This is a genomic window from Dendronalium sp. ChiSLP03b (assembly GCF_034531165.2).
Lineage (GTDB): Bacteria > Cyanobacteriota > Cyanobacteriia > Cyanobacteriales > Nostocaceae > Dendronalium > Dendronalium minutum.
The window spans coordinates 1-42,347 of sequence record NZ_JAVRBR020000101.1 but is presented as its reverse complement, the minus strand read 5'-3'; the positions used below and the strand labels follow the sequence as shown (position 1 = coordinate 42,347).

Annotated in this window: 30 protein-coding genes and 1 pseudogene; 11 read left to right on the top strand and 20 right to left on the bottom strand. The window is 43.0% G+C overall.

The window, feature by feature from the left end; genetic code table 11:
- The first annotated feature begins 293 nt into the window (after positions 1–293).
- From gcvT to RMY31_RS23735, 4 genes are all read left to right on the top strand, one after another.
- Positions 294–1,424 carry a glycine cleavage system aminomethyltransferase GcvT gene (gene gcvT, locus RMY31_RS23750; RefSeq protein WP_409878240.1) on the top strand — a complete coding sequence of 377 codons (1,131 nt, stop codon included), beginning with the start codon at positions 294–296 and terminating at the stop codon, positions 1,422–1,424.
- A gap of 354 nt (positions 1,425–1,778) precedes the next feature.
- Positions 1,779–2,165 (top strand): glycine cleavage system H protein, encoded by a 387-nt coding sequence (gcvH, locus tag RMY31_RS23745; RefSeq protein ID WP_409878239.1) that lies wholly within the window; start codon positions 1,779–1,781, stop codon positions 2,163–2,165.
- A 206-nt stretch (positions 2,166–2,371) separates the two neighbouring features.
- On the top strand, positions 2,372–5,326 hold the full coding sequence (gene gcvP, locus RMY31_RS23740; RefSeq protein WP_409878238.1) for an aminomethyl-transferring glycine dehydrogenase: 2,955 nt from the start codon (positions 2,372–2,374) through the stop codon (positions 5,324–5,326).
- 170 nt (positions 5,327–5,496) lie between these two features.
- Complete coding sequence (locus RMY31_RS23735; RefSeq protein ID WP_409878237.1) at positions 5,497–6,951, top strand: hypothetical protein; 1,455 nt, start codon at positions 5,497–5,499, stop codon at positions 6,949–6,951.
- 114 nt (positions 6,952–7,065) lie between these two features.
- Here the strand turns inward: RMY31_RS23735 and RMY31_RS23730 are convergent, their stop codons facing one another.
- Together RMY31_RS23730 and RMY31_RS23725 are read right to left on the bottom strand one after the other, a co-directional pair.
- Positions 7,066–7,491: a hypothetical protein gene (locus RMY31_RS23730; protein ID WP_409878236.1), complete on the bottom strand. Its 426-nt coding sequence runs from the start codon at positions 7,489–7,491 to the stop codon at positions 7,066–7,068.
- A gap of 938 nt (positions 7,492–8,429) precedes the next feature.
- A complete protein-coding gene (locus RMY31_RS23725; protein ID WP_409878235.1) occupies positions 8,430–9,260 on the bottom strand; it encodes a dienelactone hydrolase family protein in 831 nt (276 codons plus the stop codon).
- An 8-nt stretch (positions 9,261–9,268) separates the two neighbouring features.
- On the opposite strand from RMY31_RS23725, the gene RMY31_RS23720 reads away from it, so the two are divergent.
- Positions 9,269–9,415 carry a hypothetical protein gene (locus RMY31_RS23720; RefSeq protein ID WP_409878233.1) on the top strand — a complete coding sequence of 49 codons (147 nt, stop codon included), beginning with the start codon at positions 9,269–9,271 and terminating at the stop codon, positions 9,413–9,415.
- 75 nt (positions 9,416–9,490) lie between these two features.
- Here the strand turns inward: RMY31_RS23720 and RMY31_RS23715 are convergent, their stop codons facing one another.
- On the bottom strand, positions 9,491–10,114 hold the full coding sequence (locus RMY31_RS23715; RefSeq protein ID WP_409878232.1) for a class I SAM-dependent methyltransferase: 624 nt from the start codon (positions 10,112–10,114) through the stop codon (positions 9,491–9,493).
- A 95-nt stretch (positions 10,115–10,209) separates the two neighbouring features.
- Here RMY31_RS23715 and hemH point away from each other — a divergent pair, with 95 nt between their 5' ends.
- Positions 10,210–11,376, top strand: coding sequence for a ferrochelatase (gene hemH / locus RMY31_RS23710; protein ID WP_409878231.1), 1,167 nt, complete (start codon positions 10,210–10,212; stop codon positions 11,374–11,376).
- A 54-nt stretch (positions 11,377–11,430) separates the two neighbouring features.
- On the opposite strand, the gene RMY31_RS23705 is transcribed toward hemH, so the two are convergent.
- Positions 11,431–11,973: a DUF4126 domain-containing protein gene (locus RMY31_RS23705; protein ID WP_409878230.1), complete on the bottom strand. Its 543-nt coding sequence runs from the start codon at positions 11,971–11,973 to the stop codon at positions 11,431–11,433.
- 216 nt (positions 11,974–12,189) lie between these two features.
- Positions 12,190–13,485: an adenylosuccinate lyase gene (gene purB / locus RMY31_RS23700; RefSeq protein WP_409878241.1), complete on the bottom strand. Its 1,296-nt coding sequence runs from the start codon at positions 13,483–13,485 to the stop codon at positions 12,190–12,192.
- Positions 13,486–13,758: 273 nt separating this feature from the next.
- On the opposite strand from purB, the gene leuC reads away from it, so the two are divergent.
- The 3 genes from leuC (at position 13,759) to RMY31_RS23685 (ending at position 16,825) form a co-directional block, all read left to right on the top strand.
- Positions 13,759–15,162 carry a 3-isopropylmalate dehydratase large subunit gene (gene leuC / locus RMY31_RS23695; RefSeq protein ID WP_409878229.1) on the top strand — a complete coding sequence of 468 codons (1,404 nt, stop codon included), beginning with the start codon at positions 13,759–13,761 and terminating at the stop codon, positions 15,160–15,162.
- Positions 15,163–15,241: 79 nt separating this feature from the next.
- Positions 15,242–15,850 (top strand): 3-isopropylmalate dehydratase small subunit, encoded by a 609-nt coding sequence (leuD, locus tag RMY31_RS23690; protein WP_322666766.1) that lies wholly within the window; start codon positions 15,242–15,244, stop codon positions 15,848–15,850.
- Positions 15,851–16,045: 195 nt separating this feature from the next.
- Positions 16,046–16,825: a thioesterase II family protein gene (locus RMY31_RS23685; protein ID WP_322666764.1), complete on the top strand. Its 780-nt coding sequence runs from the start codon at positions 16,046–16,048 to the stop codon at positions 16,823–16,825.
- 35 nt (positions 16,826–16,860) lie between these two features.
- On the opposite strand, the gene RMY31_RS23680 is transcribed toward RMY31_RS23685, so the two are convergent.
- The 4 genes from RMY31_RS23680 to RMY31_RS23665 all read right to left on the bottom strand — a co-directional run bounded on the left by RMY31_RS23680 (position 16,861) and on the right by RMY31_RS23665 (position 21,456).
- Positions 16,861–18,768 carry a M48 family metallopeptidase gene (locus tag RMY31_RS23680; protein ID WP_322666762.1) on the bottom strand — a complete coding sequence of 636 codons (1,908 nt, stop codon included), beginning with the start codon at positions 18,766–18,768 and terminating at the stop codon, positions 16,861–16,863.
- 6 nt (positions 18,769–18,774) lie between these two features.
- Complete coding sequence (locus tag RMY31_RS23675; protein ID WP_322666760.1) at positions 18,775–19,371, bottom strand: LemA family protein; 597 nt, start codon at positions 19,369–19,371, stop codon at positions 18,775–18,777.
- 470 nt (positions 19,372–19,841) lie between these two features.
- The gene (locus RMY31_RS23670; RefSeq protein WP_322666770.1) at positions 19,842–21,194 is read right to left on the bottom strand and encodes a selenium-binding family protein; all 1,353 of its coding nucleotides are present in this window, start codon (positions 21,192–21,194) and stop codon (positions 19,842–19,844) included.
- Positions 21,195–21,336: 142 nt separating this feature from the next.
- Complete coding sequence (locus RMY31_RS23665; RefSeq protein WP_409878228.1) at positions 21,337–21,456, bottom strand: ATP-binding protein; 120 nt, start codon at positions 21,454–21,456, stop codon at positions 21,337–21,339.
- 346 nt (positions 21,457–21,802) lie between these two features.
- Between RMY31_RS23665 and purH the strand changes: the two genes are divergently transcribed.
- The gene (gene purH, locus RMY31_RS23660; RefSeq protein WP_322666757.1) at positions 21,803–23,323 is read left to right on the top strand and encodes a bifunctional phosphoribosylaminoimidazolecarboxamide formyltransferase/IMP cyclohydrolase; all 1,521 of its coding nucleotides are present in this window, start codon (positions 21,803–21,805) and stop codon (positions 23,321–23,323) included.
- Positions 23,324–24,115: 792 nt separating this feature from the next.
- Here purH and RMY31_RS23655 read toward each other — a convergent pair.
- The 5 genes from RMY31_RS23655 to RMY31_RS23635 all read right to left on the bottom strand — a co-directional run bounded on the left by RMY31_RS23655 (position 24,116) and on the right by RMY31_RS23635 (position 29,018).
- A complete protein-coding gene (locus RMY31_RS23655; protein ID WP_322666755.1) occupies positions 24,116–24,844 on the bottom strand; it encodes a DUF3891 family protein in 729 nt (242 codons plus the stop codon).
- Positions 24,845–25,247: 403 nt separating this feature from the next.
- Positions 25,248–25,940 carry a manganese catalase family protein gene (locus tag RMY31_RS23650; RefSeq protein ID WP_322666749.1) on the bottom strand — a complete coding sequence of 231 codons (693 nt, stop codon included), beginning with the start codon at positions 25,938–25,940 and terminating at the stop codon, positions 25,248–25,250.
- A 230-nt stretch (positions 25,941–26,170) separates the two neighbouring features.
- Entirely contained in the window at positions 26,171–26,443 is a 273-nt protein-coding gene (locus RMY31_RS23645; protein ID WP_322666747.1) for a GlsB/YeaQ/YmgE family stress response membrane protein, read from the bottom strand.
- Between the two features lie 370 nt (positions 26,444–26,813).
- A complete protein-coding gene (gene hemN / locus RMY31_RS23640; RefSeq protein WP_322666745.1) occupies positions 26,814–28,196 on the bottom strand; it encodes an oxygen-independent coproporphyrinogen III oxidase in 1,383 nt (460 codons plus the stop codon).
- Positions 28,197–28,301: 105 nt separating this feature from the next.
- Positions 28,302–29,018 (bottom strand): heme oxygenase (biliverdin-producing), encoded by a 717-nt coding sequence (locus tag RMY31_RS23635; protein WP_322666743.1) that lies wholly within the window; start codon positions 29,016–29,018, stop codon positions 28,302–28,304.
- A gap of 500 nt (positions 29,019–29,518) precedes the next feature.
- On the opposite strand from RMY31_RS23635, the gene acsF reads away from it, so the two are divergent.
- A complete protein-coding gene (gene acsF / locus RMY31_RS23630) occupies positions 29,519–30,595 on the top strand; it encodes a magnesium-protoporphyrin IX monomethyl ester (oxidative) cyclase (protein WP_322666741.1) in 1,077 nt (358 codons plus the stop codon).
- A 208-nt stretch (positions 30,596–30,803) separates the two neighbouring features.
- Here acsF and RMY31_RS23625 read toward each other — a convergent pair.
- The 6 genes and pseudogenes from RMY31_RS23625 to RMY31_RS23600 form a co-directional block, all read right to left on the bottom strand.
- A pseudogene (locus RMY31_RS23625) lies at positions 30,804–31,235 on the bottom strand (CHAT domain-containing protein); the annotation flags it as partial.
- A 216-nt stretch (positions 31,236–31,451) separates the two neighbouring features.
- Complete coding sequence (locus RMY31_RS23620) at positions 31,452–33,740, bottom strand: chemotaxis protein CheW (RefSeq protein ID WP_409878227.1); 2,289 nt, start codon at positions 33,738–33,740, stop codon at positions 31,452–31,454.
- Positions 33,741–33,884: 144 nt separating this feature from the next.
- On the bottom strand, positions 33,885–35,132 hold the full coding sequence (locus RMY31_RS23615; protein WP_409878226.1) for a GAF domain-containing protein: 1,248 nt from the start codon (positions 35,130–35,132) through the stop codon (positions 33,885–33,887).
- 29 nt (positions 35,133–35,161) lie between these two features.
- Positions 35,162–36,187: a chemotaxis protein CheW gene (locus RMY31_RS23610; RefSeq protein ID WP_409878225.1), complete on the bottom strand. Its 1,026-nt coding sequence runs from the start codon at positions 36,185–36,187 to the stop codon at positions 35,162–35,164.
- A 114-nt stretch (positions 36,188–36,301) separates the two neighbouring features.
- Positions 36,302–39,463 (bottom strand): response regulator, encoded by a 3,162-nt coding sequence (locus RMY31_RS23605; RefSeq protein WP_409878224.1) that lies wholly within the window; start codon positions 39,461–39,463, stop codon positions 36,302–36,304.
- Positions 39,464–39,478: 15 nt separating this feature from the next.
- Positions 39,479–42,347: GAF domain-containing protein (locus RMY31_RS23600; protein WP_409878223.1), on the bottom strand; the 2,869-nt coding region annotated here is incomplete at its 5' end.

Here is a 42,347-nt window from a genome sequence, read left to right as displayed (position 1 = left end):
AACATTCCAGACATCGAAGCCCAGTTAATTTTTGTGTTAACGTTTTGTGCGGATTAATCGCTTATTCTCATCAACCTAAGAAACCTAGCCTTCAACTGGAGTGGCTTTTACCTTCTTATCTTTAACCCGAACTCAGGTTAGTTAACTATTGTTTTCTTGTTCTCTATCTCCATCATGGAAAAGTTACCCATACAGCCCAAACATGTAGATATGTAGCTAAAATTTGAAACAAACTCATATCAGAAAGTAACTTTTAGACTAATTGTAAACGCGATCGCGAAGCAAAAATACTTGTGACTAATCAAGAAGACATCATCCAATCTTTGGCGCGAACTCCTTTATATCAACTAGGTGTAGAACTCAAAGCACGGCTAACCAGCTTTGGCGGTTGGGAAATGCCGGTACAATTTAGTGGCATCAGCCGCGAACACGAGGCTGTCAGAAATACAGCCGGAATGTTCGATATTTCCCACATGGGTAAATTTACTCTCCAAGGTAAAAACCTGATTTCTCAACTCCAGAGTTTAGTGCCTTCAGACTTGAATCGCTTACAACCAGGTCAAGCGCAATACACGGTATTGTTAAATCCCCAAGGGGGAATTATTGACGACATCATTATTTACTACCAAGGCGAGGATACTACTTGTAAACAGCAGGTATTAATTATTGTCAATGCAGCAACCACTAGTAAAGACAAAGCATGGCTATTACAACACCTTGACCCAAACGAGGTGCAATTCCAAGACGTTTCACCAGAAAAAGTTTTAATTGCTGTGCAAGGGCCACAAGCTATCAACTATCTCCAACCCTTTGTCCAAGAAAACTTACAACCAATCAAAGCATTCGGACATCTACAAGCAAACATACTGGGTAAAACTGCTTTTGTTGCTCGCACAGGTTACACCGGAGAAGATGGTTTTGAGGTGATGGTAGATCCTGATGTAGGGATAGAATTGTGGCAAAATCTCTATAAAGCTGGTGTCATACTCTGTGGACTCGGTGCAAGAGATACTCTTCGTCTCGAAGCCGCAATGGCACTTTACAGCCAAGATATTGACGATACCACCACTCCCTTAGAAGCAGGTTTAGGGTGGCTAGTTCACCTCGATAGCAAAGGTGATTTTATTGGTCGGGCAGTTTTGGAACAGCAAAAAGCTACTGGGGTACAGCGCCGACTGGTAGGTTTACAAATGCAAGGACGGAACATAGCCCGTCATGGCTACCAAGTTTTATCAGCGGGTGAAATAATCGGAGAAGTTACTAGTGGTACCTTATCTCTGACACTTGGTTATCCTGTTGCCTTAGCGTATGTTCCTGCCAAGCTAGCAACTGTTGGTCAGCAGCTAGAAGTAGAAATTCGCGGCAAAGCTTATCCAGCAGTTGTAGTTAAACGTCCCTTTTATCGGTCAAAAACTAAAGGATGAAGATGAAGGCGAAAGGATGTGCCCAAAAAACAGTTTTTTATAGAGTCAGAACTTGACACAAACAAAAGCCGAAATTGTTATTTTCATTTAGCGGCAATTCATAAATTGCTGCTAAACAGCCTAGTTTTGTGTAAGTCCTAAAAATAGAGAGTACAGTAAGCTAAAATGCCATACTTCATTCTAATCTTTGGCAACACCCTACGCGCCACGCACTTCACCCTTTCTACTTCATCCTTTGCAGTTTTTAAGGAATAATGTGTTGTAAACTACTCAATCTACAGTAAAGTTCGTTATCAAATATGACCAGCATTACTGTTGGGGCAATAATTTTTGTGATACGGGAGGGTAAGTGATATGTCTGAATATCCTGAAGATTTGCGATACCTGGATAGTCATGAATACGTGCGGCTAGATGGCGAAATTGCTACCATCGGCATTACTGAATTTGCCGTAAAGGAATTAGGTGATATCGTGTTTGTGGAATTGCCAGAGATTGGTGATGCTCTTGAGAAAGGAGAAACCTTTGGCTCAATTGAATCAGTCAAAGCCGTTGAATCATTAACTTCACCAGTAACCGGCACAGTTGTAGAACGTAATGAACCCTTGCTTGACGATCCCGAAGTAGTGTCAGATGAACCCTACAGCGAGGGGTGGTTAGTGAAAGTACGCGTTGACAACCCTGATGAACTTGAGGATGCGTTGACCGCTGATGAGTATCGCGCCTTAGTAGAAGGGGAGTAGGGAGTGAGTAGAGACGCGATTAATCGCGTTTCTACGCAGTCGGGAAGCAGGGGGAGATGAGGAAGAAATAACTAATATCCCAATCTCCAGTCCCCATTGCCCCTAATCCCCAGAGGGGGCCCCAAGTTCCCCAATCTCCAGTCCCCAGTTTAAGAGTATTTATTGCAAAATATTAAATAGTTGCGTCTGGAGTTTCATTAGTGGTAATGCACGCCCCTATTCCTAAATCTAGCGATCGCCAGACCCTAGACGAGAGGAGTCAAAAGTTAAATAATTTTACACAAAGGCATATTGGCCCTAACTCCGATGATCTTAAGCAAATGCTTGAGTTATTGGGGTTGTCTAGTCTAGATACCCTTATAGACCAAACAGTACCGCAGACAATTCGGATAAATAAAGCGCTACAGTTACCAGAAGCACAAAGTGAGTACGCAGCACTGGCAAAGTTAAAACAAATTGCTGCCAAAAATCAGGTTTGCCGCTCATACATTGGTATGGGATATTACGACTGCATTACCCCTCCTGTAATTGGACGTAATATTTTAGAAAACCCTGGTTGGTATACTGCTTACACTCCCTATCAGCCAGAAATTGCTCAAGGGCGACTCGAAGCGCTACTCAATTTCCAAACCATGATTATCGACTTGACAGGTTTGGAAATTGCCAATGCCTCATTACTTGATGAAGCTACAGCAGCTGCAGAAGCGATGAGTCTGAGTTATGGTGTTTGCAAAAATAAAGCCAATGCCTATTTTGTTTCTCGTGACTGCCATCCTCAAACTATTGACGTATTGCAAACACGTGCTGAACCTCTAGGAATTAAAATCATTGTTGGCGATCATCAAACATTTGATTTCGATCGACCAATTTTTGGGGCAGTTCTGCAATACCCTGCAAGTGACGGCACTATTTACGACTACCGCGCTTTTATCGAAAAAGCCCATGCTGAGGGTGCATTGGTGACGGTAGCAGCAGATCCCTTAAGCCTAACTTTACTCACACCACCTGGCGAATTTGGTGCTGATATTGCTGTAGGAAGTACCCAGCGATTTGGTATTCCCTTGGGGTTTGGGGGACCTCATGCGGCATACTTTGCTACCAAAGAAGAGTATAAGCGGCAAGTTCCAGGGCGAATTGTGGGAGTATCAAAAGATGCTCAAGGTAAGCCTGCATTGCGTCTCGCCTTGCAAACCCGCGAACAGCACATCCGCCGTGAAAAGGCTACTAGTAATATCTGTACAGCACAGGTGTTGTTGGCAGTGATGGCGAGTATGTACGCCGTTTATCATGGCCCTGCTGGACTTAAAGCAATTGCCGAGAACATCCACCAGCTAACTTTAACATTGGCAGAAGGATTAAAGCACCTAGGTTACAAAATTAATTCTGAAGATTTCTTTGATACGCTGCGAGTGGAGTTAGGAACCCGCAAGCTGGAAACAATTCTTGAAGCTTGTCAAGCACGAAATATTAACCTACGGATTTTTGATGACACTGCTGTTGGTATATCCTTAAATGAAACAACTACATTAGAAGACTTAATTGACCTCTGGCAGATTTTCGCAGGTACAGATAATCTACCCTTCAGTTTAGAAGAATTAACATCTCCTGCTTTCCATTTTCCCCTTCTTCGCCAAAGCAGTTACCTCACTCACCCTGTCTTTAACCGCTATCACTCAGAAACTGAGTTGTTGCGCTATCTACACAAGTTAGAAACTAAGGACTTGTCTCTAACTACATCGATGATTCCTTTGGGGTCATGCACGATGAAGTTAAATGCGACAGCTGAGATGATTCCAGTGACTTGGGAGGAATTTGGTAAGATTCACCCATTTGCTCCCCCATCGCAAACGCGCGGCTATCAAATTTTGTTCCAGCAACTTGAGGCATGGTTAGCTGAAATTACTGGGTTTGCAGGAGTTTCTCTGCAACCAAATGCGGGTTCTCAAGGTGAATACACAGGACTTTTAGTGATTCGTCAGTATCACGAAAGTCGCAAAGAAGAACACCGCAACGTCTGTTTGATTCCTACCTCTGCACACGGGACAAACCCCGCAAGTGCAGTGATGTGCGGCATGAAGGTAGTGGCAGTTGCCTGTGATACTGAAGGTAATATTGACATTAGCGATCTCAAAGCTAAGGCAGAAAAGCATAGCAATGAACTCGCCGCGTTGATGGTGACATATCCTTCAACTCACGGTGTGTTTGAGGAGGCAATTCAGGAAATCTGCACTGTTGTCCATAGTTACGGCGGACAAGTTTACATGGATGGGGCAAATATGAATGCCCAAGTGGGAATTTGTCGTCCTGGAGATATTGGCGCGGATGTCTGTCATTTGAACTTGCACAAAACCTTTTGTATTCCTCACGGTGGTGGCGGCCCTGGTATGGGGCCAATTGGCGTAGCCTCCCATCTTGTACGATTTCTACCCGGACATGTTGTAGCCCCCATTAAAAAATCAACTCAGGACTTAGCACTCCCTTGTAAAGACGCGATTAATCGCGTCTCTACTCAGCACTCACATATTGGTGCTGTTGCTGCTGCTCCTTGGGGTAGTGCTAGTATCTTAGTGATTTCCTGGATGTACATTGCCATGATGGGTGCAGCTGGTTTAACCCAAGCAACGAAAGTGGCAATTCTCAATGCAAACTACATTGCTAAGAGACTTGAAACGTACTATCCCGTTTTGTATAAAGGGAAAAATGGTCTAGTTGCCCATGAATGTATTTTAGATTTGCGATCGCTCAAAAAATCTGCGGGTATCGAAATCGATGATGTTGCCAAGCGTTTAATGGACTACGGTTTCCATGCGCCGACTGTCTCCTGGCCGGTTGCAGGTACAATCATGGTGGAACCGACAGAAAGCGAATCTAAGGAAGAATTAGACCGTTTTTGTGATGCTTTGATTGCTATTCGTGCAGAAATTGCTGAAATTGAATTAGGCAAGGTGGATGCTGAAGATAACGTCTTGAAGAATGCACCCCACACCACAGAAAGTCTTATTGTGGGAGAATGGCATCATCCCTATTCTCGCGAACAAGCTGCCTACCCCGCACCTTGGACTCGCGAACATAAGTTCTGGCCGGCTGTCGGTCGCATAGATGCGGCTTTTGGCGACAGGAATTTTGTTTGTTCTTGTCTGCCAATGGATTCTTATTCCTAGTACCTTACCCCCAACCGCCTTTCTGTAAACAGAAAGGCGGCTACTATTAGAAGTTTCAGATAATTGTATAAATTTTGTTTCGTTTCAAGACGCAAAAACGAAAGCATTGCTTTATTAATATTTTAAAATTATTGATAAATTTTTTACCTACCTGCGGAATTGCAAAATATATGGTTCTATACGCGTTAAATAAGAACGGTATTCTTGTTGATGCTCAATCTAGTCTCCACAGTAAAGATGATATTTTCATATGTATATTCTGCAATCGTCCACTTTTTTATAGAAAAGCACATCATAAAATACGCAAGGAAACACCGTTCTGGGTTTGTGGACATTTCTCTCATAACGCTAACATAGAGGAAGCTCAAGAAACAGAAATAGATTGTATCAGCCATAAATTTGTCAGTACTAGAAGTGAAAGTGCAGTACACAAATATGCTAAAAATCGAGCAATAAACATACTTAATGCAACTACTAAAACCTACTTTAAACAAGATAAGTTTGAGCCAATTCAAGAATATCAATATCCAGGTAGAAGGACTGATGTTGCACTTGTTAATAAAAATGGGGCAGGTTTTCTAAATTATGAAATACAGACTTCACCAACAAGTTTTAGTTCTATCACAACAAGGATAGAAAAAGACAAAAGCAACTATGTAGGAGCAACAATTTACGCAATTGGGGAAATTAGTAGAAAAGGATCTACTGATGAATGGGGTAAAGGTGTTGGTGGTCTGGGCGCAACTCAAGCAGTACTATTAGCTTCATGTCTAGCAGCTTATGGAATAGCTCAAGATATTCAAAAAGTTGCTACTTATCATAAAATTACACACTTTGAAGATACTAGAACCGGATTCACTTATATAGAGCGAAAAGATATATATGGAGATATTCAATTTAATCAGCACAAGCTTATAAATGGACATAACGAAATCACTAATGTAACCACAGACACAACAGCCGAAATTATATATAAAGCAATACTTGAACATGAAAAACTACTCAAAGCCCCTCTGATATTTGATATGGGTTTTACTGGCAAGCCTTCTAGTTCACGTGTAAACGATAGACTCGAACAATTTAATGATGATGACGATAATATAAAAAAATATGAAACCCCTTTATCAGAATTAGATTTAGACTTACTTCGTCAGCTAAAGCTAGTTTGTCAAACACACCAGGGAAATTTAGGAGCTGCAATAGAGTTTGACATTGACACCCACAGAGCAAAAATCGTCTTATTAGGGCAAAGTGTAGAGCATTATCAGTGGATAAACTTTGAAAATGTATTTATCTCAGAAGCAGATTTTATATCCACGACAAGCTTATGTAAAAAGACTGAATTAGAAAAAGAAGAAGGAAATATCTCTTGTATAAAAATAATTCATACAGAAATAATTCCTTACGAAATACTCAATCCCATAAAAGATTTTAGTCAGGAAACTGCAAGCCGAGTACAGAGACTCAAAATAGGTGACAGATGTACTTGGATTGGTGCACCTAGTTGGTGGAATCCCAATGGAGAAGAAATCAATGATATTGACCAAAATGGAAAAGTACGTCTTGACTATAGTAGTAAATATATTTCTAGAGAGGAAGTGATTCTTCTTGAATCTGCGGAATAAACGCGAAGCAATCGCTTATCAACAGTCCAAAAATTGTTCTAGCTTGCTGATAAGCTTAATTTTTACTTAAGTCCCATTCTTGAACCTGAAGTTTCCCGTAGTAATGAAATAGAGTTAAGCTGGTTTTAGCCCTTTTTGAGAATAAAGGTTGTCGCAATAAAGTGCCCAAGCAAACCCAAATAAACCACTTAGGGAACCTGCGATCGCACCTGCAATACCCCATCCTAATGGCCCAGTCCAGTTGGTAATTTCCTTTAAGATAGCAGTACTTGCTTTACTTACTATATAAGCTGTAGCTGTTGCACCAACTGTCACTAAACCCAACTCTGCTAATATTTCTACCAATCCCTTATTAGATAAATCCTCTTCAAAATAAATTTTCCAAATTCTGGTATACATTAAAATATCAGAAGCTGTTAAAATCAACTGCTTAGGAATTTCTCCACCAGGGGTTGGTGCAATTGAGGCAGTACCACTACCGATAGCATAAGTTGCGATCGCTAAAGCAGTTTCCAATCTTTTCGTGCCTAAATTACTCACAGTCTCATCTCCTGTAACTCTTGCAGATATTATATTTAACTGTGAGGTGATAGCAATTTTATCAACCCCATACAGTTAGCTACTTTAACTAAGATAGATCGTCTTTTCCCCATCAAACCTGCAAATTTTTCTCTATTTTATGAAATAAAATTATCGATTTATGCTTTTTAATATGATAAATAAAGTCCGCTAAAGCGGACATACTACAAGGGCTAATTATTACCTGATTGGGCAATAATCAGGTAACACTTTTATTTTCTCTGTTTATGCAAAATTTTCAAGTCTTTAAGATAAAAGATTTAGACATAATTTCTTTTATTAGACTTTACACTCTGCTCAAACCCCATGATATATATAGTTATCTTTCTTAAGAGCAACTTTAGTTATTAATTTTATATTGAAGCATATATAAATAAAAGTCCGCTTGCGCGGACTAGAGACATTGGATAAGGTTAGGTTATTACAAAGAACGCCTACTATTTGTTAGAGGCTATCTTTATTTTTGATGAACAAGTTGAAAAATACAACTCCTTGAAATTAAGTCTTTAGACATAAATTAAGGAGTTATGTCTTGTTAGATAAAGAGGAAAAGCACTTAGTAACTATGTAGATTTATCTGTTTTGAAAATCATCTCTATAGTATTTATAAACTTCAGCTGAATAAAATTGGTGAATTCTAATATTAAACAGTATTTTATATAACTACTTAGTTAGACATAATTAAGAAAATTATGTCTGTATTCTTGATATTAAACATATATTTTTAAGTTAAAAATAAAATGGTGGTTCAAGAGTAAAAGCCCCAGATTTTATCAAGTCTGGGGATTTTTTTATAGAGTTTTTTAATTGATTAAACTCAAAAAGCAGAAGGTACGAGACAGGAGTTTTCTCTTTGCCTGCTCTCTCATCTCCAGTCATGAGTTATCAATAGAAGTCTCTTACACTCCATGCTGCTTAAACCATGCTTGGAGGCGATGCCAACCATCTTTAGCTGATTTCTCATGATAGGAGGGGCGATAATCAGCAAAAAAAGCGTGGGGTGCATCGGGATAAACAATGATTTTGGATTTACTGCTGCTTTCCTGAAGGCGATCGCGCATCTGTTCTACTGTATTGAGAGGAATGCCCGTATCCTTGCCACCGTAGAGTCCGAGAACGGGAACTGTGAGTGCGGATGCAATATTAACAGGATGCTTAGGTGTTAGTTTGCTAGTATCGCCCACCAGTCGTCCATACCAGGCTACACCTGTCTTAACCTTGGGATTATGTGCTGCGTACAGCCAGGTAATACGTCCACCCCAGCAGAAGCCTGTAATCGCCAACTTGTCAGCATTACCCTTAGCAGACTTCACAGCCCAGTCTACAGTGGCATCGAGATCGGATAATACTTGAGCATCTGGCACTTTGGCTACAATTGGGCGAATTTCGTCGATGCTGCTTAACTTGGAGACATCACCTTGTCGCACGAACATTTCCGGAGCGATCGCTAAGTACCCCAACTTGGCAAAGCGGCGGGTGATATCCTGAATGTGTTCGTGTACACCAAAGATTTCCTGAATTACTAACACGATTGGAAAATTTTTACCAGTTGCAGGTACTGCTCTGTAGGCAGGAATTTCACCATCTTTGACGGGAATTTTTACCGCACCAGCTAAGAACCCTTTAGCATCAGTGGAGATCACTTGGGCAGAAATGGGTTGCACTGCTAAGGCAAAACCCGTTGCTAGGGTAGCAGTTGCGATAAATTTGCGGCGTGTTATTTCTTGCATTATCTTTTATGATTATTTTAGAAAAATTGCCTACAGTTCTGGATAATTACTCAACACCACCTTTACGTAGCAACGGCGAATTGTTCTTGGTATTGGCTGTCATCCGTGCAGTACTACACGATTGTTACTACGAGTTGTTTATTAATTTACCGTAACAGTAGCTGCATTTACTACCGCAGCACTCTCTTTTAGCTTTTGGTGCAAGTTATTTCTGCCACCACCCTCGCAGTTCATTTCCTCGCCTGTATTACTTGCAAGCTGCCACCTGCATACAAAGTTGGCTTGCCTACCTTAAACCCAGTCTTAGTTAATAAGTCAGGTAAATCAGTCTTCAGTAACTGCCAAGCTGTTTCTGTCTCAAACAATAGTAAAAATAGCGATACTCCAGGCCAAAATATAGGATTAGTGGGAGCGTGAAAATCCACTAGCGTAAACACTCCTCCCGGCTTCAGCACCCGATAAACCTCATTAATAATTTTTTGCAATTGCTCCGGCTGCATTTCGTGCAATGCAACGCTGGTATGTACCACGTCAAACAGATTATCTGCAAACGGCATCTTTTCAGCAAAAGCTTCTACATACGCAGCTTCAGGAACATTCTGCCGTGCCCGTCGCAAAGAGAATGGTGAAGCATCCAGCCCTGTTACATTTTGTGAAGATTTGACTAAAAATTGTGTCGATTGACCGCTGCCGCAGCATAAATCTAATACCTGATTATCTGAGTTAATTGTTAAGCCTTGCAAAGCCAGTTGCCGAAAACGGGCTTCACCGCCTAGACTTACAGCCGCTAAGCGTGAGATGCCATCATACAACCATTGATAGCGGTAACTCCAATCCCTTAAAATTGTTGCCATTGCATCTGTCCTAATGATTAACCTTTATCTTTAATTAAAGATATATTGTTAACATTAGTAAAAAAATCTGAAAAGATTGGGGGAAAGTAACTGCTATGAGTCGTGTAGGCGTCTTATTACTCAATCTAGGGGGACCTGACAAGTTAGAGGATGTCGGGCCGTTTTTGTATAACCTCTTTTCCGATCCGGAAATTATTCGCCTACCATTTCGCTGGTTGCAAAAACCCCTAGCTTGGTTCATTGCCTCACGGCGAACCAGAACATCTCAAGAAAACTATAAGCAAATTGGCGGTGGTTCGCCACTACGGCGGATTACAGAAGCTCAAGGTGAAGCCTTGAAAGAGCAATTGGGTTATTCGGGGCAAGAGGCTAATATTTACGTAGGAATGCGTTATTGGCATCCTTATACTGAAGAAGCGATCGCTCAACTCACTCAAGATAATATCGAGAAGTTAGTAATCTTACCACTGTATCCTCAATTTTCCATCAGCACTAGTGGTTCAAGCTTTCGGCTTTTAGAAAAACTTTGGCAAGAAGACCCAAAATTACAACGCCTTGAATATACTGTCATTCCATCTTGGTACAAACAACCAAGTTACCTCCAGGCAATGGCAGAACTCATAGCCCAGGAACTCGATCAATTTCCCAATCCCAATGAAGTTCATATATTTTTCAGCGCTCATGGCGTTCCTAAAAGCTACGTTGAAGAAGCTGGCGACCCCTACCAGCAGGAAATTGAGGATTGTACTGCCCTAATTATGCAGACCCTTAATCGACCTAATTCCCATACCTTAGCTTATCAAAGTCGCGTAGGGCCAGTTGAATGGCTTCAACCTTATACTGAAGATGCGCTTAAAGAATTAGGCGCACAAGGTGTGAAAGATTTGGTCGTTGTGCCTATCAGTTTTGTCTCAGAACACATTGAGACACTACAAGAAATTGATATTGAGTATCGCGAAGTGGCTGAAGAAGCAGGAATTCACAATTTCCGTCGCGTACCAGCTCCCAACACCCATCCGGTATTTATTAAAGCACTGGCAGACCTAGTAATAGATGCCCTGAAAGAACCCAGTTTCAAACTTTCGCAAGCCGCCCAAATGAAAAAAAGGGTCAAGATGTACCCCCAAGAACGTTGGGAATGGGGTATGACAACTAGCGCCGAAGTTTGGAATGGTCGTATTGCCATGCTGGGCTTTATTGCTTTAATTATCGAGCTAGTCACTGGTCACGGTCTGCTGCACATGATAGGTCTTTTGCAGTAAAGGGCATAGGGCATTAATAAAGTCAAAAGTAAAAACGCAAAAGATTTTTTACTTTTACCTTTTGACTTTGTGATACCAGACATACCACTGCTTAGCACTACGCACTGCAAGCCAGAGGAGGATGAGGGCAATTAATCCTCCTTGCTTGGGAGCGTCAAAGGCAAAAAGCACCAGAGCAATACACAAGGTATCTTGAAGAAAAACTGCCCACAAAGGCAAGCCACGCAAGCGATAAAACCAACCAACTTGAACTAGCTGAAGTACTAAAGCTAATAAACCCCCAACAAAGGCAATGAGCCAATGAGGTGTTGCTGTTGCTGAAGCTACTGCTAACCCCATAATTGCCCCTACAAGGGGAGAAAAAAGTAATTGAACTAGTTGTACTACTCTTTGTCCCCATAGCTTTTTTGAGGCAAGTAGTTCAACTAAAGACCAACTGGTGAGGCAGCCAAACAAGAGGGGCGAGGAAACATGAGATAAAATTGGCACTTGCGACCACAAGTCACTACCCTGCAACAGTCCGATGATTAATAAAGGTATGCCTATTCTTATTCCTGCCGCCGCAGAAGCAGAAAGTGTAGCCAGGATTTCAATCATCAGGGCACTCAAAACGCTATTAAACAAGCAAATATTTGTTATTTATACTACCCATCGCTGATGAAAATCACAGCAACAAACTAACGGTTTTTAAAGATGCCATATTAAATATTTTTAGTATCTTTATATGTCTTTTTTGACATATTGAGGACTGGCTTTCTAGGGAATGGGGACTAAGTACTAGGAGAATAATCCATGCCCCATACCCAATAGAGTTTAAATACCCAGCCTCTGGTAAACTTGTTCTAAATGCCGGAGATGTTGTTGGGGGTCAAAACACGTCTCAATGTCAGTTGGTGACAATTTTTGGGTAACACGCGAGTCTTTACTAATCAAGTCGTGGAAATTGCCTTCTGGTTTATTCCAAGCGGCGTGAGCGCTTTCTTGGACGATCGCATAAGCTTCCTCGCGGCTCAGTCCCTTATCTACCAAAGCAAGTAGCACTTTTTGGCTGAACACAACGCCACCGTAACAGTTAAGATTGCGTTCCATGTTCTCAGGATAAACCAACAGGTTTTTCACCAATTCGGTTATTTCTACCAACATAAAATGCGTCAAAATGCAAGCATCGGGCAAAATCACCCGTTCTACAGAACTGTGCGAAATATCACGCTCGTGCCAGAGAGCGACGTTTTCTAAAGCTGCACCAGCATGACTTCTTACCAGTCGTGCCATTCCCGTCAGTCGTTCTGAACGAATGGGGTTGCGCTTATGTGGCATCGCGCTGGAGCCTTTTTGACCTTTGGCGAAGAATTCTTCAACTTCCAAAACGTCTGTTTTTTGCAGATTGCGAATTTCTACAGCAAAGCGTTCGATGGAAGCTGCGACTAAGGCTAACTGCTGCACGTAGTCGGCATGGCGATCGCGGGAAATAACTTGAGTTGAGGCCGTATCAGGTTTGAGTCCGAGTTTTTGACAAGCGATCGCTTCCACGCGTGGTTCGATATTGGCATAAGTTCCCACCGCACCGGAAATCTTCCCCACGGCAATAGTTTCGCGCAGAATTCTCAGACGTTCTTGGTGTCGCAACACTTCTGCCAACCATCCAGCTAGTTTAAAACCAAAGGTGATTGGTTCGGCGTGAATGCCGTGCGATCGACCAATCATCACCGTCTGCCGATGTTCTCGTGCTTGTTGGCGAATTGCCTGAATCAAATCTTCGAGGCGTTGCGATAACACATCCAAACTAGCAACTAATTGCAGTGCTAAAGCTGTATCTAGTACATCCGAGCTAGTTAAACCCAGGTGAATATAACGTCCGGCATCACCTACATATTCATTGACATTTGTCAAAAAAGCGATGACATCATGGCGGACTTCCGCCTCAATTTCCAGCACCCGCTTTGGGTCAAAATTTGCCTTGGCCTTAATTTCCTCAACTGCACCAGATGGAATATAACCCAGTTCAGCTTGGGCTTCACAAACTGCAATCTCTACCTGGAGCCAGGTTTTTAATTTATAAGATTCAGTCCACAGGTTGCCCATTTCGGGCAAGGTATAACGCTCAATCAACGTTCGCGGCAGAATACAACTGTCATATTCTACCAATAAACATACAAAACCAACGCCAAAGCAATACTTTCAGCCTTGAACAGCGTTTTTGCTACTCGTTTTTTACTCAATACAATCATTTTTATGCCGATTTTTGGCGATCGCAAGGTGCGATCGCGTAACGCCGCGACCTGTTGATAATTTATTTGGAGTTCCGATAATAAATCGTATAGTAACAGCCTGACTTTTTTTTGATACTATGGAAATTCTGACTCGTTAAAGAACCATTGACGTATGAGCAAAGGTACCCTGTTTGATAAAGTTTGGGACTTACACACCGTTGGTACACTTCCTTCAGGGCTGACGCAACTATTTATCGGACTGCATCTAATTCATGAAGTTACCAGTCCCCAAGCCTTTGCTATGTTACGGGAACGAGGTCTAAAAGTACTGTTTCCAGAGCGGACAGTTGCTACCGTAGATCATATTGTACCTACAGAAAATCAGGCGCGTCCCTTTACTGATAGCTTGGCCGAAGAAATGATCCAGGCGCTGGAACAGAACTGTCAAGAAAATGGCATCACTTTTCATAATATTGGTTCTGGCAATCAAGGTATAGTTCATGTGATTGCTCCAGAACAAGGACTTACCCAACCAGGAATGACGATCGCTTGTGGAGATAGCCACACTTCCAGTCATGGGGCATTTGGAGCGATCGCTTTTGGTATTGGTACTAGTCAAGTCCGGGACGTTCTCGCTTCCCAAACTCTTGCCCTCTCCAAATTGAAAGTCCGCAAAATTGAAGTGAACGGGACTCTTAACCCCGGTGTCTATGCTAAAGATGTGATTCTGCATATCATCCGTACTCTTGGGGTGAAAGGCGGTGTGGGTTACGCCTATGAATACGCAGGCACTACCTTTGAGCAAATGAACATGGAAGAGCGGATGACAGTCTGCAATATGGCGATCGAAGGCGGTGCCCGTTGCGGTTACGTCAATCCCGATGGAGTCACCTATGATTACCTCAAGGGTAGAGACTTTGCCCCCACAGGCGCAGATTGGGATAAAGCAGTAGCTTGGTGGGAATCAATCAAGAGCGATGTTGATGCTGAATACGACGATGTTGTGGTATTTGACGCTGCTGAGATTCCGCCGACAGTTACCTGGGGAATTACTCCCGGTCAAGGCATTGGTATCAACCAATTAGTGCCCAAGCCCGAAGAATTGCCCGAAGAAGACCGCTTTGTTGCTGAAGAAGCTTATCGCTACATGGATTTATATCCCGGTCAACCCATCAAGGGTACTAAAATCGATGTCTGCTTCATTGGCAGCTGCACTAACGGTAGACTCAGCGACTTGCGAGAAGCCGCCAAAATTGCTCGAGGTCGCCACGTTGCAGAAGGAGTCAAAGCCTTCGTTGTTCCTGGTTCCGAACGTGTCAAAAAAGCAGCAGAAGCCGAAGGATTGCATAATATTTTCCAAGAAGCTGGATTTGAGTGGCGCGAACCGGGATGCTCTATGTGTCTAGCCATGAACCCCGATAAGCTTCAAGGAAGACAGATTAGTGCCTCCTCTTCTAACCGCAACTTTAAAGGGCGGCAAGGTTCCTCTTCTGGTCGCACATTGCTCATGAGTCCGGCAATGGTTGTTACTGCTGCCATTAAAGGCGAAGTATCGGATGTGCGCGAGTTGCTGTAGTGGTCAGTAGTCAGTAGTCAGTGGTCAGTATTCAATAGCAACTGACAACTAACAAATCTGTAGGTAATAAGTAAAGTTTATGGTGAGTGAAGTTAAAACAGTTTCAGGGCGCGGTATACCCTTAGTAGGCGATGACATAGACACCGATCGCATCATTCCCGCCCGCTATTTAAAAGCCGTTACCTTTGATGGGTTAGGCGAAGGTGCGTTTATCGATGACCGCAAAGCCCTCAACGGCGAGCATCCTTTTGACCAACCCCAGTACCAAGGCGCAAAAATTTTAATCGTTAACCGCAACTTTGGCTGTGGTTCATCACGAGAACATGCACCACAAGCGATCGCCAAATGGGGAATTCAAGCCCTCGTTGGTGAAAGCTTTGCAGAAATCTTTTTCGGTAACTGCGTTGCTATGGGCATACCTTGTTTGACAGGTGATGCAGCAATCGTCAAACAACTGCAACAGTCAGTAGCTGCCAATCCCCAAGCGTCGGTCACCGTGAATCTGGAAACCTTGGAAGTGCAAATTGGTGATTACACAGCTCCAGTTTCTATAGGTGAAGGTTCCAGAAATATGTTCGTTTCTGGCAGTTGGGACGCTTGCGGTCAGTTAGTAGCTAACGCCAACCAAATTCGGGAAACAGTTACCAAACTGCCTTATGTAAGTTGGGGGAAGTTAGCGGCGAATTAGAAGCCAAAACTCAGTTTTAGATTCTCAGGTGTGGAATATAGGTTTTTCTTAAGGGCACAACATTTGTTGTGCCCCTATCGTATTCTCTACTGATGATTTGGATAACATGACACTTGAATCGAAACAATTTTGCCAAAATGCACTCAATTTTGAGATTTCAGTCAACGAGCCTGTGATAGTAATTATTAAGTGTGAATGACTCGAAGTTCTCTGATGCCAACCAAACCATCTTTTAACTCTTGGGTAACTTGCCTTCAACCAAATCCTCAAGCTTCCCTACGTTTATTCTGCTTCCCATACGCTGGAGGTAGCTCTTTAATTTTTCGTACTTGGTCTGCCAATTTGCCCGCAACTGTAGAAGTTTGTCCTATTGAATTACCGGGGCGGGGAAGCCAGATGCGCTCAGCTGCTTTCACTCGTCTAGAACCTCTTGTTGCAGCGATCGCTCCTACCCTCGTACCATACTCAGATAAACCATTCGCCTTTTTTGGTCACAGTATGGGTGCGCTTGTCAGCTTTGAGGTGACTCGTTTACTTCGTCAAGAGTATAATCTCCATCCTGTCCATCTTTTTGTTGCTGGACGACGCGCTCCCCAAATCCCTGACCCCAAGCCACCTGTTCATAACCTTCCCGAACCTGCCTTTAAGGATGAACTGCGACGACTCAACGGTACTCCCACAGTAGTGTTAGAGAACCCTGAACTGATGGAACTTCTTATTCCTACCTTGCGCGCAGATTTTGCTGTCCACGAAACTTACATTTATACTCCCCAAGCACCTCTAGATTGCCCGATCGCAGCTTTTGGTGGTTTAGAAGACAGCGAAGTTAGTTACGATGAAATCCAAGGTTGGCAAGAGCAGACAAATGCTGCCTTCTCACTACAGATGTTCGATGGCGATCATTTCTTCTTGCACTCAGCTCAGTCACTGCTGCTAAAGTCTCTTTCTCAAAAATTGCACCAGATTAAAGACTAATTCGTAAATTTTTCTGCTCTTATTCCCAGTCCCTTTTACCTGGCATTCTTCTTTGTCGAAGATTTTGGAAAGCCACGTTGGGGATTTAAAAATGGAGGGATGGGACAGTCTAGTGTCATGGCGATCGCTCTCAATAAATCAGCCTCTGCTGGAGTAACTTTGTTATCTAGTAGTACAGTGTGGGCGCAGGCATCAACAATAGCTTGCTTGAGTTTGGGACTAGCGAGGCGCAGGCGCTCGATACTTTTCTTGACTTCAGCAAAGTTACTGTTAACTGCTGTATCTGGTTTATCCTGCTGTCCGGCTTCAGGAAGCCTATAAACTCCAGAACGAAAAGCATAGGCGATCGCTTCGGGTTGAGATTGTCCAACACGTGCGAGTGCTGACAGTATTAAGATGCTATCTGGCCAAATCTGTTCGATAGAAGTGAATTCTACCTTTGTAACCGACCCCGGATTGATATAAGGCTGGAGACGATGCCACAGTACTAACTGCAACACAAAATTCCCCAGTGATAAACTTTTGCTGGCTATAACTAAACCCTGGATACATTTGCACAGTCTGAGGCATTCTTTAGCAGTGTTTTGGCGCAATGCAGGTACTGTCAAATCGACAAGGGGTAAGCGAATGGTGGAGTCTAACTGGCTAACTTCGCGACTAAATTCCAGAGTTTTCTCTACCACATCAGCAGGCTGGACTTCGCGCAACCAAGCAACTTGACGTTCTTGCACTTGCAGATTTTCAGTATCCAATGCCAGCGCGAAAACAATCGCCATTGCACTTTGCTGCTCCCATACACCCAAGCGCAGGGATTCTGGTAACTGTGCCAACAATGCTTGGGCATGGGCAAAATGCTCTGGTGCAACACTTCCCACTTGGTTTACTACTTGTTCTGGTGTGACTTTTGCACCACCGCCTGCAAAACCCATTGTTAGAGATTCCTGGGAATGGGAACGCGTGGCGGGAGATGGCATTGTTGACATGTTGCGAACCTTCAAACCCCCAATACGGCGAATACGTTCTGTAAGAGGTGGGTGCGTCGCAAACATATCCTCCCAAAAAGAAGGGTTGAGGGCATTGCCAAAGAACATGTGACTCGCGGCTTCTGCACCTGGAGAAATCAAGCGTGAATCCATCTGTTGGAGTTTTTGCAGTACCCCGCTAATACCATCGGGGTTGCGCGTGAACTGTACCGCTGAGGCATCAGCAAGAAATTCGCGTTGCCGAGACACTGCGGCTTTAATTAAGCGACCGCAGAGTAACCCGATACCGCCAATTGCCATCAGTGCTAAGCCAAAAGCCCACAACGGCAAACCTTTTTCTTCGCGGGAACTACTGCGAATGCGCCACAGCAATTCTCCAGTTAAGTAAACGAACAAAATTCCGTGTAGCAGTCCCATCAAACGTAAATTCAGCCGCATATCTCCATTAAGAATGTGGCTGAATTCGTGACCGATGACTCCTTGTAATTCATCTCTGTTTAGGTGTTGCAAACTGCCACGGGTGACTCCAATCACGGCATCGTTGGGCGTAAACCCCGCAGCAAAAGCATTGATGCTCGTTTCTGCTTCGAGGAGATAAACTTCGGGCACGGAAATACCAGAAGCGATCGCCATTTCTTCGACAATATTTAATAGTTGTCGCCCTTGTTCATCTGTCGTTTCTGGCAGCAGCAGTCGTCCCCCCAACTCTTGGGCAATTACCCTCCCTCCTTCCCGGAGACATAAAATTTTATACACACTTGCCAAAGCGATCGCAATTATTGTGACAACACCGACGCTCAAAAATAATCCTGGATGCCACCAAATCCGAGGTGCCATACGGAAAAAAAATAACGCCACAATATAAATCGCCACAATCATGACTGCGATCGACAGACAAAACAATCCGATTAATTGTTGCGTGTTCTGGCGTGCCCGATCCTGATGTTCAAAGAAATTCATAGACACCTAAAAAGACACACGCGGAGCATTTTTAATTTCGGGAGCAGCTTCTGGTAGCAATTCTGCAACATTAAAGTTAAAAGTATTTGCTATCAAGTTGCTGGGAAAAGATTCGCTCTTGGTGTTGTAAAGTGTTACAGAATCATTAAAAGCTTGACGGGCAAAAGCAATGCGGTTTTCCGTAGAAGACAGTTCTTCCATTACCTGAGTCATGGTGCGATCGGCTTTCAATTCTGGATAAGATTCTGAAAGTATCATCAAGCGACTTAATGCACCAGTTAATACTGTTTCTGCGTTACCCAACTGCTGCATTGCTTGTGGATCGCCTGGATTTTGCACAGCACGACTGCTAGCATTAATTGCAGAATTCCGAGCGGCAATAACTGCTTCTAAGGTCTCCCGCTCATGTTTCATATAACCTTTAGCAGTTTCCACCAAGTTGGGAATTAAGTCATAACGGCGCTGTAATTGAACATCGATTTGGGAGTAAGCATTTTTGTAGCGGTTGCGATATTTAACTAAATCGTTGTAGCTATTAATGATAATTACAGCAACAATGGCAACTAAAGCAACAGCAAAGATTAAAACTCCGACCATACTCATAAATTTCAATCCATAAAACTTGCAAGTGGATAAGTTCAACTCCTATGATTGGAAAACTTCTCCTTCATCAATCAAAGTAGCTGTTATATCCAGGAAAAGTTTGCTGGATATAAAAACGAGTCTACTTGCTGCAAGTTTGCTTCGTCGTCTGTATAATTAATTACGAATATTTACTGAATATTGAAAAAATTTTAGTATAAATATCCAAAATTATTATGTATAAGCTGTACAATTAGCTCATACTGACAGTTATAAATAGTTTGCTTAAGGTAGAAAATTAGATATTAAAGTCTTGTGGAATTTTTTGGTTGAGTTATTAATTTTTTTATCAAAAGGTAATAAAGCTGCTTGATAAATAGATGAGGTCAATAAACACAAATAGAATGAAATGCGTAAAAAAGAAGGGAAAAAGGAAAATTTCTTTACCTTTCCCCTTTTCTCTGACAAAAGGTTACATATTTAACATAAATTTACACCCAAACATCTGAAGTGCAATCGCCGCCAGGATAGCGTATCTCATGAGCGCGAGCGGGACCAGCGGGTTCTTTACCAAAGTCTACGTAGAAATCTTCGTTAATTTTTATTCCCCCATTCTTACTATCACAGTCAATCTGCAATAAATATGAGCCGGTCTGGGAAAAGTCGGGGTAAAACTGATTATCCCAACTACTAAATAAAGAATTGGTTACATAAAGTCGTTGACCATCGAGACTCAACTGTAGCATTTGCGGGCCACCAACCAATTTATGACCTTGAACTTCGCCGCTGTTACCTAATAAACCACCACACCAAACTTGCCCTGTGAGTCTAGGATGGGCAGGATCGCTAATATCGTATTGACGAATATCTCCATGCAGCCAATTGGAAAAGTAAACATAGCGATCGCACATTGAAATCAAGATATCAGTAATCAAAGATGGTACGGGGATAGGCCAGCCTTCTACTTGCACCGATGGCACATCAATTACTTTCTCTACTTCCCAATGACCGTTAGACTTGTGCCAATGCCAAACATTACTACTAAGTGCTGCGGCGACAAATCCATGGGTGCTGTCGGGGTTATGCTGAAAGCGTACTTCTAAAGGAATTAATCCTTCTTCTCCTAAATCAAAACTTTGGATAATCTCTTGTTTTGACCAATCCCAGAAATGTATATGATGACCATAGTTACCAGCTGCTAAGTCGTTCAGGTCAAAACCAGGATAAAAGGTTTTGGGTGCGCCCCACTCGCTACTCACCATGACATTATGACGCGGCTGATACCAAAAGTCATAGTTGAACCGCATCGTATCGGCTTGGCGTTCCCAACGTCCAGCAATGTCAAAATTATCATTCAGTAACAAAAAGCCACCGGGGCCATTACCTTCGCTGTCGCCCAGCATGGAAATCATTACATGACCATCTGCCAAACAGTGTACCGTGTGGGGTGCAGTTAAGTTGGTCTTAGCTTTAATTTCTTCTGGTTCAATAACTTTGTGCAGTTTTGGTGCTTTGGTATCTGCTGTATCAACAATATAAATGCGGCTAGAACGCAGTCCAGGAATTACAGTAAACCGTCGGGATTTATGGGCATCGCCATGACAAGAACTACAAGCGTTCCAACCAAAGTGGTGTAATTCATCACCAATGTATGGCACTGGTAGGCGATGAATCACCTGGGAGTAAGTCGGAGAATTGGGGTCAACATCTATAGTAGCTAGATAATCTGGCTCTTCAATACCCGTACCTGTATAAAGAGCGATCGCATACAGTACTTTTTCGCGTTCTGCCTGAATGGCTGCTTCTGGCGAAGCGTAGCCAGGGCCGCAGCAAGCATGAGTCATAGTTTGATACCTCAACAAGCTGTGAAAAATCGCAGTTACTATGGATTGTTGCACGTTCTGCCACTGCTGGTTACCCACTATGTCTGCCAAATCTACTGTTGCACAAAAGGCTTAACTATCTCACAATCTGCTAATTTACTATTTAAGCCCCGTATACTGGCAACTGGATAACAAACTCTGTTCCTTTTCCAAGTGCGGAATTCACTTCAATGCTTCCACCATGTTTTTCGATGATAATTTGACGAGCGATCGCTAATCTCAAGATAGTATGTCTAGAGAAAATTTATTGCCAATACAAGCTGCTAACTTTAATATTTCTTGTGTGGCTATTGGGAAGTTTTCAATTCTACCAGCAATTAATTTTATTATATTTCTATCAGTAATACCAATTGCTTGTATTTTTTCTATATATATCCCACTGTAATAGTAAAAGTCCCCCATGCTTTATTCAAACGCTTGAGAGATATTGCTGTTTATGCGGCTTAATTGGATAAAGTAGAGCTGAGAAAGTTATTTTATTTGCCAGTCTTAGCAGTATTGAAGTGAACCAAGGCTTATGCAAAACTTGAGATCCTTTGCTTCACAATCTAAGTTTGAGGAATCGATCAATGGCGCGTCTAGCACTGCTGAGTGTATCTAACAAAACTGGTTTAATTGACCTAGCCCGTAGCTTGGTTGAAGAATTTAACTTTGATTTAATCAGCAGTGGGGGAACAGCTCAAGCCCTCAAAGATGCAGGGCTACCAGTTACCAAAGTTGCAGATTACACAGGTTCACCAGAAATTTTAGGTGGTCGGGTGAAAACGCTACACCCCCGAATTCATGGCGGGATTTTGGCCCGGCGGGATGTTGCTCAAGATTTGACAGATTTAGAAAATAACCAAATTCGCCCAATTGATTTAGTGGTAGTCAATCTTTATCCGTTTGAGGAAACTATTGCTAAACCATCTGTCACATTGGCTGAGGCTGTTGAACAAATTGATATTGGCGGCCCTGCTATACTGCGGGCATCATCGAAAAACTTTGCCCATTTGACAGTATTAAGCGATCCGGCGCAGTATGACGACTATTTACAAGAATTACATCAAAATAATGGTGAAGCATCCCTAGAGTTTCGTCAAAAGGCAGCTTTAAAAGGCTTCTTGCATACCTCTAGCTACGACCAAGCGATCGCATCCTACCTCTCTGGAACACAGCAACATACTCTTTCTGGCGAACAATTGCAATCTCTGCGCTACGGCGAAAACCCCCATCAACCTGCTACTTGGTATCAAACTGGCACTACCTCAACGGGATGGACCGCTGCGACGAAACTCCAAGGCAAAGAACTTAGTTACAATAACTTGGTTGATTTAGAAGCCGCACGCCGGATTATTGCTGAGTTCCCCGATACTCCAGCCGCCACAATTATTAAACACACAAATCCATGTGGTACAGCATTAGGAAACACTATTGTAGAAGCTTACCAAAAAGCTTTCAATGCTGATGCTGTTTCTGCTTTCGGTGGCATTGTCGCTCTCAACCGTCCAATTGATGCTGACACAGCCAGCGAGTTAACTAAAACCTTTTTAGAATGTGTGGTTGCACCAAGTTGTGCAGCGGATGCTCAAGAAATACTGGCCAAAAAATCTAACCTGCGGGTTTTGACTTTACCAGATTTGAGCAGTGGCCCTAAAGAAACAGTGAAAGCGATCGCAGGTGGTTTCCTTGTCCAAGCTGCCGATGACATTGTTGCAGACACTAGTCAATGGCAAATCGTCACCGAACGTCAACCTACTGCCGACGAGTTAGCAGAATTACTGTTTGCGTGGAAAGTTTGCAAGCACGTTAAATCGAATGCAATTGTTATTACAAGCGATCGCACTACTCTCGGTGTCGGTGCTGGTCAAATGAATCGCGTCGGCTCAGTTAAAATTGCCCTAGAACAAGCTGGAGAAAAAGCCAAAGGTGCAATTCTAGCCAGCGATGGCTTTTTCCCTTTTGATGATTCAGTGAAAAGCGCTGCTGCTGCGGGAATTACTGCCATTGTCCAACCAGGGGGAAGCTTACGCGATCGAGATTCCATCACAGCTGCCAATGAACTAAGTATAGTGATGGTTTTAACTGGTGTACGTCACTTTTTACACTAAATTAGTTTGTGTAAATGGTGCAGTTGGTAAAGTGTCACTCATAATACTTGCTATTCAAGAAAATAGGTGATATTCTTTAGTTGTGTGTGAGGAGCAAGTTAAAAATAAAAAGCGTCTGGGGTGGAAACACGGCAACACTCCCAGGCGCTTTTTAATTTTGGTACATAAATTGTGTAATTAATAAAAATTTAATAGATAATACTTGCCATTTGAGAAAATAGGTGATAATCTCTATTTGTGTGTGAGGAGCAAGTTAAAAGTGAAAAGCGTCTGGGGTGGAAACACGGCAACACTCCCAGACGCTTTTTAATTTAATGTATAAATGTACACTTAGTAAAGTGTCACACAATATACTAAATATTTATTAATATTAGTGATATTCTCTAGTTGTGTGAGGAGCAAGTTAAAAGTAAAAAGCGTCTGAAGTGGAAACACGGTAACACTTCTAGGCGCTTTTTAATTTAATGTATATAAAAAACCAATACCTCCAACTGTTACAATTTTGGATTTTGGCTCTTAGCAAGAAAGGCAAAAGGCAGAGGGCAGAAGGATTCTACTTCCTATTTCTGGCAAGCAAAGGAACAAGGGTTGATACCATTTCCCAAAAATAATGATACAGATCCAAACCCAGGAACCTAGACTAAATGGGACTTTCTTAATTACGAATTACGAATTGGTATGACGGGGTGACAAAGGGGCTGAAACGCAGTAAATAGAAGAGTGTGACCGTTTTCAGGTAAAAAAAGATAAGTCAGGTATTCATCTACTTATTACACGCCATCGCGAAGCGTTCTAACTCTTAACGAATGTCCACTCCAGTACCTTGATGGGAGCGTTTTGGAGTGCTTCAGTCAGTTCGTCGTTGCTTTCAAATTTTAGCTGTTTTAGGTCACAGGCTTCGACGTTGACTCTAAACCGCTCATTTTCAAACGGCCAAGGTTGGACAGTTATCAAGCCATCACCGCCTTGCTTGATATCATAGCGTTGCTCGTCAGGTCCCTTACTAATTTCTAAAAACCGCTCGTCGTCAGGTAATTCCTGCATACAGAGGATGAGTGACAGGCGATCGCACCATTGCATAAATGCATACGCTGCATCTACTTCCTCCTTTTCAATACCCAGTTCCTTACGCCAACGTTGCTGATTTTGCAGTTGTTCATCGAGAAATTCGTCCATTTCTCTTGACTCACCCCGCTTTGGCTCATTCAACCGACTCATATGCATTGAAATTAATAGAGCCACCCACCGTCCTCGGTAGCGCGCATTCTTTGTCATATCTACCAATGGCTTGATAGAACCTGATGGCACTAGGGTGAAATCCATTGGCGCTCCCCCTTCAGTTAGATGCTTACCCTCCCATTCTTTTTCTAAATCATCATGATGGGAAATTGCCGCGATCGTCTCATATAAACGTACTGGAGTTTTTTGGCGTTTCCACTGTCCTGCCAGTTGAGCAGCTAGTAAAGCATGGGCGCGGTGATAAATGATTTCCCAACCATCTTGTGTGGCGTTGACAATCACAATTTAATCTCCTAAATCTAAGTTGTGATTTTTAAATTTCCCCATGTCAATTGGGAGTTAATCAAATTAATTTAGAGATTTAACTATTTCCTGCTTTTACTATATTTATAGTAAGAAAATTATTATTCCTTTGTGTCTAGCTAATTAATACTTTTGAATTTATCTAACTACATCTATCAAAACCACATACACTATCGCTAGACAATATATTGAGTCAGACTATAAATCTCGTCTGACTCAGTTTCCTCTTAATCATTGAGTATCACAGGTCTTAAAGAGTAAAAATTTTCTTACCCAACAATACAAAGTAATTGTTGGGTAAGTTAACTGAATGAATTTATAGGAGATAGACCAACAACATTTATGCTTAAGGCAATCTCTTTTTTCACTCAATTACATTTAATTAAGAATGGCTCTCCAGTGGGTTAGCAATGTATTTGAATGTTGGCTCAGAATTCCAAGGGCCACGCTCATCCTTACCATTGCCATTTGTAGATAGGTTGTAATAGAGAGCAACAGTTTCATCAGGCTGAATATTGCCAAAGAATGGATCTGTCAGTTTCCCCAGAGAATCTAGAGCCTTCATAAACATCTGAGTGTGAGAAATTTCTCTTGTTAAGAGATGAACTAAAGTCTCTTTAGTTCCTTGGTCGGTTGCCAACTTAATCAATTCTTCGTAAGTTTGACGAGCACCAGCTTCTGCTGCAATGTTAGCTCTCAAATCGCGTACTACGTCTCCACCTTCATTCAAGTAATTCGCACTCCAAGCGTTACCTTGACTATCTAAAAAGTGAGGGCCTACACCTCTAACAGCAAATAAAGTGCTTTTGTATGCCTCTGTTTGATCTGTATTTTTGGTGTGAGATTCAATTAGTTTACCAACCATTTCTAGATGACTGAATTCCTCAATGGCAATATCTTGCAGCATATCTCGGATGCCAGCATTTTCGACATGAAATGACTGTACCCAATATTGCAGAGCTGCTGATAGTTCTCCGGTTGCTCCACCAAACTGCTCCAGAAGTAACTGAGCAAAACGAGGGTTAGCCTCGCTAACGTTTACAGTATGAATCGGCTCTTTTTTGTGAAAAAACATAAACTGTCACTTCAATGAACTTCAACATCAAATAGGTGGCAATACGATAGTTTATTACTATGTATTTTGCCCAAAATTACTGACATTATTTAAAATCCTGTTGATAGCAGCAAAAAAAATTGACATCAACAGAAATGTCATTTTTTGTAGTTATGAACCTTTTAGGTATTAAAAGTAGATGCGTTCCCTATGGAAGTTTGTTTGTGAGCATCTCTGACAACCAAGTTTAACTAGGCGTTGCTACTTCTTCTCAACAGTCCCCATAGATAAATAGCAATAATTGCACCAATTACTGCAATAAACAGACCAGGAAGAGTTAACCCAGCAGCAGTAAGTTGCAGAGTCCCTGTTTGCAATAGTGAATACAAGCTACCACCAATGAAAGCACCGATAATACCTAAAATCATTGTCGAAAGGATTCCACCACCTTGATAACCTGGATAAATAGCTTTGGCGATCGCACCAGCTAACAATCCTAATATTACCCAAGCAATGATATTCATATACTTCCTCAAAATCTCATCTGTATTTACTTTAGCAATCCTTATTCATAATCATTTCCACCTGATGAGGTAAATGTTGAAGTCAAAAGGTAGAGAAGATATTTTGTTAAAATTAATAGTTAAATATATTTGATTGTTGACTCTAAATAACTGCAAATTTGTCTGAGACAAATCATTAATTTATTTTCTATTGAATGCGGTTTTCCGGGTCGACCCTATTACTGAAAAATCAATAAAAAACTCATATTTAAATATTTTTATTATCTATCTAAAGTAATAATTATATGAATTGTTCGTAATTATCTAGAAGACGCGCCATGGCGCGTCTCTACAAATGCTTTCCTTAATCTAAAATAATATTAGCCTTTGCTCAAATAGTACGGGAGAATTGTTTGTCTCGTGTTTGATAATGTGTATCAAACACAACAGCAATGTTTCTTACCAATAGTCTACCGATGTCTGTAATCTGGATGTGATTTTTGGATATACTAACAAGTCCATCAGCTTCTAGCGGCTGCAACGCTTCTAGTTCGTGAGAGAAATAATCATCGAAATTGATGTGATATTTATCTTCAATATCTTGCTTATACAGTTGAAAGTGAGACATAATACCCATGATGACATCTCGTCTAATAATGTCATCTTCTGTCAATTTAATGCCTTTACTAATTGGTAGGATATCTCTGCTAATTGCCTGATAATAATCCTTTAACTGCTTGTGGTTTTGGAAATAGCCATCTTTTAACATACTGATAGATGTAGCACCAAACCCAAACAATTCCGTTTCAACGTGGGTAGTATAGCCTTGGAAGTTGCGTTGGAGAGTGCGATCGCGTTGGGCGATCGCTAGTTCATCATCAGATTTGGCAAAATGATCCATGCCAATAAATGCATACTGATTACTCGTCAATTCCTCAATAGTCATTTTAAGGATTTCTAACTTTTCCTGTGGTTTAGGTAATGCTTCTTGAGGAATATTTTTTTGCGCTGGCTTCAACCACGGTATATAAGCAAAGTTAAAAACAACAATGCGATCGGGGTCTAATTCAATAGTCTTTTTTACTGTCTCCCGAAATGTCTGGAGGGTTTGATAAGGTAGACCATAAATTAGGTCTACATTTACACTTTCAAACTTGGCTGCTTTAATCCAGTCCATGACATCAAACAGCATTTCTTCCGGCTGGACACGATTTACAGCTACTTGCACTTGGGGATTAAAATCTTGAATGCCAAAACTAATGCGGTTAAATCCAATCTCTCTGAGAAAGAAAATGTAGTTTTTATCGATATAACGGGGATTAATCTCAATTGAGATTTCTGCTTGTGGGTCAATGCTGAAGTAGCGAGTGATATTTTTCCATAATAATTCCACTTGGTCGCGCTCCAAGTAGTTAGGTGTACCACCACCCCAATGAATCTGAAGTACCTTTCTATCTGCATCGATCAAGGCTGACATATGTTTGATTTCTCGAACCAAATTATCTACATAAGGTTCAGCAATCTTCTTATTGTTAGAAATTACCGTATTACAGCCGCAGAAGTAGCAAGCACTTTGGCAAAAAGGTATGTGGAAATACAAAGATAGAAGAGATTTTCTTTGGTTTGAGGCGGCGATCGCAGCTTGAAAATTGCTAGCGGTAAATCCTTCGCTTAACTCTGTAGCAGGTGGATAACTGGTGTATCTGGGTGCTGGGGTATCATACTTTTTGATCAGATCCAGATCGAATTTGACACCAGGTGATAAAAAAACCATCAAAACCTCCGAGGAACTGGGGATTGGTGACTAGGGATTGGGGAATTAGGGGTAATGGAGATTGGAAGAATTTATGACTGTATCTCTTTCCCAGTCCCCAATCTCTTAATTAGCTGTAGGTACTTCGGTGCTACCAGGGTTATGAGAACGAGTCAGGCTATTAAACAATACTTGACCAAAGGCTTTGATTAAATTTCCCTCTAGTTCTTGAGCCATTTGCATATTGAACTGGAAGGCATTATTAGCTTCTGCAACAATCTGTTCTACCATTACATCATCGATGGGCAGTGCGTTCAGAGCCTGACGATACTTTTCCTTAAATGCTTTTTTGTCAGGAATTTGCTCGAAATTATAAAAAGATGTCCCTTCATAACCAGATAACTTCAAGGCTGACTGAGCAACTTTTTGCAGCATCTGACCGCCGGAGAGGTCGCCCATGTAGCGGGTATAGGTATGACCTATCAACAGAACAGGTTCATTAGCAGACAGTTCTTGAATCCGGGCAATGTAGGTCTGGGCGGCTTTTGAAGGGATAATTTGCCCTTTCCACTCATTGCCATAGTAAAACAGCATATCTTTCTCTAGAAAGGCTTGGCGATTCAACTCTGGGAAGTAAATCGCACCGATCGCTGGATGCTTTTGATGGCTCACTATTGCTGCTTCTAGTTCGCTGTAGATGTAATACAAGTTACCTAGAAATTTGGCGAAACAGTTCCTATCCACAACCCCTTTGAGAAAACATTTCATGAATGCCACATTTTCCGCCGCTGTGTGAGCTTGTTGCGTACCAGAGCGTAGTTTGCCAGCTAAATCGCTACTCATTGGTGCTTCCTTCATGTTCAAGCGCAAGTATTGGGTGCTGGGTACTGGAGGAAGGGCAAGAACTACCCCTTTGACTTCAACCTTTCCCCCTCTTACCTAGTCCGTAGTTCCTAATCTTGGTCAATGCCAGACTTAAAAGATTGTTATTGTAGGTCTATATGAGGATCTGCATCACTCTATCTAGCAAGTACCATTGCCGATACAGATCCCAGCTATTTTTATTTTTCTCTTACAAAATCATTTAACTATCAATAGTTGTATAGCTACAAAGCTATTAATATTTATTTATATTTCTAGGAGTCAGAAGTTCAGAAGGCAAGAGTAGTTATTATTCCTTCCTGATTTCCCTCATCTTCCTCATTCCCCTAAGTCAGACAGCCATAAATCCAAGCTCTGAGGTTATTTCTCTCAAATGGCTTTTCAATAATTTAACTGATGTGTCATTGCAATGTTTTATGGTTATATAGCTTTAAAAGCATAAAATGATATAAAGGAGTTTCATGATCAAGTCTCTCCAAACCCCAGAACCTCAATTGCTGAAGCCAGGTATTAAAGCACCTGTTCAAGAAACCTTGTTAACACCCCGGTTTTACACCACTGACTTTGAGGCAGTGGCGAATTTAGATATTTCGGCAAATGAGACTGAGTTACGGGCGGTTATTGAAGAGTTACGTGCTGACTACAATCGCCATCATTTCGTGCGCGATGAAGAGTTCAAGCAGTCTTGGGAACATATTACTGGCGAAAAGCGCCGAGCTTTTATTGATTTCTTAGAACGTTCTTGTACCTCAGAGTTTTCTGGTTTTCTTTTGTTCAAAGAGTTATCGCGCCGACTCAAAGATAAAAATCCCCTGTTGGCAGATGCTTTTAATTTTATGGCGCGGGATGAAGCACGCCATGCGGGATTTTTGAATAAGTCAATGGCTGATTTAAATCTCTCCCTGGACTTAAGCTATTTAACCAAAAATCGCACATATACCTTTTTTCCGCCAGAGTGGGTTATTTACACAGTCTATCTATCGGAGAAAATTGGTTACTGGCGCTATATCTTAGTACATCGCCACATGCAGGCGAATCCAGAATATCAGTTTTATCCTCTCTTCCGCAAATTTGAGAGTTGGTGTCAGGACGAGAACCGACATGGGGATTTCTTTAAGGCACTGCTGCGATCGCAACCTCAACTATGGAACAATTGGACTGCGCGGTTGTGGGTGCGTTTCTTCTTGCTAACTGTGTTTGTCACCCACACAATGACAGTATTTGAACGGGCAACATTTTACGAATCTATTGGCATACATCCGCGCAAATACAATAACACAGTGATTAAAGAGACGAATAACACTTCTGCACGGGCATTTCCCCTCATCTTGAATACTAATGAACCGACATTTTTCTGGCGACTAGAACAGTGTTCTGAAAACAATCTGAAACTGGCGGAGATTAGCAAGAGTAACCGTCCCAAGATTGTGAAGTTCTTCCAAAAAATTCCCCCCATTTTCGGAATCATCTGGCATATATTGCGGCTTTATCTAATTAAGCCGATTGATGCAGAATCAATACGAGAGACAGTCCGTTAATTGGGATCTAGTTAAATATCGTGTCCGATAAAGACCGCTCGTTAAGATCGCTGGCAAACTCCTGAACTTGAATGTATTTACAGTTCAATCTGCCTCACCGACGAGGGAAAATGCAGCTCATACCATTTCCCAAAAATAATGATACAGATCCAAACCCAGAAACCTAGACTAAATGGGACTTTCTTAATTACGAATTACGAATTACGAATTACGAATTTGTATCAGTCAAGAGGATTGGCATACTTTTTTTGACGGTGAGCATTGCTTGTCGCAGTGCTAAAGCCTTATCAGAATTTTGCTGGAGGTGACGATAAAAATCGTTCATCAAAAAGCTAGTGGAATTATCTGGTACTGACCACAGAGAGACAACAACACTCTTGACTCCGGCTGTTATTAAAGAACGCGATAAGCCGATAACACCATCACCTGTAATATTGCCACGTTAAGTATTGCAAGCACTTAAAACAACGAGTTCGGCTTTCAGTTGCATGTTGAGGATTTAGCCTTTACTACCTGTAAGCGCTTGCGTCTTAAATAAATCTGCAATCTGAATTGCTTCTTTTTCTGCACCCGGAAGAGATGCTAACTGTTCCTTGCTAATAGGAAGCTTAGGCATAGTAGGATTGCCAACCACTAAAACCCGGATTTCTCACAAAGACATAAAAAAAGGGGGTTAAAAACTGCGAAAATGTATATAGGATAAGTATTTCAGCAGTTATAAAGCATGACCCCAGCAAAAACATATCGTACACCAAAACAGTTCAAATTTTCAGTTGAAAAGTCACGTTCAGTCGTAGTTAATTTCCAGGGTGGAACGGTAACATCAGATGCAGGATTCCAAAACGGTTACACTCCCTTATTTACTTTGCTTTAGCCCCTTTGTCACCCCTTCAAGAGTTCGAGTTAGAGATTTTGTGAGAAGGTGACCATCCAAAACCAGGCTCAGTTGCCCATTGGCAAGAATGCTAGTTCCTTGGATATAAGCAGCAACTGGGATTGCTTCCCCCAGAGGATGGATCGCAGAGGATTGCTTGCCGATGATGCGATCTACTTCTACAGCACATCGTTTGTCTAAGTAACGAAATACTAATAAAGGCTTATCCTGCTTGAAAGCATTTAGTGTATCTGTACTGTCAGTGGTAACTGGGGTAGGAAGGTAGTTAGGATAAATCAGCACATCAGTTAGTAAGTGGATAGGGACGAGCATTTCCGTTGTTGGATGCTCACGATCGCAACGAAGGAAGCCACTGGTGCCAGAAGACTGCAAAAATAACATGCGTCCCGCTTGAGTTTGGATAATTTGTTCGGACTGGGATAGACAAATCTGCTCTACAGAATCGGCAATAAATGCATAGACTCTGGAATTAGCTTGACAGACTATAAGTTGAGCAATTTTTTGCTCGAGGGGAATTTGGAGCGAGAAGGCTGTACCATGTCCAGCTTTAGACTTCAATACTATTCTTCCCTGAATAGCTGTTAATTGCTTGCAAACTTCAGTTAATTCTACTCCTAACTCTAAGGCAGCACGATCGCATAAAACAGATGAAACCTCTGGTTCAAGTACTAGTTCAGTTAGTTGAGTTGCTTGTAAAGTATTCCCTGGTTTTGTAAGGGCGAGTCCTTGGGCTAAAGCCGATTGATAAATTTGAGATAAGTTAAGTCCTGCCCCATCATCACAGCCATCAATAATCAGTTGATTTCCTTGCTGATAAACTTGAATTTCAATCATACCGTTGCTATTTTTACCTAGCTGTTGGCGTGTTTGGCAAGACTCAATACTTTGCTCTAGTAAATAGCAACTTATATGCAACAGGAGGGTACGGAGGCGATCGCTCAACGCGCGATCAACTTGGATATCGCTAATTTGTAAATGTAGTCTAGCAGACTTATCTTGTAGAGCTTGTAACTGAGACCAAAGCCGATGCAACGGTTCTAAGGCTACTTTTAAAGGAATAGTTGTAACTTTTTTAACTAAATTAGCAGAATGATTCAGTAAATTTTCTTGCTGTATGAGTTCTTGTTTAAGTTGGTGACGATTGTGATTCAGGGAATGAACAGTTGATGCCACTTGAGACGCTTCAGCCAAAACAGATTGCAGAGTACTGTACAATTGCTGAGAGCGAGAAGCAGCTAGAGGGGAAAGGGTATCTGAAATTGCTGCTAAACGTCCTGACCATTCCTGTAGATTGTCCAACAGGCGTTGTAATCGCTTTACTTGTCGGAGCAACTGCCCTATGGTATGTTGCTGTTGTTCTTCGTGACAAGCTTGCTGATTATATTTAGTTAGTAATGTTGCAATCAGTGCGTTTAGTTGTTCGAGATGTTGAATATTGATGGGTGTGGCGGCTGAAATACTTGTTGCAACAATGGTGGGAATGGCTTCTTGCAAAGAGAGTGTATGGCGATCGCTCGAAGATTTCACTAGGGATGCTTCAGATATTTCAGCAGGCAGGAAAAAATCTCCCAACCAAGCCTGAAAATCTTCTTCCCCATACTCCTCCAGGTTTGCTAGTTCCCCTACCTTGACGGGAAGCTGCTCAGTATCTACGTTACCAAAGCTACTAAGCTGGGAGTTAGTTTGACTTACTAGTTCCCTGTCAAGACTTTCCTTGTCTTTAACCATAACTTGCTCTGGTAGAGATGCAGAAGATTCTACCTCGGTCAAGGAATCGTTAAACTGAATAACTGATTGATGTTCCTGCGATCGCTCTACCGATGTCTCAAGGTTTGTTTCCTGGGAATCGCTAAACTCTGCTTGCAAACGAGCGACAATGGCAGACATACGCTCCAGGATTTCTACTTCGTCAATTTTCGAGGCTGTTAAAAATGCCATCAGCAGCATTTGTAGGCAATCTAATCCTTCTGACAACAGAGAGGCGATTGAGGCGTTGACAGTTGCCCGATACTGATGCAAAAGCTGAAAAATCTCCCCTAGTGCAGCCGCAACAATAGCAATGGTATCTAGCTCGGCTGCTATGGCAATCGAATGCAGAGAACCAGCAGCTTCCATGAGAGCCAAAGCTGTACCGGGGTTACTGTCGTTTGTATAGTTAGGCAACTCCTGCTCCAAGAACAGTAACAAATCGATCGCTTCTTCGAGGAAGCAATCGTCGTTCTGCGGTTGGGGGACAAAATCGGTACTCATCGAAACTCCTGGTTTGTGACAATTCTATGGCTTCGACATTAGACTTCTTGCAGAAGTAGGGGAAAGGGGAAAAGGTTAAAGGGTAAAGGTTTTTTCTTACCCCTTTTCCCTTTACCCCTTACCCTTTTCCCCAAGAGTGCAAAACTATTTTTGCAAGAGGTTTATTGTTTGGAGGGTACAAGCAGCGATGTCAGCGATCGCTTTGAATTGCTCTTGGATTTGCGCGATTGACTCCAGCCCAGCACTGATTTGGCGATCGCACGGTTCGATAGCAGCAGCAACATCTCCTGTTGCCACTTGGAGTTCTTGGAACCATTCTTCTATATTTAGGGTGCTTTCGCGGGCTTGACGGGCGAAAATTTCCACCTGTTCGGCAGCAGCTAGCAAACTTAGTTCTTGCTCAGCTTTTGTGGCTTCGATGGCTGTATTCAAAGATAAAATCTGAATTTTGCTACTCAAGCCTTCCACAAGGCCAACAAAGCCAGAAGCTTGCTGGCAGAATTCACCAAGATATTGCAACTGTTTATTAGTAATAGCAACAGTATCCTGAATAGACATTAAATACTCGCCGGTAAGCTCGGCAATTCTTGCTCCTTCTTGTACGGCTTGGCTTACCTCCTGCAATGGTACTAGTAACTGTGAGCGATCGCCGGATTCAGCCTTTTGGGGAGGCGGTGACAGTTGTTGAGCAGGTGGAGCTACTATTTCAGCCCAGCGCAAGTTAATTGTCAACATCATTCCTACTTGTTGTAGCAAACTGCGCTCTGCTTCCTGCCATTGTCGTGGTTGGAGGCAATGATGAATAACTAGAAAACCCCAAGGCTGTTGTTTGAAAATCAAGGGCAAGCACAGGCTAGCTTGCACCTGAAAGCGTTGCCAAAATTGCTGTTGGCGCGGAGTTAGTTCTAATACTTCAGTTCCGTTACCAACATCGGTAGTAAATAACAAATTTATTGGTAGAGATTGATTGAGCAAGGATGTCCAACCCGCTTGTATAGCTTCAGCGATCGCTCGAGTGCGATTATCTTCCTCAAAACGATAAATCAGAACGCGATCGGCGTTGAGAACATCTCGTAGGGCGGTGACTGTAACCTCCAAAAGTGCGGTTTGACCTTTTGCTTGCTGCATTTGCCGCTCGATCGCCGCAAGTTGTTCTCGCTGGAGCTGAAAAGCCCTTTGAACATTGTCATCATTGTTACTGGGCGAATCCTTAGCCAAAGCTTGGATAAAAGCTTCGATTTGATTTACCTTGTGCTGCAATTGAGCGACCTTTGGCCCCTTAGCAGATTGAAAGACTGCTTTGAGTACAGCCACATTAGCCAAAATGTCTTCTATCTGGATTTGATTGTCAGGCTGGGTTTCAAAATTAGGGTCTAAAGTTGCGATCGTCACAGAAAACTCCTTGGCAGCATCAAGTTAAATCAGTGGGTTTGCCATTGCAATGTCTGGGCGATGGCTCTGGTGTCTAAAATCCAGCGATCGCCTGGCAGAATACCTCGAACAAAATTTAGCAGTTTGTTTGGGGAAAAGTCGGTTGGTGCCGATTGTGCTTGCTGTAAATCCTGCCACTCTACATCGTAGACATGAGCAACCAAAAACCCGATTACCTGATTTTGCACTTCGACAACCAGAACCATTGGCTTTTCTGGTCGTGACTGCCGCTTCAAAAGCGGTGCATAACCAAGCAAATGTTCCAAGTCAACCAGCCGCAGCATCTGTCCTTGCCAATTATAGAAACCTAAAATCCAACTTGGTAAGGCCGGGGCTGGGGAAATTTCTTGGCTAGCAAGATGAATAATGTCTTGTAATGATTGGAATGGTAGCAATCCACTTCCTCGATCGCCCAAGGAAAAACGCAGAAATCTTTGGCGTTGTTCGCCTGATGTCAGCCCAGGAGCCAAGGTTGGGGTTGTTCCGGGCAATCCCAACTTATCAGCTAATATCTGGTTCATGCCTAAAAGCAGGACTTTGAGTGGTTCCTCGTTTGGTGCTACAGATAAGATAGCCATGTGGCTAACAAAGTTTAACTCCGCTACTTGCCGATAAGACCACGGCACCGGACGCACTGCTTCCAAAGGAATATCGATTAAAGCGGGGGGTTTGTCCACAGGAATGCCACAAAGTTCCCCAGTCCGCGTTTGAGTCATAAGTAAAAAGCGTCCTGAAGTGTCAACCGCAGAGAGAACTTGGTGCGTCTGTTGGGTTTGTACTTCCGGAATTAACTTCTGGCGCAAGTCCACAATCGTAATAGTTTGCGCTCCCAAATCAACCATCCCGATACCACTTTCAACCGTACTGCTAATAGGGGGACAAGCAATCACTTTGAGAACTGCACCAACTGGCAGCGCAAATAAATAGTCTGCGATCGCAAAAACAACGACTCGTAATGAATCGCGATCGCTCACAGTGCCAGATAATCGCTTAAACGGAAAGGGAGTGTTAAGCATAGCAAGTGGTTGAATACCAATTCGTAATTCGTAATTCGTAATTCGTAATTAAGAAAGTCAGATATGGCATGGCTTTCGGGGTTTGAATGTGTTGCCTCATTTTAGAGAATTGGGCTAAGGGCTATTAACGAGTTCGGCGATCGCGGCTAGGAAGTTCGGTTCGGAATAGGGTTTGGTCAGGTAAGCTTTCGCCCCTAGAGCTAAAGCTAATTGGCGGTGTTTCTGTCCGCTACGAGTAGTTAGCATCACCACAGGAATCCCTGCCAAACGCTCGTCTTGGCGATGGTGTTCTAAAAACTCAAATCCATTCATCCGCGGCATTTCAATGTCACAAATCACTAGATTGACATTACCGTGTTGCAGCATTTGAGCGATCGCCTCTCTACCATCGCCTGCTTGCAACACTTGATAATCGGCTTTCTGGAGCGTCTGCACCAAACTTTGCCTTTGGACAACCGAATCTTCCACCACTAACACCGCCACTCGGTTAGGTTGAGCAACGGCTGTATTGACTTCTATTGGCTGTTGCTGCGGTTGTGTTATCGTTAGCTCGGATTGCTGCCCTTCTAGAGTGAGAACAGGCTCAGGTGCAGGCAAGAGTTTAGTTGTAAGACTTGATGCCTGGGAAGTCGGCATCATATCTGTCTCCCAGGTTTGACGAACTAACTCCAACGGGTCAATGGTTAGGGTGAGGCTACCATTTCCCAACACGCTGTAACCTTGGATGTAACTAGGTAAAGTCAGGACTCTGCCGAGGGATTTAATTACTAATTCCTGCTCGACCAAAATCTGATCGACTTGCAAACACAGGTATTGCTGCTCTGTTTGCAACAGCAGCAGAGGTTCGACGGTGTTGCGTTGTTTGACTGGAAAAGGACTGAGGGTTAAATTGTGGTCTTGGGTGAATAAAGGATATTTGTAATCCACTAAATTGGCAAGCGGGCGGATGGGAACTAGTTGCTGATGTTGCCCTTCTCCCCACTGCCAGAATTTTTGCATACCTTGCCCGTGTAAAGATTGCTGGACTTGAATCTGCTCTGGCTGCGGTAATAAAACTTGGCTAATTCCCTCAGACAGTAAAGCATAAGTAATACCTTGAGATTGACAAACGAGCAAACGTGCTGTTGTTAAGCTCAGGGGCAATTGTAGGGTAAAGGTGGTTCCCTGTCCTGAAAGCGATCGCACCACAATCGAACCTTGTAAAGTTTGCAATTGAGTGCGAACGACATCTAAGCCGATACCACGGCCAGATAACTCACCAATCTGGTTAGCGGTAGAAAAGCCTGGTTCAAATAATAACTCTGCCAGTTGGTCTTCGGAGGTGTAGGCGGCTTGTTCGGAAGTCAGCAGGTGTTTTTCTATAGCTCGCTGGCGAATGGATTCCCAGTTAAAGCCTCGACCATCATCCCGTATCTCAATAGTAGTGCGGTTGCCTTGATGATAAGCTTGAATTGTAATTGTTCCGGTTTCTGGTTTACCCTGCTGCCGGCGGGTCTCTATCGGTTCAATGCCGTGATCGAAGGCATTACGAATCATGTGCAGCAAGGGATCGTACAGCTGCTCGGAAATGGCTTTATCTACTAGTACTTTTGTACCAGTAAGCTTAAGTTCAACAGGTTTATGATAAGTCGCTACCATCTGTTGCAGGAGGCGGGGAAATCGATTCAACACTGTTCCTAGTGGCACCATTCTGGCTTGCAGCAAATCTTCCTGCGCTCCTGAGAGCAGTTGCTTACGCTTTCCAAGACTAAAGCGAGATTGTTGAACTAAGGCATTAAAAGCCTCAATCCGTTCTCCTAATTGCACCATATCTTCTGTCAGATTTTGCAGGAAAATGTGCAACTCGCTATAGGTATCCATTTCTAAGGCATCAAATTTAGATTGTGCCTCGCCAGTTGGGGAAGCAGGGATAACTGAGCGTGGAGATACATGCATGTGTCGCTGCTTGCGTTCGGGAAGCAGCAAATGTCGATCTGACCAAGTAGAAACTTTACTAAGTTGTTGTTGACAGTGCAAAAACTGTAGTAGAGTCTCTTGAGCTGCTTTGTGGATGTGGTTAGATTGCAGGTTTTGTTGGTTTTCGTTGATTAGCAATTCCCCAATTGTATGGCTGAGGCGATCTAGCTGTTCGATCGCTACTCGGATACTGGGAAGTGATGCTGATGACTGAGCCTGGAGGCTTGGTGCTGGTGGTGGAGAGGCAGGCCGATCTGAGTCTGAGTAGCGGCAGGATGTCTGTGGATCTCCTATCCAGATTGACTGTAAAATCCGATCTATGGCAGAGGGGGCTACTACCGAATCCTGAGAAATTGGTTCGAGTACCTCCGGTGCTTTCGGTAGGGTGTTATCAGTCCGCTTCGGGAAAAACGACCAAATTGATTCTGCTTCACTCGCACTGAGAAGGGGGGATGGCTGATTCTCAGTTGTAGCCGTTTGTGTTGGTGGGGCAGCTATGGAAACTGGCTGCCCTTGCAGTTCTGGGACAGGAGTAGTGAGCATTGCCAATTCTCGCAATTGTGGAGATATCTCTCCCCCTTGAGTGCGATCGCCTGCAAGTACAGCTGCTTGAGCTGCTTTAAAATTTTCTAAAGCCACCTGAGCGATTTGCAGTACTTTGTCTGGATGCGCTTTGAGGGCGTTTAGGGTCGCCTGGGCAATTTCCCCCAATCCAGATAAGCTATAAGATGCTGCTAGTTCGGCAAAAAATTCTGCTTGAGAGTTGAGTGTTGTTTGAATTTGTTGCGGATCTTGGCTTTGGATGTCAGCTTCAAGCTGTTGCAAATCCTGGAGTACACTCCCACAAAAGATTGACTCTACCACATCAAAGCCCAGTTCTTCCGAACTGGGAAGCGGAGCCTCACGACCAAAAAAGTCGCCTAGTTTATGTTGCAGTTGAGCGAAGATTGAGGCAGTTTTATCAAGTATTTCTGCCTCATTGTAGGATAAACCCATCAAGGTTGCACTCAATGGAGTTCGCAGGCACTCATAAGCATCTAGAAGCAAAGCACCCAATTCTGGATCGATTTCCAGTTCTTGCGGGTATAGCGCCTGGAATACATCTTCCAAATGATGGGCAATTGTCTTAATCGTTTCCTGTCCAACACTGGCAGCACTCCCTTTGAGAGTATGGGCACTTCGCATCAAGGCGTGAACTTTTTCGGTGGTTTTTTCATCAAGTAAACCAATCAGACTCTGCTCAATGGTTTGCAACAACTCTGCCGCTTCAGCAAGAAAAGCCTGCTCTAGATGCTGATGATTACTGGGATCGGGGTTCATAGCAGTTTTGGGAGATTAGTCAACTTTGAACTGGCTAACGCTGGTTTCCAGTTGTTGTGAAGTCATCCGTAGTTCCTCAAAAGACTCGGAAATGTGCATTGCACTTTGTGAAGTCTTGCGGGCGATCGCAGAAACATCCATCATCGCTTCTGTCAATATCTGAGATTGCTGACTTTGAGTGGAAACTGCTTGAGTAATTCCTTGCACTAGTCCACCAATTTCGTTGGTGGCTGCCACGATCGCACTCAGGGAATGACGAGTCTCATCAATCAAGTTCGAGCCTTGGACAACTTGGGTAATCCCTATTTCCATTGCTTCGGTAACTTCGTTGGTTCCACTTTGAATTTCTTGCACGAGTCGCTCAATTTCTGTGGTAGCACTAGCCGATTGATAAGCCAGGGAACGAACTTCATCTGCAACCACCGCAAAGCCTTTGCCATACTCTCCAGCACGGGTAGCCTCGATCGCAGCATTGAGTGCCAGCAAATTAGTTTGAGTAGCAAAGTTTTCAATCAAACTCACTACTTTTGAGATTTTCTGAGAAGCTTCACCGAGGCGCTTAATCTTCTTCGCTGTTTCGGACACGGTTTCCCGAATCTCCAAAATGCCATCTACGGTTTTTTCCATCAGGGAATCGCCAGCTTGGACGGTGTTATTAGCTCTTTGCACCGCCTGTCCTACTCTTTGGGCATCAGTAGCAACTACCTGGGTGGAAGTTACCATCATTTGTAATTGTTCCAGAGCGTTTTCGAGGCGTTCTGCTTGCTGTTGAGCTTGGTCAGATAGTTTCACTACTGAGGTGGTGTTGTTGCTGGAAGTTTCACTCACCCTGCTGGCAGCAATCTGCACTTGTCGGACTAAATCTCGCAAACTTTGGATCGTAGTGTTGTAACCATCGGCGATCGTTCCAATTTCATCTTCAGATAGGGGCGCGCGAACGGTGAGATCGCCTCTGAAAGATGGTTCTAAAGCCATGAGAACGCGTATTGCTCCTTGTTGGAGTTTTTCCCGCGCAGTGCGATCGCGCTCTGCTGCTTCTGCTAGTTGCTGCTCTTGAGTACGCACCTGTTTTAAGTACTCTGCAAGATTCAGGGCAATACCAATCTGGACGCTGGCTTGGTTGAGAACATCCTCCTCTGATTGCTCCCACTGGCGCGGGGCGCTATTTTGATAAACTCCCATCAGCCCCCATAGCCGATCTTCTTGAAAAATCGGAGCAATCATGTAGGCTTTAGTTCCCCACATTTCTAATAATTGAATGTGACATTCGTCATGACCAACAGTATAGATATTGTCAACCCGCAAACTTTCTTTACGGGCATAACGCCCTCCTTTGTTGTACTGGAGAAAGGTATCTCTAACTCTGGCAAGACTAGTTCCCACCAGCTTAGGCCAATCCCCAGTCACAGACTCAACTACGAATTCTCCAGACCAATCAGGCTCAAAACGGTAAACTCCAACTCGATCTACTTTCAGCAGTTGACGAAGTTCGTGGGTGGCAAACTGGACAAATTCCAGAACATCACTATGACTTTGAGCCATCTCTGTTAACCGACTTGGCAAGCGATAGGAAAATCGGGCGTTTGCTATTTCCCGTTCCGCCAGCTTCATCAGTTCCTCATTCTTACTTAAGGTTTGTTGTAAGTATTGCGATTGCTGGACGGCAACCCCAAACTGCGTGCCGATTTTTGTTACCAAGTTAATTTCATTATCTTGCCATTGGCGCGGCCCGTCATTCTGATATGCTCCTAACAAACCCCAGAGCTTGTTTCCGGCAATAATCGGGGTGATGATATAAGCTCTAATCTGGAATTGCTCGAGAATTTTTATGTGGCACTGGGCATGACCAGAAGTGTAAATGTCATCGATCGTAAAGGTCTCGTTGTGGCGATAGCGTCCACCTTGGGTTTGTTGGAGGTGTTCGTCTTCCCATACAGTCCTGATATCGGGGCCCACCAAAGCCACCCAGTCACGACTTACGGATTCGGCAATAAACTCCCCACCCCAATCTGGATTAAAGCGATACACTGCAAGACGATCGCATTCCAAGTGCGATCGCAACTCTGGTAGGGCATTGCGGAAAATTGTATCTAGCTCTTGAGCTTGGCGAATTTTTTCTGAGAGCCTTGTCAATGCTCGTTCCCCTTCTGCGGTTCGCGCTAACTCTGTATTCTTGTTCTTGAGCTGTTCGACATACTTAATCTGCTGCAAGCCTATACCCATTTGCAGAGCTAGTTTTCGCAACAGTTGCACATCCTTGGATTTCCACTGCCGAGGGACAGTATTTTGGTATGCTCCTAAAAAGCCCCAGAGTTTGTTTCCAGTAAAGATAGGAGCGATCGCGTAAGCTTTGGCCTGGATTTTTTCTAATATCTCTAGGTAGCACTGAACGTGACCGACAGTGTAAATATCATCGACAACAAAGGTTTCATGATTGCGATAGCGTCCGCCCTGAGTTTCTTGTAAGTGTTCGTCCATCCAAATCGTTTTGATTTCAGAACCAGCTAAAGACAACCATTTATCTTTTACAGATTCAGCAACAAACTCCACACTCCAGTCGGAATTAAAACGAAATACTGCTAGGCGATCGCACTGTAGTTGTTTGCGTAAACTTGGCAGCACATTCTCGAAAATTGTGTCTGTATCCTGTGCCTGACGGATTTTTTCTACCATCGCCGTCAGCACTTGTTCCTCTTCTGCTGCCCGTGCCAACTCTGAATTCTTCGTTTTCAACTGTTCGATGTACTCGGCTTGCTGCACGGTTAACCCTAACTGAATGCCCAATTTGGTCAGCAATCGCACCTCTTCGGAATTCCACTGGCGGGGGCCGCTATTTTGGTAAGCTCCTAACAAACCCCAAAGTTTGTTGCCAGCAAAAATAGGG

Excerpts from the sequence above, each read along its gene's own strand:
- gcvH (WP_409878239.1), top strand. The coding sequence starts at position 1,779 with ATGTCTGAATATCCTGAAGATTTGCGATACCTGGATAGTCATGAATAC.
- gcvP (WP_409878238.1), top strand. The coding sequence starts at position 2,372 with ATGCACGCCCCTATTCCTAAATCTAGCGATCGCCAGACCCTAGACGAG.
- RMY31_RS23735 (WP_409878237.1), top strand. The coding sequence starts at position 5,497 with ATGGTTCTATACGCGTTAAATAAGAACGGTATTCTTGTTGATGCTCAA.
- RMY31_RS23725 (WP_409878235.1), bottom strand. The coding sequence starts at position 9,260 with ATGCAAGAAATAACACGCCGCAAATTTATCGCAACTGCTACCCTAGCA.
- RMY31_RS23720 (WP_409878233.1), top strand. The coding sequence starts at position 9,269 with ATGATTATTTTAGAAAAATTGCCTACAGTTCTGGATAATTACTCAACA.
- RMY31_RS23715 (WP_409878232.1), bottom strand. The coding sequence starts at position 10,114 with ATGGCAACAATTTTAAGGGATTGGAGTTACCGCTATCAATGGTTGTAT.
- hemH (WP_409878231.1), top strand. The coding sequence starts at position 10,210 with ATGAGTCGTGTAGGCGTCTTATTACTCAATCTAGGGGGACCTGACAAG.
- RMY31_RS23705 (WP_409878230.1), bottom strand. The coding sequence starts at position 11,973 with ATGATTGAAATCCTGGCTACACTTTCTGCTTCTGCGGCGGCAGGAATA.
- leuC (WP_409878229.1), top strand. The coding sequence starts at position 13,759 with ATGAGCAAAGGTACCCTGTTTGATAAAGTTTGGGACTTACACACCGTT.
- leuD (WP_322666766.1), top strand. The coding sequence starts at position 15,242 with ATGGTGAGTGAAGTTAAAACAGTTTCAGGGCGCGGTATACCCTTAGTA.
- RMY31_RS23685 (WP_322666764.1), top strand. The coding sequence starts at position 16,046 with ATGACTCGAAGTTCTCTGATGCCAACCAAACCATCTTTTAACTCTTGG.
- RMY31_RS23680 (WP_322666762.1), bottom strand. The coding sequence starts at position 18,768 with ATGAATTTCTTTGAACATCAGGATCGGGCACGCCAGAACACGCAACAA.
- RMY31_RS23675 (WP_322666760.1), bottom strand. The coding sequence starts at position 19,371 with ATGAGTATGGTCGGAGTTTTAATCTTTGCTGTTGCTTTAGTTGCCATT.
- RMY31_RS23670 (WP_322666770.1), bottom strand. The coding sequence starts at position 21,194 with ATGACTCATGCTTGCTGCGGCCCTGGCTACGCTTCGCCAGAAGCAGCC.
- purH (WP_322666757.1), top strand. The coding sequence starts at position 21,803 with ATGGCGCGTCTAGCACTGCTGAGTGTATCTAACAAAACTGGTTTAATT.
- RMY31_RS23650 (WP_322666749.1), bottom strand. The coding sequence starts at position 25,940 with ATGTTTTTTCACAAAAAAGAGCCGATTCATACTGTAAACGTTAGCGAG.
- RMY31_RS23645 (WP_322666747.1), bottom strand. The coding sequence starts at position 26,443 with ATGAATATCATTGCTTGGGTAATATTAGGATTGTTAGCTGGTGCGATC.
- hemN (WP_322666745.1), bottom strand. The coding sequence starts at position 28,196 with ATGGTTTTTTTATCACCTGGTGTCAAATTCGATCTGGATCTGATCAAA.
- RMY31_RS23635 (WP_322666743.1), bottom strand. The coding sequence starts at position 29,018 with ATGAGTAGCGATTTAGCTGGCAAACTACGCTCTGGTACGCAACAAGCT.
- acsF (WP_322666741.1), top strand. The coding sequence starts at position 29,519 with ATGATCAAGTCTCTCCAAACCCCAGAACCTCAATTGCTGAAGCCAGGT.
- RMY31_RS23620 (WP_409878227.1), bottom strand. The coding sequence starts at position 33,740 with ATGAGTACCGATTTTGTCCCCCAACCGCAGAACGACGATTGCTTCCTC.
- RMY31_RS23610 (WP_409878225.1), bottom strand. The coding sequence starts at position 36,187 with ATGCTTAACACTCCCTTTCCGTTTAAGCGATTATCTGGCACTGTGAGC.
- RMY31_RS23605 (WP_409878224.1), bottom strand. The coding sequence starts at position 39,463 with ATGAACCCCGATCCCAGTAATCATCAGCATCTAGAGCAGGCTTTTCTT.